This is a genomic window from Luteimonas aquatica (genome assembly GCF_022662575.1).
In the GTDB taxonomy this organism is placed as follows: domain Bacteria; phylum Pseudomonadota; class Gammaproteobacteria; order Xanthomonadales; family Xanthomonadaceae; genus Luteimonas; species Luteimonas aquatica.
Genome location: NZ_JALBFU010000004.1, coordinates 1 through 56,146, shown reverse-complemented (window position 1 = coordinate 56,146; position 56,146 = coordinate 1). Strand labels below are relative to the sequence as shown.

General features: G+C 69.5%; 49 protein-coding genes and 1 pseudogene. 25 read left to right on the top strand and 25 right to left on the bottom strand.

What is annotated here, in order from left to right; all coding sequences use genetic code 11:
- The first annotated feature begins 64 nt into the window (after nucleotides 1-64).
- Both gyrB and MD221_RS10750 read left to right on the top strand, forming a co-directional pair.
- Nucleotides 65-2,530 (top strand): DNA topoisomerase (ATP-hydrolyzing) subunit B, encoded by a 2,466-nt coding sequence (gyrB, locus tag MD221_RS10755; RefSeq protein WP_242111715.1) that lies wholly within the window; start codon nucleotides 65-67, stop codon nucleotides 2,528-2,530.
- Nucleotides 2,531-2,657: 127 nt separating this feature from the next.
- The gene (locus MD221_RS10750; protein ID WP_242111714.1) at nucleotides 2,658-3,479 is read left to right on the top strand and encodes a CPBP family intramembrane glutamic endopeptidase; all 822 of its coding nucleotides are present in this window, start codon (nucleotides 2,658-2,660) and stop codon (nucleotides 3,477-3,479) included.
- Between the two features lie 27 nt (nucleotides 3,480-3,506).
- Here MD221_RS10750 and MD221_RS10745 read toward each other — a convergent pair whose 3' ends face one another.
- Entirely contained in the window at nucleotides 3,507-4,316 is an 810-nt protein-coding gene (locus MD221_RS10745; protein ID WP_242111713.1) for a NosD domain-containing protein, read from the bottom strand.
- Between the two features lie 190 nt (nucleotides 4,317-4,506).
- Between MD221_RS10745 and MD221_RS10740 the strand changes: the two genes are divergently transcribed.
- From MD221_RS10740 to MD221_RS10710, 7 genes are all read left to right on the top strand, one after another.
- Nucleotides 4,507-5,313, top strand: coding sequence for a M48 family metallopeptidase (locus tag MD221_RS10740; RefSeq protein ID WP_242111712.1), 807 nt, complete (start codon nucleotides 4,507-4,509; stop codon nucleotides 5,311-5,313).
- Between the two features lie 393 nt (nucleotides 5,314-5,706).
- Complete coding sequence (locus tag MD221_RS10735; RefSeq protein WP_425602253.1) at nucleotides 5,707-6,903, top strand: tetratricopeptide repeat protein; 1,197 nt, start codon at nucleotides 5,707-5,709, stop codon at nucleotides 6,901-6,903.
- A 139-nt stretch (nucleotides 6,904-7,042) separates the two neighbouring features.
- Nucleotides 7,043-7,717: an energy transducer TonB gene (locus MD221_RS10730; protein ID WP_242111710.1), complete on the top strand. Its 675-nt coding sequence runs from the start codon at nucleotides 7,043-7,045 to the stop codon at nucleotides 7,715-7,717.
- Nucleotides 7,718-7,821: 104 nt separating this feature from the next.
- Nucleotides 7,822-8,601, top strand: coding sequence for a MotA/TolQ/ExbB proton channel family protein (locus MD221_RS10725; RefSeq protein WP_242111708.1), 780 nt, complete (start codon nucleotides 7,822-7,824; stop codon nucleotides 8,599-8,601).
- Nucleotides 8,602-8,640: 39 nt separating this feature from the next.
- A complete protein-coding gene (locus tag MD221_RS10720) occupies nucleotides 8,641-9,066 on the top strand; it encodes an ExbD/TolR family protein (protein ID WP_242111707.1) in 426 nt (141 codons plus the stop codon).
- A 12-nt stretch (nucleotides 9,067-9,078) separates the two neighbouring features.
- The gene (locus MD221_RS10715) at nucleotides 9,079-9,492 is read left to right on the top strand and encodes an ExbD/TolR family protein (protein ID WP_242111706.1); all 414 of its coding nucleotides are present in this window, start codon (nucleotides 9,079-9,081) and stop codon (nucleotides 9,490-9,492) included.
- A 220-nt stretch (nucleotides 9,493-9,712) separates the two neighbouring features.
- The gene (locus MD221_RS10710) at nucleotides 9,713-10,123 is read left to right on the top strand and encodes an ExbD/TolR family protein (protein ID WP_242111705.1); all 411 of its coding nucleotides are present in this window, start codon (nucleotides 9,713-9,715) and stop codon (nucleotides 10,121-10,123) included.
- A gap of 4 nt (nucleotides 10,124-10,127) precedes the next feature.
- Here MD221_RS10710 and MD221_RS10705 read toward each other — a convergent pair whose 3' ends face one another.
- The 3 genes from MD221_RS10705 to cls form a co-directional block, all read right to left on the bottom strand.
- Nucleotides 10,128-10,877 (bottom strand): pyridoxine 5'-phosphate synthase, encoded by a 750-nt coding sequence (locus MD221_RS10705; protein WP_242111703.1) that lies wholly within the window; start codon nucleotides 10,875-10,877, stop codon nucleotides 10,128-10,130.
- Between the two features lie 55 nt (nucleotides 10,878-10,932).
- Nucleotides 10,933-11,208: a hypothetical protein gene (locus tag MD221_RS10700; RefSeq protein ID WP_242111702.1), complete on the bottom strand. Its 276-nt coding sequence runs from the start codon at nucleotides 11,206-11,208 to the stop codon at nucleotides 10,933-10,935.
- Nucleotides 11,209-11,283: 75 nt separating this feature from the next.
- Nucleotides 11,284-12,726, bottom strand: a complete 1,443-nt coding sequence (gene cls, locus MD221_RS10695) for a cardiolipin synthase (protein ID WP_242111701.1) — start codon at nucleotides 12,724-12,726, stop codon at nucleotides 11,284-11,286.
- Between the two features lie 77 nt (nucleotides 12,727-12,803).
- Here cls and MD221_RS10690 point away from each other — a divergent pair, with 77 nt between their 5' ends.
- From MD221_RS10690 to MD221_RS10680, 3 genes are all read left to right on the top strand, one after another.
- Complete coding sequence (locus tag MD221_RS10690; protein ID WP_242111699.1) at nucleotides 12,804-13,925, top strand: PA0069 family radical SAM protein; 1,122 nt, start codon at nucleotides 12,804-12,806, stop codon at nucleotides 13,923-13,925.
- A 93-nt stretch (nucleotides 13,926-14,018) separates the two neighbouring features.
- A complete protein-coding gene (locus MD221_RS10685) occupies nucleotides 14,019-15,182 on the top strand; it encodes a sensor histidine kinase (protein ID WP_242111697.1) in 1,164 nt (387 codons plus the stop codon).
- 91 nt (nucleotides 15,183-15,273) lie between these two features.
- Nucleotides 15,274-15,717, top strand: a complete 444-nt coding sequence (locus MD221_RS10680) for a response regulator (protein ID WP_242111695.1) — start codon at nucleotides 15,274-15,276, stop codon at nucleotides 15,715-15,717.
- Nucleotides 15,718-15,730: 13 nt separating this feature from the next.
- Here the strand turns inward: MD221_RS10680 and MD221_RS10675 are convergent, their stop codons facing one another.
- The 4 genes from MD221_RS10675 to MD221_RS10660 form a co-directional block, all read right to left on the bottom strand.
- The gene (locus tag MD221_RS10675) at nucleotides 15,731-16,450 is read right to left on the bottom strand and encodes a 2OG-Fe(II) oxygenase (protein WP_242111693.1); all 720 of its coding nucleotides are present in this window, start codon (nucleotides 16,448-16,450) and stop codon (nucleotides 15,731-15,733) included.
- Nucleotides 16,447-17,481, bottom strand: coding sequence for a class 1 fructose-bisphosphatase (locus tag MD221_RS10670; protein WP_242111692.1), 1,035 nt, complete (start codon nucleotides 17,479-17,481; stop codon nucleotides 16,447-16,449). The genes MD221_RS10675 and MD221_RS10670 overlap by 4 nt, the downstream gene beginning before the upstream one ends.
- 183 nt (nucleotides 17,482-17,664) lie before the next feature.
- On the bottom strand, nucleotides 17,665-18,300 hold the full coding sequence (locus MD221_RS10665; protein WP_242111691.1) for a response regulator: 636 nt from the start codon (nucleotides 18,298-18,300) through the stop codon (nucleotides 17,665-17,667).
- A 13-nt stretch (nucleotides 18,301-18,313) separates the two neighbouring features.
- Complete coding sequence (locus MD221_RS10660; protein WP_242111689.1) at nucleotides 18,314-19,444, bottom strand: sensor histidine kinase; 1,131 nt, start codon at nucleotides 19,442-19,444, stop codon at nucleotides 18,314-18,316.
- Nucleotides 19,445-19,591: 147 nt separating this feature from the next.
- Between MD221_RS10660 and MD221_RS10655 the strand changes: the two genes are divergently transcribed.
- Nucleotides 19,592-20,314 carry a hypothetical protein gene (locus MD221_RS10655; protein ID WP_242111688.1) on the top strand — a complete coding sequence of 241 codons (723 nt, stop codon included), beginning with the start codon at nucleotides 19,592-19,594 and terminating at the stop codon, nucleotides 20,312-20,314.
- On the opposite strand, the gene phhA is transcribed toward MD221_RS10655, so the two are convergent.
- Complete coding sequence (phhA, locus tag MD221_RS10650; RefSeq protein ID WP_242111686.1) at nucleotides 20,311-21,216, bottom strand: phenylalanine 4-monooxygenase; 906 nt, start codon at nucleotides 21,214-21,216, stop codon at nucleotides 20,311-20,313. The two genes, MD221_RS10655 and phhA, sit on opposite strands and share 4 nt — an antisense overlap.
- 125 nt (nucleotides 21,217-21,341) lie before the next feature.
- On the opposite strand from phhA, the gene MD221_RS10645 reads away from it, so the two are divergent.
- Nucleotides 21,342-21,827, top strand: coding sequence for an Lrp/AsnC family transcriptional regulator (locus MD221_RS10645; protein ID WP_242111684.1), 486 nt, complete (start codon nucleotides 21,342-21,344; stop codon nucleotides 21,825-21,827).
- Between the two features lie 6 nt (nucleotides 21,828-21,833).
- Here MD221_RS10645 and MD221_RS10640 read toward each other — a convergent pair whose 3' ends face one another.
- The 6 genes from MD221_RS10640 to MD221_RS10615 all read right to left on the bottom strand — a co-directional run bounded on the left by MD221_RS10640 (nucleotide 21,834) and on the right by MD221_RS10615 (nucleotide 28,276).
- On the bottom strand, nucleotides 21,834-23,564 hold the full coding sequence (locus MD221_RS10640) for a M28 family metallopeptidase (RefSeq protein WP_242111683.1): 1,731 nt from the start codon (nucleotides 23,562-23,564) through the stop codon (nucleotides 21,834-21,836).
- Nucleotides 23,561-24,541: an alpha/beta fold hydrolase gene (locus MD221_RS10635; protein WP_242111681.1), complete on the bottom strand. Its 981-nt coding sequence runs from the start codon at nucleotides 24,539-24,541 to the stop codon at nucleotides 23,561-23,563. Before MD221_RS10635 ends, MD221_RS10640 begins: the two co-directional genes overlap by 4 nt.
- Before the next feature lie 102 nt (nucleotides 24,542-24,643).
- A complete protein-coding gene (locus tag MD221_RS10630; RefSeq protein WP_242111679.1) occupies nucleotides 24,644-25,717 on the bottom strand; it encodes a serine hydrolase domain-containing protein in 1,074 nt (357 codons plus the stop codon).
- 103 nt (nucleotides 25,718-25,820) lie between these two features.
- Entirely contained in the window at nucleotides 25,821-26,354 is a 534-nt protein-coding gene (locus MD221_RS10625) for a porin family protein (RefSeq protein WP_242111678.1), read from the bottom strand.
- A 67-nt stretch (nucleotides 26,355-26,421) separates the two neighbouring features.
- Nucleotides 26,422-27,405: an NAD-dependent epimerase/dehydratase family protein gene (locus MD221_RS10620; RefSeq protein WP_242111677.1), complete on the bottom strand. Its 984-nt coding sequence runs from the start codon at nucleotides 27,403-27,405 to the stop codon at nucleotides 26,422-26,424.
- Nucleotides 27,406-27,478: 73 nt separating this feature from the next.
- A complete protein-coding gene (locus MD221_RS10615; protein WP_242111676.1) occupies nucleotides 27,479-28,276 on the bottom strand; it encodes a rhomboid family intramembrane serine protease in 798 nt (265 codons plus the stop codon).
- Nucleotides 28,277-28,454: 178 nt separating this feature from the next.
- Between MD221_RS10615 and MD221_RS10610 the strand changes: the two genes are divergently transcribed.
- Entirely contained in the window at nucleotides 28,455-29,639 is a 1,185-nt protein-coding gene (locus tag MD221_RS10610) for a class I SAM-dependent rRNA methyltransferase (RefSeq protein WP_242111675.1), read from the top strand.
- 6 nt (nucleotides 29,640-29,645) lie between these two features.
- On the opposite strand, the gene MD221_RS10605 is transcribed toward MD221_RS10610, so the two are convergent.
- Nucleotides 29,646-29,960, bottom strand: coding sequence for a hypothetical protein (locus MD221_RS10605; protein WP_242111674.1), 315 nt, complete (start codon nucleotides 29,958-29,960; stop codon nucleotides 29,646-29,648).
- Nucleotides 29,961-30,215: 255 nt separating this feature from the next.
- On the opposite strand from MD221_RS10605, the gene MD221_RS10600 reads away from it, so the two are divergent.
- Nucleotides 30,216-30,785, top strand: a complete 570-nt coding sequence (locus tag MD221_RS10600; RefSeq protein WP_242111673.1) for a YajG family lipoprotein — start codon at nucleotides 30,216-30,218, stop codon at nucleotides 30,783-30,785.
- A gap of 127 nt (nucleotides 30,786-30,912) precedes the next feature.
- Nucleotides 30,913-32,271, top strand: coding sequence for a DNA recombination protein RmuC (locus MD221_RS10595; RefSeq protein ID WP_242111672.1), 1,359 nt, complete (start codon nucleotides 30,913-30,915; stop codon nucleotides 32,269-32,271).
- 250 nt (nucleotides 32,272-32,521) lie between these two features.
- On the opposite strand, the gene MD221_RS10590 is transcribed toward MD221_RS10595, so the two are convergent.
- The 9 genes from MD221_RS10590 to MD221_RS10550 all read right to left on the bottom strand — a co-directional run bounded on the left by MD221_RS10590 (nucleotide 32,522) and on the right by MD221_RS10550 (nucleotide 39,056).
- Complete coding sequence (locus MD221_RS10590; protein ID WP_242111671.1) at nucleotides 32,522-33,601, bottom strand: MlaA family lipoprotein; 1,080 nt, start codon at nucleotides 33,599-33,601, stop codon at nucleotides 32,522-32,524.
- A gap of 152 nt (nucleotides 33,602-33,753) precedes the next feature.
- Complete coding sequence (locus MD221_RS10585; protein ID WP_242111670.1) at nucleotides 33,754-34,050, bottom strand: STAS domain-containing protein; 297 nt, start codon at nucleotides 34,048-34,050, stop codon at nucleotides 33,754-33,756.
- Nucleotides 34,050-34,709 carry an MlaC/ttg2D family ABC transporter substrate-binding protein gene (locus tag MD221_RS10580; protein ID WP_242111668.1) on the bottom strand — a complete coding sequence of 220 codons (660 nt, stop codon included), beginning with the start codon at nucleotides 34,707-34,709 and terminating at the stop codon, nucleotides 34,050-34,052. The genes MD221_RS10585 and MD221_RS10580 overlap by 1 nt, the downstream gene beginning before the upstream one ends.
- Entirely contained in the window at nucleotides 34,706-35,251 is a 546-nt protein-coding gene (mlaD, locus tag MD221_RS10575; RefSeq protein ID WP_242111667.1) for an outer membrane lipid asymmetry maintenance protein MlaD, read from the bottom strand. The genes MD221_RS10580 and mlaD overlap by 4 nt, the downstream gene beginning before the upstream one ends.
- A gap of 67 nt (nucleotides 35,252-35,318) precedes the next feature.
- Nucleotides 35,319-36,068: an MlaE family lipid ABC transporter permease subunit gene (locus MD221_RS10570; RefSeq protein ID WP_242111666.1), complete on the bottom strand. Its 750-nt coding sequence runs from the start codon at nucleotides 36,066-36,068 to the stop codon at nucleotides 35,319-35,321.
- On the bottom strand, nucleotides 36,068-36,832 hold the full coding sequence (locus MD221_RS10565) for an ABC transporter ATP-binding protein (RefSeq protein WP_242111897.1): 765 nt from the start codon (nucleotides 36,830-36,832) through the stop codon (nucleotides 36,068-36,070). The genes MD221_RS10570 and MD221_RS10565 overlap by 1 nt, the downstream gene beginning before the upstream one ends.
- Before the next feature lie 245 nt (nucleotides 36,833-37,077).
- Nucleotides 37,078-37,794, bottom strand: coding sequence for an MgtC/SapB family protein (locus tag MD221_RS10560; protein WP_242111665.1), 717 nt, complete (start codon nucleotides 37,792-37,794; stop codon nucleotides 37,078-37,080).
- A 39-nt stretch (nucleotides 37,795-37,833) separates the two neighbouring features.
- Nucleotides 37,834-38,802: a CorA family divalent cation transporter gene (locus tag MD221_RS10555; RefSeq protein ID WP_242111664.1), complete on the bottom strand. Its 969-nt coding sequence runs from the start codon at nucleotides 38,800-38,802 to the stop codon at nucleotides 37,834-37,836.
- Nucleotides 38,799-39,056: a hypothetical protein gene (locus MD221_RS10550; RefSeq protein ID WP_242111663.1), complete on the bottom strand. Its 258-nt coding sequence runs from the start codon at nucleotides 39,054-39,056 to the stop codon at nucleotides 38,799-38,801. Before MD221_RS10550 ends, MD221_RS10555 begins: the two co-directional genes overlap by 4 nt.
- Before the next feature lie 576 nt (nucleotides 39,057-39,632).
- Here MD221_RS10550 and recC point away from each other — a divergent pair.
- From recC to MD221_RS10510, 8 genes and pseudogenes are all read left to right on the top strand, one after another.
- Nucleotides 39,633-43,073 carry an exodeoxyribonuclease V subunit gamma gene (gene recC, locus MD221_RS10545; RefSeq protein WP_242111662.1) on the top strand — a complete coding sequence of 1,147 codons (3,441 nt, stop codon included), beginning with the start codon at nucleotides 39,633-39,635 and terminating at the stop codon, nucleotides 43,071-43,073.
- A complete protein-coding gene (locus MD221_RS10540) occupies nucleotides 43,070-46,705 on the top strand; it encodes a UvrD-helicase domain-containing protein (protein ID WP_242111660.1) in 3,636 nt (1,211 codons plus the stop codon). Before recC ends, MD221_RS10540 begins: the two co-directional genes overlap by 4 nt.
- Nucleotides 46,702-48,546, top strand: coding sequence for an exodeoxyribonuclease V subunit alpha (gene recD, locus MD221_RS10535; RefSeq protein WP_242111659.1), 1,845 nt, complete (start codon nucleotides 46,702-46,704; stop codon nucleotides 48,544-48,546). Before MD221_RS10540 ends, recD begins: the two co-directional genes overlap by 4 nt.
- A gap of 205 nt (nucleotides 48,547-48,751) precedes the next feature.
- Nucleotides 48,752-49,126 (top strand): hypothetical protein, encoded by a 375-nt coding sequence (locus MD221_RS10530; protein WP_242111658.1) that lies wholly within the window; start codon nucleotides 48,752-48,754, stop codon nucleotides 49,124-49,126.
- Nucleotides 49,127-49,340: 214 nt separating this feature from the next.
- Nucleotides 49,341-53,915, top strand: a complete 4,575-nt coding sequence (locus MD221_RS10525) for an RHS repeat-associated core domain-containing protein (RefSeq protein ID WP_242111656.1) — start codon at nucleotides 49,341-49,343, stop codon at nucleotides 53,913-53,915.
- 2 nt (nucleotides 53,916-53,917) lie between these two features.
- Complete coding sequence (locus tag MD221_RS10520; RefSeq protein ID WP_242111655.1) at nucleotides 53,918-54,322, top strand: SEL1-like repeat protein; 405 nt, start codon at nucleotides 53,918-53,920, stop codon at nucleotides 54,320-54,322.
- A gap of 730 nt (nucleotides 54,323-55,052) precedes the next feature.
- Nucleotides 55,053-55,760, top strand: a complete 708-nt coding sequence (locus MD221_RS10515; protein WP_242111653.1) for a hypothetical protein — start codon at nucleotides 55,053-55,055, stop codon at nucleotides 55,758-55,760.
- A gap of 149 nt (nucleotides 55,761-55,909) precedes the next feature.
- Nucleotides 55,910-56,104 (top strand): annotated as a pseudogene (locus MD221_RS10510) (GTP cyclohydrolase I); the annotation flags it as partial.
- Nucleotides 56,105-56,146: the final 42 nt, after the last annotated feature.

Here is a 56,146-nt window from a genome sequence, read left to right as displayed (position 1 = left end):
CCTATAGCTAATGTGTCGGCGACGATTGCGTCGCCGATACCGGCTTGCGAGCCCGAACACGCGAATGACCGACGAAACCTTTTCCGATTCGACCCCAGGTCCCTCGACCTACGATTCCAGCCGGATCACCGTGCTGCGCGGCCTGGACGCGGTGCGCAAGCGCCCCGGCATGTACATCGGCGACGTGCACGACGGGACCGGCCTGCACCACATGGTGTTCGAGGTGGTCGACAACGCCATCGACGAGGCCCTGGCCGGCCACGCGGACGATGTCATCGTGAACATCCACGAGGACGGCTCGGTGAGCGTGTTCGACAACGGCCGCGGCATTCCGGTGGACATCCACAAGGAAGAAGGCGTCTCGGCGGCGCAGGTCATCATGACCCAGCTGCACGCCGGCGGTAAGTTCGACGACAACAGCTACAAGGTGTCCGGCGGCCTGCACGGCGTGGGCGTGTCGGTGGTCAACGCGCTCTCGTCCAGGCTCACCCTGGACATCTGGCGCGACGGCAGCCACCACCAGCAGGAATACGCCATGGGCGAGCCGCTGGCGCCGCTGGCGACGGTCGGGCCCTCGGACGGCAAGCGCGGCACCCTGGTGCGCTTCTGGCCGTCGGCGGAGACCTTCACCGACATCGAATTCCACTACGACATCCTGGCCAAGCGACTGCGCGAGCTGTCGTTCCTCAACTCCGGCGTGAAGATCACGCTCAGCGACGAGCGTGCCAGCGCCGGCCACGAGAGCGGACGCCGCGACGTGTTCCAGTACGCCGGCGGCATCAGCAGCTTCGTCGAGCACCTGGCGCAGCTGAAGAACCCGCTGCACCCGAACGTGATCTCGGTGACCGGCGAGCAGAACGGCATCACCGTCGACGTCGCCCTGCAATGGACCGACGCCTACCAGGAAACGATGTTCTGCTTCACCAACAACATCCCGCAGAAGGACGGCGGCACCCACCTGATCGGCTTCCGCGCCGCGCTCACGCGCACGCTGACCAACTACATCGAACAGAACGGCATCGCCAAGCAGGCCAAGGTCACGCTCTCGGGCGACGACATGCGCGAGGGCCTGATCGCGGTGCTGTCGGTGAAGGTGCCCGACCCGAGCTTCTCGTCGCAGACCAAGGAAAAGCTCGTCTCCTCGGAGGTGAGGCCGGTCGTTGAGAGCACGTTCGGCGCACGTTTGGAGGAGTTCCTGCAGGAACACCCCCTGGAAGCGCGCGCCATCACTGCCAAGATCGTCGATGCCGCGCGGGCCCGCGAGGCCGCGCGCAAGGCCCGCGACCTGACCCGCCGCAAGGGCGCGCTGGATATCGCCGGCCTGCCGGGCAAGCTCGCCGACTGCCAGGAGAAGGACCCGGCGCTCTCGGAGCTGTTCATCGTCGAGGGCGACTCGGCCGGCGGCTCGGCCAAGCAGGGCCGCAACCGCAAGACCCAGGCGATCCTGCCGCTCAAGGGCAAGATCCTCAACGTCGAGCGCGCGCGCTTCGACCGCATGCTCGGCAGCGCCGAGGTCGGCACCCTGATCACCGCGCTCGGCACCGGCATCGGCAAGGACGAGTACAACCCGGACAAGCTGCGCTACCACCGCATCATCCTGATGACCGACGCGGACGTGGACGGCTCGCACATCCGCACCCTGCTGCTGACCTTCTTCTACCGACAGATGCCGGAGCTGATCGAGCGCGGCCACGTCTACATCGGCCTGCCGCCGCTGTACAAGATCAAGCAGGGCAAGAACGAGATGTACCTGAAGGACGACGCGGCGCTGGACGCGTACCTGGCCAACAGCGCGGTCGAAGGCGCATCGCTCATCCCCGCCGCCGGCGAGCCGGCGATCGAGGGCGCGGCGCTGGAGAAGCTGCTGCTGGCCTACGCCGGCGCGCGCGAGACCATCGCCCGCAACGCGCATCGCTACGATCCGAGCGTGCTCGAGGCGCTGATCGACTTCACGCCGCTCGACGCCCGGCACCTGGCGGCCAACACCGACGAGCGCCACGAACTCGACGCGCTCGAGGCGCGCATCAACCGCAGCGGCCTCGGCAAGCCGCGCTACGCGCTGCGCCTGCAGGGCGGCGGCGAAGCGCAGCCGGCGGCGCTGCTGGTCACCCGCCGGCACATGGGCGAGGAGCTGGTGCAGGTGCTGCCGCTGTCGGTCTTCGAGGGCGGCGAGCTGCGCCCGCTGCGCGATGCCGCCTCGCTGCTGCACGGCCTGATCCGCGAAGGCGCGCAGATCGTGCGCGGCAACCGCGCGCAGCCGGTGGCCAGCTTCGCCGAGGCGCAGGCCTGGCTGCTGGAGGAGGCGAAGAAGGGCCGGCAGATCCAGCGCTTCAAGGGCCTGGGCGAGATGAACCCGGAACAGCTGTGGGACACCACGGTCAATCCGGAGACGCGCCGCCTGCTGCAGGTGAAGATCGAGGACGCGGTGGCCGCGGACCAGATCTTCTCCACGCTGATGGGCGATGTGGTCGAGCCGCGCCGGGAGTTCATCGAGGACAACGCCCTGAAGGTGGCGAACCTCGACGTGTAGCCCGGTGCGGCGCGCGCTGCGCGGCGGGCATGGGAAGGCGTCGTTGCGGCAACCCTGCCGCGCCGGGGGCGCGGCGCGGACAAGGCGGCTCGATTAAGATCGCCGACGACCCGAACAGGCCCCGCGCATGGATGCCACCCCCGAGATCGTTCGTCCCGAACCGCCCGCATTGCCGCCGGCCGCGCCGCTCGCACCGCCGCGGCGCTCCTCGCCGCTGCTGGCGTTCTTCCTCGACGCGCTGATCGCCGCGGCGATCCTCCTCGCGGTGAGCTTCGCCTTCGGCACCGCCTGGGGCGTATGGCGCGGCGTCGAACTCGCGGCCCGGGGCGGCGCCTTCGACGCGGCCGCCATCGGCCAGCCCGGTCCGCTGGCCACCCTGGCCATGGCGCTGCTGGGCATGCTCTCGGCATCGTTGGTCACCTATCTCTGGCGCCGCCGCGCCACGCCCGGGGAGCGGGCGGCCTCCGCGCGCGCGGCGCGCCGGCCTGGCACCTGGGGCGTGGTCCTGCTGGCGTTGCCGGTGCTGCTGGGCCTGAGCATCGGCATCGAGGCCTGGGTCACGCGCCTGGATCCGAACGCGATGCCGGCCAATCTCGAGATCCTGCGCGCCGTGGCCGAGCGCTATCCGGTGTTGCTGTGGGCGTTCGCGGTGCTGCTGGCGCCGATGTACGAGGAGCTGCTGTTCCGCCGCGTGCTGTTCGGGCGGCTGTGGGCGGCCGGGCGCCCGTGGCTGGGCGCGTTGCTCAGCGGCGCGCTGTTCGCGCTGGCGCACGAGATCCCGGGCCAGAGCACCAGCCTGCCGGCCGCGGCCGCGCTGCTGTGGCTCAACTACGCGCTGATGGGCGTCATCCTGGCCTGGGTCTACCGCCGCACCGGCACCCTGTGGGCGCCGATCGCGCTGCACGCGGGCAACAATCTGGTCGCCCTGCTGGTGCTGGGCGCCGGTTGATCGCCGCCGCCCGGCACTCCGCCGGGATCAGGGCGCGGGCTGGGTGCAGCGGAAAAACGTGTACTCGTAACCGTCCACGTCATTGTTGCGCAGCAGGTTCCGCTCGCTATCGCAGAAGATGCCCGAGCCCGACTCCGCGGACCCGCCCGAGACATGGTTGCCGCGAACCACCGAACCCGCGCCCATGATGTGCAGCCCCGCGGCGATGAACGCGATGTCGAGGACGCGGTTGTTCTCGACCACGCCCGACATCATGATGCCCGTCGAGTAATCCCCGCCCATGCCGCCATTCAACCCCGCGTCCACTTCGGCGACCGTGTTGTTCGAGGCGAAGGCATGGGGTCCGAACATGCTGATGCCGATTGCCCGGCGACTGCTCGGACCGATGACATAGGGGTTGCCGCCGATCCTGCGCACGGTATTGCCGCGCACGGTATTGGTGCTGCCGTTGGTGGCGATGCCGACGTAATAGGCGTCCTCGATCCGGCTGTCTTCCACGATGTGGTGCGAGCCCAGCAGCGCGATGCCGTAGCGGAAGCCCTGCACCTGGCAGTTGCGGACGATGATGCCGCGGCGGGCGTTGTTGCTGGAAAGAATGCCCGAGGCGTTGGTGACGAGGCCGGCGGTGCCCTCGAGCTTGAAATCGTTGCAGTCGAGGATGACCCGGTCCGCGTTCACCGTGATGGCGCCGCCCTGCCGCGCCGCGGTGGACAGGTCCTTGCGCAGGCACCAGGTGCCCGGGGTGGTGATGGTGGCCGGCAGGCTGTCGATGAAGCCCGCGCAACTGTCGAAGCTCTGCGCGGCCTTGGCCGGGCCGGCGAAGGCCAGGCCCGCCAATATGGACAGAACGGCAAATGAACGCAGCATGGCTTTTCCTCCCCGGATGGACAGGGCGGCTTATAGCACGCGGGAAAGTTGAATCGTTGCCTATCCGGCGCCGGCCCCGGCACGTCGGCCGCATGCGAATCCGCCCATAATCGGCCGCGGATCAACCTCAGCGGATCAATCTGAAACGGGGAGATTGTCGATGAAGAACGCCCTGCTCGCCGCCGCCGTGGCGGCCCTGCTCGCCGGCTGCGCCACGACCAAGTCGCCGACCGGCCGCACCCAGTACGTGGGCGCGGTCTCGCAGCAGCAGCTCAACCAGATGGGTCTGCAGGCCTTCGCCGAGCAGAAGGCCAAGCAGCCGCAAAGCAAGGACAGCAAGCAGGTCGCCTACGTGCGCTGCGTGGTCAACGACCTGGTGCGCGAGCTGCCGCCGCAGTGGCGGTCCACCGGCTGGGAAACCGCGGTGTTCGTCGACAAGGACCCCAATGCCTTCGCCCTGCCCGGCGGCAAGGTCGGCGTCTATACCGGCATCTTCGGCGTGGCCAAGAACCAGGACCAGCTGGCGGCGGTGATCGGCCACGAGATCGGCCACGTCATCTCCAACCACCACAACGAGCGCATCACCCGGCAGATGGGCGCGCAGACCGGGCTGAGCATCGTCGGCGCGGTGCTCGGCGCCCGCTACGGCGAGGGCGCGGCCAGCGCCACCAACCAGTTCGGCGGGATGGCCGCGCAGGGCCTGTTCCTGCTGCCCAATTCGCGCACCCAGGAAAGCGAGGCCGACGTGGTCGGCCAGCAGCTGATGGCCAAGGCCGGCTTCGATCCGCGCCAGGCCGTGAACCTTTGGCAGAACATGATCGCCGCCGGCGGCAGCCGCCCGCCGCAATGGCTCTCCACCCACCCGGATCCGCAGGCGCGCATCGGCGAACTGCAGGGCCGCGCCACCGCCCTGGTGCCGGTGTACGAGCAGGCGCGCGCCGCCGGCCGCAAGCCCAAGTGCGGGTGAGCCGCGGATCCGCGCGCAAGGCCGCTACCGGTCGCCGGCGCCCGGACATCGGCGGCCATGCGGCGCAGTTCCGATCATGCGCGCTTCCTCGTTTGGGTCTGCGCAGTTCCGGCCGCGGGCAGGGCGAAAGGCCGGGCGTCTCGAGGTTTCGTTTGCGCGCGCAGCCCCGAAAAACCCGGGAATTCGGCCTATCCGGGTTTGTTGCGGCGCAACAAAATCCGTGTTCATTTATTCGCGTCGCGATGACAACGCCATGACATTTTTTGTCATGGCCATGACAGATGAAGCTCACGTTAAATTCACATAGCGCTTGTCGCGGCCGATTCTGCTAGGGTTCGCACCCCCGGCTCCGCGACGGGTTCCCCGATCCGCCCCTTCGTCCTGGTGATGTCCATGTCCAACAAGGCCCGCAAGCACGCGCTGAGCGCAGCCATCGTCTCGGTGCTGCTGCTGTTCGCCACCTCGGAAACCCTCGCCCAATCCGACAGCGGCAGCCGCCGCGACCGGCAGTCCCAGAAGTCGGGCAAGGCCGAGGAGCTCTACCCGCAGGCCGAGCGCAAGGCCCCGGAAGCCAAGGCTTCCAAGATGGCCTCGAAGATGCAGAAGATGCTGGACCTGTACAACGACAACAAGGAAGCCGAGGCGCGCGCGGCCGCCGACGCGATCATCGCCGACGAGAAGGCCAACGCCTACGAGCGCGCCTTCGCCAACCAGATCGCCGCCCAGGCCGCCTACGGCCAGGACGACTCGGCGGCGGCCAAGAAGTACCTGCAGCAGGCCATCGAGGCCAATGCGCTGGACAACAACGGCCACTACCAGGCGATGTTCATGCTCGCCCAGCTGCAGATGCAGGACGAGCAGTACGCCGAGGCGCTGGCCACCCTGGACAAGTTCCTGGCCGAAACCAAGGCCCAGAAGCCCGAGTACCTGGTGACCAGAGGCAACATCCTGTATCGCCTGGAGCGCTACCCCGAGGCGATCACCGCGCTCAAGCAGGGCATCGACAGCGCCGGCGACGCCGCCAAGCCCGACTGGCAGCAGGTGCTGATGGCCGCCTACTTCGACAGCGACAAGCCGGAGGAGGCCGCCAAGGTCGCCGAAGGCCTGCTGGCCAAGAACCCGAACGACCTGAAGCTGCAGAACAACATGGCCGCCATCTACATGCAGGCCGGCCAGAACGACAAGGCGATCGCGCTGCTGGAGAAGATGCGCGCCGCCGGGCAGCTCACCGACGAAAAGCAGTACCGCAACCTCTACGCCACCTATCTCAACACCGAGAACAAGGAGAAGGAGGCCATCGCGGTCATCGAGGACGGCTTCCAGAAGGGCATCCTCAAGCCAACCGACTACCAGCCGAACCTGGCGCTGGCCCAGGCCTACTATTTCTCCGATCAGATCCCGCAGGCCATCGAGGCCTACAAGAAGGCGGCCCCGCTCTCCCCGGACGGTGAGACGTTCCTGAACCTGGCACGGGTGTACTGGCAGAACGGCAATATCGGCGAGGCCAAGAAGGCGGCGCAGCAGGCGCTCGACAAAGGTCTGAAGAAGCCCGAAGAAGCCAAGAAAATCCTGGCTTTGAAGGGGGGCTGATGGCTGCGGTGAAGCGGCAGCGGTTGGTATCGCTGCCATCGATTGGTATAAGCTTAGAGGTTCCCGTGGCCATGTTTAGGCCCCGGTTCAACAACACCCGGTGCGCTGCGGCGTCCGGCCACTATCGAGCCTGCTGCGCATGACGGAACAGTTGCCGATTCATTCCAAGCACGACGACCGCGACGACGACGACGGTCTGAACTGGCCGCGCATTGCCGGCATCACCCTGGCGATCGCCGTGCACGTCGGTGCGCTGCTGCTCCTGATGGCGCCGGTGGCGCCCCCCGGCGGTCCCGAAGAGAAGGACGATGTCACCAGCGTGGTGATCATCGAGCCGCCGCCGCCGCCGCCGCCCCCTCCGCCGCCGCCGCCCGAGCCGCCCAAGCCGCAGGAGATCAAGCAGCTGGCGCCGCCGCAGCCCACGCCGATCCCGCCGCCGCCGGAAGAGCCGCCGATCGTCGTCGACACGCCCTCGCCGATGGATACCCCGGCGCCGCCGCCGGCTCCGCCTTCGCCGCCCGCGGCGCAGCCGGACATCGGCGCCAGCGTCGACATCTCCTCCAAGAACATGAACCCGCCGAAGTATCCGCCGGCGGCCGTTCGCGCCGGCATCGAGGGCACGGTGATCCTGATCATCGACGTCGATGCCAGCGGCAACGTCACCAACGTGTCGGTGGAGAAGTCCAGCCGCAACCGCGATCTCGATCGCGCCGCGATGGAAGCCGCGCGCAAGTGGCGGTTCAATCCCTCGGTGGTCAACGGCCAGAAGGCCGCCGGCCGCGTCCGCGTCCCGGTCGACTTCAACCTGGGCTGATAGGGCCCTGGGTTGATCCGCCCGGATCGCCCCGAATCCTTTCGCAACACCCGCTTCATCGTTCCACTTAAATCCAAACCACAACATCCACAAAGGTAAGCGTCATGCTGCAGGAACCCACCACCGCGCCCGCCGCCGCCCCCTCTGGAGGCGACGCCGCCGCTGCTCTGTCCCAGATGGGCGTCGACCATCTGATCAACGAAATGGTCACCAACCCGGGACAGCACATCGTCCAGTGGGTCGTGACGATCACTCTGGTGCTGATGTCGGTGATGTCGATCTACTGGATCGTCGTCAACTTCATCAAGAACCTGAACCTGCGTCGCCGCGGCGACTCGGTCACCACCACGTTCTGGGAAACCCCGAACGCGCAGGACGCGATCCGCCACATGGAAGAGCAGCCCAAGAGCGAGCCCTTCTCCAAGATCGCGCTCGACGCCGCCCAGGCCGCCGCGCACCACCAGCGTCACGAGGGCTCGCGCCTGGTCGAGTCGCTGAACCGTTCCGAGTTCGTCGACCGCGCGCTGCGCCAGGGCGTGACCCGCGAGTCCATGAAGCTTGAGAGCGGCCTGACCGTGCTCGCCACCGTCGGTTCGACCGCGCCGTTCGTCGGCCTGCTCGGCACCGTGTGGGGCATCTACGGCGCGCTGATCCGCCTCGGCGCCGGTGGCCAGGCCTCGATCGACGCGGTCGCCGGCCCGGTGGGCGAGGCGCTGATCATGACCGCGGTCGGCCTGTTCGTGGCGATCCCGGCGGTGCTCGGCTACAACTTCTTCGTCCGCCTGAACCGCATCACCAACAACAAGTTCGACACCTTCGCGCACGACCTGCACGACTTCTTCGCCACCGGCGCTCGCGTCGGCGAAGTCCCGGTCAAGCGCTGATCGCGTCGTACGTATCCTGATTCCTGACGGAGCCCGACCATGGCCTTCAGTACCGGCGACGACAGCGGCGCACCGATGTCCGAGATCAACGTCACGCCCCTCGTGGACGTGATGCTGGTGCTCCTGATCATCTTCATGATCACGGCGCCCCTGATGTCGCACAAGATCAAGGTGGAACTGCCCCAGGCGAATCTCGACAAGATCGACGACGAGACGCCGAAGACGCAGCCCATCACGATTGCGGTGACTGAAGACGGCTCGCTCTACTGGAACGACCAGCCGGTCGATCGCGGGGTGATGGAGAGCCGTTTCTCGGTCGAGGCGCAGAAGACCCCGCAACCGGAAATCCGCGTCCGCGGCGACAAGACCACCAAGTTCCGCTTCATCAACGAAGTGATGAACACCGCGCAGGGCCAGGGCATGCGCAAGGTCGGTTTCGTCGCCACCAAGGAACAGGGCAACTGAGGAAACACGACCATGGCATTCAGTTCCGGCTCTACCGGCGGCCCCATGGCCAACATCAACGTCACGCCCCTCGTGGACGTGATGCTGGTGCTGCTGATCATCTTCATGATGACGGCGCCGATGATGTCCTATCCGATCGACATCGACCTGCCGCAGCGTTCGCTCAACCCGCCGCAGAACCTGAAAGACCCGCCGCCGCCGATCAGCCTGCGCATCGACGCCTCGGGACAGGTGTACTGGAACAACAGCCCGACCCCGATCTCGGCGCTGCGCAACATGATGGAAACCGAGGTGCAGCGCGACGTCAACAACCAGCCGACGCTGGAGATCGACGTCAACGAGGACGCCGATTACGGCCTTCTCGCCAAGGTCCTGGCCAGCGCCAAGAACGCGCAGATGCAGAAGATCGGTTTCGTCAAAAAGTAAAACCCCGCCGGCGCACCGCAGCGCGCCGGCCGGACGCTTACCTATTCAGCGCCGCCCTCGCCGGGCGGCGTTTTTTTATGGCCGGACGCCGGGGGCGCAAACGCCGGCTTGCCTCGGCGGCGTCCTGCCGGCGGACGGAAATGGGGGTGGGCGGCCGCTTGCGGCCCCGAACGGCCGGGTGTAGCGTGAAATCGGGTCCCAACCGGAAGCGAGGTGCGTCATGGCGTTCTCCAACGGTAGCGTGCAGCGCAGCATGGCCACGATCAACATCACCCCGCTGGTGGATGTGATGCTGGTCCTGCTGGTGATCTTCATGATCGCCGCGCCGATCGCCACGCGGGCGATCCCGCTGACCCTGCCGCAGGCGGTGCCGCCGGATACGCCGCGGCCACCGCCTTCCACGCCGATCGAGCTGCGCGTGGACGCCGCCGGCGAAGTGTTCTGGAACGGCAACCCGACGCCGCTCACGGCCTTGGGCGAGATGATGCGGGCCGAGGTCCAGCGCGATCCGCGCAACGCGCCCAAGCTGCAGATCGACGCCAGCGGCGATGCCGACTACGACGTCGTGGCGAAGGTGCTGGCGGCCGCCGAGTCCGCGGACCTGGACCAGGTCGGGTTCGTGCGGCGCTGAGCGCTCAGCCCGAGACGAGGGCGAGGTAGCGCTTGACCGTCGTCTCCAGGCCGTCGTAAAGCGCCTCGCCGATCAGGGCGTGGCCGATCGAGACTTCGTCCACGCCCGGCACGCCGGCCAGGAACGCGGCCAGGTTGGCCTGGTTCAGATCGTGGCCGGCGTTCACGCCGAGCCCGGCCTGGCGCGCGTCGCGGGCGGTGCGGGCATAGGCCGGCAGGCGATCGGCGGCGGCGCCGGCGGCGAAGGCCTCCGCGTAGGGGCCGGTGTACAGCTCGATGCGGTCGGCACCGATCGCCGCGGCGCGGGCGATGTCGGCGCCGGGATCGGCAAACAGGCTCACCCGGCAGCCCGAAGCCTTGAGCGCGGCCACCAGGGGCCGCAGCGTCTCGGCGTCGCGCCGGAAATCGAAGCCGTGGTCGGAGGTCAGCTGGGCGTCGCCGTCGGGCACCAGGGTGGCCTGCGCCGGGCGCGCCTGCGCGCACAGGGCGTGGAAGCCCGGGTATCCCTCGCGCGGCGGGGCGAAGGGATTGCCCTCGATGTTGAACTCGACCCCGTACTCGCGGGTGAGCGCGGCCAGCGCCAGCACGTCGTCGGCGCGGACGTGGCGCGCGTCCGGGCGCGGGTGCACGGTGATGCCGTGCGCGCCGGCGTCCAGGCAGACGCGCGCGGCGTGCAGCAGGTCGGGTTCGCGCCCACCGCGGGAGTTGCGCAGTACGGCGATCTTGTTGAGGTTGACGCTGAGCGCGGTGCTCATCCGCGGATCCTTCCGCAAAGGCCCGGCCGCTCATGGCCGGACTGTCCGACGCCCTTCACGGCGCCGAGTCGGGCGTCTTGATGCGCTGGGCCTCGGCCTGCTCGCGCAGGCGGCGCAGGGCGTCTGGGTCGAGCATGACCTGCACGTCGCGGTTCTGGTTGCCGATGCGCTGCGCCAGCAGGCCCAGCACCCAGGCGACCAGGAAGCCGAGCGCGGCCAGCAGGCAGACGATCACCAGCACCATCGAGGTGGTCTTGAGCGCGACCACGAAAGCGGCGATGGCCAGCAGCAGGTAGAGCCAGATCATCTCGCGCCTCGGCACGGGGGACACCGCATCAGTGTACTTGGCGCCGCCGCGGCGTTGCGAGTCCGCCGCCGCCGCGGCGTCCGCGGATGTTGGCGGCGGTCACAATAGCGGCGAAAACAGCCGCGCCACGGCCTCGGGCAGGCGCACCCCCAGCAGCGAGTGCGGGCGGTCCGGGCGCACGCGCGGCGCGTGTGCCAGCTCGCCCTCGATCAGGCGCGCCAGCTCGGCGGCGATGCCTGCGTCCTGGAACAGCATCGAGACCTCGAAGTTCAGGCGGAAGCTGCGGATGTCGAAGTTGGCGGTGCCGATCATGGCCAGCTCGTCGTCCACCAGCAGCGCCTTGGTATGCAGCATGCGCGGGCCGTATTCGTAGACCTTGGCCCCGGCGGCCATCAGTTCGTCGTAGTAGGAGCGCGCGGCCAGGGTCACCAGGCGGCTGTCGCTGCGCCTGGGCACCACCACGCGCACGTCCAGCCCGCCCAGCGCCGCCGAGGTCAGCGCCATCAGCGCCGCCTCGCCGGGCACGAAGTAGGGCGTGACCAGCCAGACGCGCCGGGTGGCGGCGTGGATCGCGCCCACGTGCAGGCGATGGATCGCCTCCCAGGACGAGTCCGGGCCGGAGGGCAGCACCTGCGCGGCGATCGGTCCCGGGCGCGGCTCGGGCAGGTGGCGCGCCAGCTCGGCCACCACCTCGCGCGAATCGGTGGCGTAGATCCAGTCCTCCACGAACACCAGCTGCAGCAGGTGCGCCGCGTCGCCGTCGATGCGCAGGTGCAGGTCGCGGTAGGCGTCCGCGCGCAGCGACTCGTTCTCCTCGTCGGTGACGTTGATGCCGCCGGTGTAGGCGATGCGCCCGTCGATGACCACGATCTTGCGGTGGGTGCGCATGTTCACCCAGGTGCGGGTCCAGATGCGGCCGAAGCGCGCGGGATGGAACCAGCAGAACTCGCCGCCGGCCGCGATGAGCTCGGCGAAGAAGCGGGCGTTGGCCTTCGACCCCACCGCGTCGAGCAGCACCCGCACCTTCACCCCGGCGCGCGCGCGCTCGACCAGCGCGTCGCGGATTGCCGTGCCGGTGCGGTCGGGCAGATAGATGTAGTACTCCAGGTGGATGTGGTGGCGGGCGTTGCGGATGTCCTCCAGCAGCGCGGCGTAGGTGGCCGCGCCGTCCACCAGCAGGCGCACCTCGCGCGCCGAGGCCGGCGGCAGGCCGGTGGTGCTCTGGCCCAGGCGCGCCAGCTCGGTCAGCTCGTCGCCCGGCGGGCCCAGGCGCCGCTCCTTCAGCGTCAGCCGGCTGCGGCCGCGGCGCAGCCGGTGGCGCTGGATCTTCTGCGGCCCGAACACCTGGTAGATGACGAAGCCGAGATAGGGCAGCGCGGCCAGGCCGAGCAGCCAGCTCAGCGTGGCCACCGGCTCGCGCTTCTGCAGCACGATCCAGGCGGACAGGCCGACCAGATAGACGCCCCAGATCGCGGTCAGGTACAGGCCCAGGTGCGGAATGGAGATGAATGCGTGCCAGACGTCGCGGAGCCAGTCGATCATGAACGAGCATTCCTCAGGCGCGGGCGGCACGGTTGGCTGTCGCATCGGCTGCGACGGGTGCCCGCTAGGCTAATGCGATGCGCGACAACGGCAAAGTGGCGGTCGAGAAGTTCGGGGCGATCAAGGGCCGCGGCGCGGCCTCCTACGTCACCGGGCGCTACGAGAAGAGGGTGGCGCGCGCCGAGGACGACGGCTGGGGCTCGACCTACGACTTCTCCGATGCCGCCGGCGAGCAGGGCGAACTCGCGCCCCGCCCGGAGACCGTCGTCACCGAGGAGCGGGCACGCAGCATCGTCAGCCGCAACGATTCGCCCGACATCGGCTTCGGGCAATCGGTCAATCCCTACCGCGGCTGCGAGCACGGCTGCGTGTACTGCTTCGCGCGGCCCTCGCACGCCTACCTGGACCTGTCGCCGGGCCTGGACTTCGAAACCCGGCTGTACGCCAAGACCAATGCCGCCGAGCGCCTGCGCGAGGAGCTGGCCAGGCCCGCCTACCGCTGCTCGCCGATCGCGCTGGGCATCAATACCGACGCTTACCAGCCGATCGAGCGCCGCTACCGCATCACCCGCGCGCTGCTGGAGGTGCTGGCCGAATGCCGGCACCCGGTGAGCCTGATCACCAAGAGCGCGCTGATCCAGCGCGATCTCGACCTGCTGGCGCCGATGGCCGAGCAGCGTCTGGTGACCGTCTACGTCTCGGTGACCACGCTCGACAACCGGCTCTCGGCCAAGCTCGAACCGCGCGCGGCCGCGCCGCACACGCGGCTGAAGACGATCCAGGCCCTGCACGAGGCCGGCATCCCGGTCGGGACGATGGTGGCGCCGGTGATCCCGATGGTCACCGACCACGACCTGGAGGGCATCCTGGAAGCGGCCTTCGCCGCCGGTGCCCGCGCCGCCGGCTACGTGCTGCTGCGGCTTCCGCACGAGCTGAAGGAGGTCTGGCGCGAGTGGCTGGCGCTGCACTATCCCGATCGCGCCCGGCACGTGATGAGCCTGGTGCAGCAGATGCGCGGCGGCAAGGACTACGACGCGACCTTCGGCAAGCGCATGCGCGGCGAAGGCCCGTTCGCCGACCTGATCGCCGCGCGTTTCGCCAAGGCGCACCGACGCCTGGGCTACGGCCGCCTGCCGCCGCTGGACGGCAGCCGCTTCCTCGCGCCGCGCAAACCCTCGCCGCAGGGAGAATTGTTCTAGCGGACGGTTTTTCAGCGGTCCGCCAGCTGCGCGCCGTTCACTTCGAAGCGATGTCGTCTTGCCAAGTTGTCGGCGGCAAGGCAAGGTCGCGGCATGAAGGCACCCTGCAATTCCGGCGCGAACGAGGATCGGTTTCGCCTGGCGATGGCTTCGGCGGGCATCGGCATGGCCATCGTCGATCTCGACGGGCACTGGCTCGAGGTCAATCCGGCCTTCGAGCGCATGTTCGGCTATGCCGCCGCCGAGCTGATCGGCAAGCCGGTGCACAGCATCAGCCACCCGGACGAGGTGGGGATCGTGAAGAAGGCCGTCGCCGACATGGCCACGGGCACGCGCGACACCCTCGACACGCGCAGGCGCTACTTCCACCGCGACGGGCACCTGGTCTGGGTGCACCTGAACGTGGCGGTGATGCGCGATGCGCACGGCCAGCCGGCCTACTTCATCTCGCAGCTGCGCGATATCAGCGCCCAGCGCGAGGCCGAACTGGCGCTGCGCGAGCTCAACGAGACGCTCGAGCAGCGCGTGGCCGAACGCACCGCGGAAGTGGAAACGATCCGCCGCCAGCAGGAACTGTTCGCCTACGGCGTCTCCCACGACCTGCGCGCGCCGGTGCGCTCGGTGGAGAACTTCGCCGCGCGGCTGGCCGAGCAGGCCGGCGAGCGGCTCGACGAGACCGGGCGCGACTACCTGGAGCGCATCCGCAACGCCGCGGCGCAGATGGCGTCGCTGATCGACGGCCTGCTTGAACTCTCCCGCGCCTCGCGCGCCGAGCTCAAGCCGCAGCCGGTGGACATGAGCCTGCTGGCGGACTGGACCGCGGCCGAGCTGGCCGACGCCGATCCGGGCCGCGCGCATGCCGTGGAGGTGCAGCCGGGCCTGGTCGCCTTCGGCGACGAGCGCCAGCTCAAGGTGCTGCTCGTCCAGCTGCTGCACAACGCCTGGAAATTCTCCCGCACGCGCGAGCGCGTGGAGATCCGCGTCAGCGGCCGGCGCGAGGGCGACCGGCTGCACCTGGAGGTGCGCGATGCCGGCATCGGCTTCGACATGCGCTACGTGGACAAGCTGTTCGAGCCGTTCCAGCGCCTGCACGGACAGGCGCAGGGCAGCGGCAACGGCCTGGGCCTGGCGATCGCGTGGCGCATCGCCGAACGCCATCGCGGCCGGCTGTGGGCGCAGTCCGAGGTGGAGCGGGGCAGCAGCTTCCATCTGGAGCTGCCGGCCGTTGCCGATCTGGCCGGATCGGAGCCGGCGTGAGGCGCGATCGTGACGCGGCGCAGACCGGGGCGTGTCTAGGCTGCTCCCCGTCGGCCCGCGGCGCGCGGACCGCGGGACAGGACGAACGGGCATGACGACGCACAAAGACATCCTGCTGGTCGAGGACAATCCCGACGACGTGGAACTCACGCGCATCGCCTTCGCCGAGGCCAAGATCGTCAATCCGCTGGCGGTGGTCGGCGACGGCGCCGAGGCGCTCGACTTCCTGTTCGCGCGCGGCAGGCACGCCGGGCGCGATCCCGATGCGCTGCCGACCATGATCCTGCTCGACCTGAACCTGCCCAAGCTCGACGGCCGCGAGGTGCTGCAGGCGATCCGCGCCGAGGACAAGACCCGGCACCTGCCGGTGGTGGTGCTGACCACCAGCGCCGAACCCTTCGACGTGGAGGCCTGCTACGCGCTCGGCGTGAACAGCTACATCCGCAAGCCGGTGGATTTCCAGCAGTTCGTCGGCGCGGTGAAGCAGGTCGGGCTGTACTGGCTGGTGCTGAACCAGCCGCGCGCGCCGGCATAGCGCCGGGGCGGGTTCAGCCGCGCGCGGGGGCCGCGCCGAACAGCGCCTGCGCGCGCTGGAACAGGATCCAGCCGGTGGCGATGAACTTGTCGCCGCGCAGCGGGCGGTTGCCGCGATGGGTGTGGGTGAAGGCGGTCGGCGCGATCAGCAGGGCGCCGGTCGCGGGGCGGACGCTGCGTCGCTGGAACAGGAATTCGGTTTCGCCCGCCTCGAAGTCCTCGTTGAGATAGAGCGTCCACAGCAGGTGCCGGTGCAGGGTCTCGGCATCCGGATCGCGCGGATACAGCTCGCAATGCCAGTAGGGATACCCACCGCCGCTGGCGGCCTCGTACCACTGCAGGTTGACCGTGCCCGGACGCAGGCACGTCCGCGCCAGCTCGCCCAGCGCGCGATCGTCCATGGCGGCCAGGTCCTCGGCCGCCAGCCGCCGCGACGCCCCGTCGGCATCGGCGATCTGCAGCATCAGCGGCGCGATCAGCGCCTGCGGGTAGCGGCGCAGGTAGGCGAGCAGGCCGGGGTACACCGCGCGGTCGATCGCCTGCTGCACCTCGGCCCAGTCCGCGCGTCCGGCCAGCGACAGGTCGCGGCTGCGCTTGAGCTCGGGATGCACCCCGCCGCCGACCCGGCCCGGCGCCAGCGCGTCGCTGGCGCGCAGGCGGGCGACGATCGCCGCGCAGGTCTCGCGCGGCAGGGCGCCGTCGAAGACTTCGATGAAGTCCGCTGCCGCACTCATGCCGCGGCGGCGTCGTGCTCGCGGTGGTAGCGCACGGCGGCTTCCACCTCGTTGCTGGAGCCGAGAAACACCGGGACGCGCTGGTGCAGCTGCGTGGGCTGGATGTCGAGCATGCGCTGGCGTCCGTCGCTGGCGGCGCCGCCGGCCTGCTCGACCAGCAGGCTCATCGGATTGGCCTCGTACATCAGCCGCAGCTTGCCCGGCTTGCCGGGGTCCTTGCGGTCCCAGGGATAGACGAAGATGCCGCCGCGGGTGAGGATGCGGTGCACGTCGGCCACCATCGAGGCGATCCAGCGCATGTTGAAGTCCTTGCCGCGCGGCCCCTCCTTGCCGGCGAGCAGGTCGCCGACGTAGCGCTGCATCGGCGCCTCCCAGTGGCGCTGGTTGGACATGTTCACGGCGAATTCCCGGGTGTCCTCGGGGATGCGCATGTTCGCCTGGGTCAGCACGAACGAGCCCTGCTCGCGGTCGAGGGTGAAGGCGTGCGTGCCGTGGCCGATGGTCAGCACCAGCATCGTGCTCGGCCCGTAGATGCAGTAGCCGGCCGCGACCTGCGCGGTGCCGGGCTGCAGGAAATGCTCGTCGCCCGGCTGCGTCACCTCGTCCGGGCAGCGCAGCACCGAGAAGATCGTGCCGACGCTGACGTTGACGTCGATGTTGCTGCTGCCGTCGAGCGGATCGAACAGCAGCAGGTAGTTGCCGCGCGGATACTTGTCCGGGATCGGCTGGCTGTGGTCCATCTCCTCCGAGGCGCAGGCCGCCAGGTGGCCGCCCCAGGCATTGGCCTCGAGCAGGATCTCGTTGCTGAGCACGTCGAGCTTCTTCTGCGCCTCGCCCTGCACGTTCATGCTGGCGGCCGCGGGGGTGCCGGCGTCGCCGAGCACGCCGCCGAGCGCGCCCTTGCCCACCGCCACGGAAATGGTCTTGCAGGCGCGCGCCACCACCTCCATCAGCAGCCGCAGGTCGGAATTGATGCGGCCGTGCCGCTGCTCCTCGATCAGGTGGCGGGTCAGGGAAATGGGGTGGGTCATGGGCGGGCCGGTCGGGAACGGGGCCGCTATTGTCGCCGTTGTGGCGCGCGGCTGCTCGACGGGCGCCCGGAGGCCGGTTCCTGCGCGATCGCGTGGGACGGTCCCATGGCTACGTGCTTCCCGGCCGCGAGGCGCTCGGCGGCCTGCGCGTCGGGCGGATCGGCCCGCGGGCGCGGCGCCGCTTCAGATCACCCGCAGGGTGATCGCCTTGAGCACGGCGCGCGTGCGGTCGCGCGTGCCGAGCTTGTCGAGGATCGCCGAGACGTAGTTCTTCACCGTGCCCTCGGCCAGGAACAGGCTGCGCGCGATCTCCTTGTTGGAATAGCCGCCGGCCAGCAGGCGCAGGATTGCCACCTCGCGTGCGTTGAAGGTGTCGCTCGGCGGCCGCTCGTCGTGGAAGCGGTAGCGCGCGCGGATCGGATCGGTGCTCACCGGCAGCAGCAGGCTGTCGCCGGCGGCCACGCGGGTGATCGCGTCCAGCAGATCCTCGGGTGCGGCGTCCTTGAGCAGGAAGCCCTGCGCGCCGGCATCGCGCGCGCGCAGCAGCAGGTCGCTCTCGTCGAAGGTGGTCAGCAGCAGCACCGGCGTCGCATCGCCGCGGGCGCGCAACCGCTCGAGCATGGCGATGCCGTCCAGGCCGGGCATGCGGACGTCGCTGAGGATGACGTCGATGCCGGCACCGGGCAGCTGCGCCAGCAGCGCATGGCCGTCCTCGGCTTCCAGCGCGACCGCCACGCCCAGTCCCTGCAGCAGCGCGCGCAGTCCGGCGCGCACCAGCGCCTGATCGTCGGCCAGGGCGATGCGCAGCGGCGCGCTCACGAGTGCGGCCGCCTCACGCGGCCGCCGTTGCCGCCGCGGCCGAGTCCGGCAGGCGGGCCTCGATGCGCAGCGCGCCGCGTTCGTTGGGCGCCAGCCGCAGGGTGCCGCCGCGGGCGGCCACGCGCTCGCGCATGCCGGCAAGGCCGTTGCCTTCGCGCCAGGCGCCGCGCAGCAGGCCGTCGTCCTCGATCTCGATGTGCAGGGCGTCGGCCTCGCGGCGCAGCCGCACCGATAGCGTCCTGGCCTGGGCATGGCGCGCGGCATTGGTCAGCGCCTCCTGCACGATGCGCAGGATGGTCTCGGCCAGGGCCGGATCCGAGATCCGCACCGTGTCGTCGATCCGCAGCCGCAGCGCGGGCCGGGGCAGCGGCGCGGCCAGCGCGCGCAAGGCGGTCGCCAGTTCGAGGCCGCGCGAGTCGCGCAGCGTCTGCACCACCTCGCGCAGGTCCTCCAGCAGCTCGCCGGACAAGGCTTCCAGCAGGCGCACTTCCCCGCGGTGCGCCAATGCCGGATCGGCCAGCAGCGCGCGCAGGTTCAGGCGGATGGCGGTGAGCTTGTGGCCGGCCACGTCGTGCAGCTCGCGCGCCACGCGCAGCCGTTCGGCATCGCGCGCGCTGTCGGCCAGCAGCGCGCGCGTGGCGAGCAGGTCGGCGTTCACCAGTGCCAGGCGGTCGCGCGCGTTCTCGGCGCCGCGGGCGAAGTGCGCGGTGAGCGCCGCGAACGCCTGGAAGCCGAGGAAGGCGGCCACCACGACCGGCGCGCTGCCGACGCCGGCATGGCGCAGGATCGCGTACAGCGCGAGATTCAGCGCCGCCACCAGCCACAGCGTGGTGCGCGGCGGATAGGCCATCGCCAGCTGCGCGGCCAGGATCACCAGCAGCGCCGGCGTGACGCCGCCGCGCGGCGCCAGCCACAGCATGACCAGCGCGCAGGCGCTCTGCGCTCCGAACCAGAGCGCCAGGACCGGCGGTTTGCATTGTTCGGCCAGGCTGGAGAGCAGCGCCGTGACCAGGAACCCGAGCATCGCCGTCCAGACCAGCGCGCCGCGCGGACCGTCGTAGGGCAGCGCCAGCCACACCGCCGTCCAGGTCAGCAGGACCGGCAGGTTGAACGGCGTGAGCAGGGCGCGCAGCAGGGACGTCACGGCGGCCATGCTGCGTGGCACGCCATCGCTTGGCAATGCGCCGGACACCGAAAGTGACTTCCGGCAGGGCGATCCGATGACCGCGGGCACTGCTGCCGGAGCGGCCCGCGCCCGAAGCTGGCGGCGAGCCACTTTGGGGACACCGCCATGACCGCCTACCGCCTGCTCGTGATCGTGCACGGCCTGATCGGCCTGATCGCATTGCTCAGCTTCTGGAGCGCGGCGCTGCTGCGCAAGGGCGGCCTCTGGCATCGCCGCGTCGGGCGCGTGTACCTGTTCGCCATGGCCGGCATCCTGCTCACCGCGGTGCCCATCGCGGTGGCGATCTTCCTCGACAAGCGGCCGGTGGCCGGCGTGTTCCTCGGCTTCCTGTCGGTGATCACCGCCGCCGGCGTCTGGAACCAGTGGCGCTCGATCCGCGACAGGCAGGACGTGGCGCGCTACACCGGCCCGGTCTTCGTCGGTCTCGGGCTGCTTTCGCTGGCCTCGGGCCTGCTGGTGCTGGGCTTCGGCCTGAAGACGGGAACGGGGCTGCTCGCCGGGTTCTCGCTGGTCGGCATCCTCGGCGGCGGCGCGCAGCTGTACAAGCGCCGCCATCGCACGCGCCTGGCCGCGCGGCCGCGCTGGTGGATGATCGAGCACTACACGGCGGTGCTCGGCAACGGCATCGCCACGCACATCGCCTTCCTGGCGATCGGACTGCCGCGCCTGCTGCCGGCGGTCGAGGGCGAGACCCTGCAGGCGCTCGCCTGGTTCGGCCCGCTGCTGGTCGCGGTGCTGGCCAAGGGGTGGCTGGATCGCCGCTGGAAACGCGCGCCGGCCCCGCACGCGGCCGCTCGCGGCGCGGCGGAGGCCGGGCCTGCCGGCTAGACGTCGCCCTCGCGCGACCAGCCCTCGCCGGTGCCGCGATGGAGCACCGCATCGCCCGCCAGCACGTCGCCGGCCGGGATCGAGGGCTGCTGCGCCAGGCGCGCGTAGATCGGCGTGAAGTCCGGCTCGGTGGCGCGGATCAGCTGCTCGAAGCTGTCGATGACGAAGTAGGTCTTCTGGTAGGTGTCGATGCGGTAGCGCGTGCGCATGATGCGTTCGAGATCGAAGCCGATGCGGTTGGGGGCGTCGCTGTCCAGGCAATGGATCGACTCGCCCTTGGAGGAGACGATGCCGCTGCCGTAGATGCGCAGGCCGTCCTGTTGCCCGTTCTTGGACTGCCTGATCAGGCCGAACTCGACCGTGTACCAGTACAGGCGGGTCAGGTTCTGCAGCGCTTCCGGCCCGATGCCGTGCGCCTTCACCCCGCCCTTGCCGTAGGCCTGCATGTACTCGGCGAACACCGGGTTCATCAGCAGCGGCACGTGGCCGAACAGGTCGTGGAACAGGTCGGGCTCCTCGATGTAGTCGATCTGCTCGGGCTTGCGGATCCACCAGGTCACCGGGAAGCGGCGGTTGGCCAGGTGATCGAAGAAATCCAGTTCCGGCAGCAGGCCTTCCACGCCGATCAGCGTCCAGCCGGTCGCCTCGCCCAGCACGCGGTTGATGTCGTCGAATCGGGGGATGCGGTCGGGCGTCATGCCCATCGCGTCCTGGGCGGCGAGGAATTCGTCGCTGGCGCGGCCGACCAGGATCTGCCGCTGGCGCGCGTAGAGCGTCGCCCAGGTGGCGTGGTCGTCGGCGCTGTAGTCGTCCCAGGGCTGGTCGACGATCCCGGTGGCGTAGACCGGCACCTTGCCCTTGTCGGTGTGCAGGTTTTCGACGCGGCGCGGCTGGGCGGACATGCGGGAACTCCGGGATTTCCGAGTACCGACTTTAGCGGTGAAATGGCGCAATAGGCTTGCGTAGTTGCGGGAAATATGGGTATTGGCGCAATATCATTGCGCCAAATAGCAGGAATGCGCTTCAAATGGCCAATCTGGAGCTCGACCGCATCGACCTGCAGCTGCTCGCCGAGCTGCAGCGCGAGGCCCGCCTGACCAATGCCGAGCTGGCCGAGCGCGTGCATCTCTCGCCCTCGGCCTGCCTGCGCCGGGTGCAGCGGCTGGAGCGCGAGGGGGTGATCGCCGGCTACCGCGCCGAGCTGGACCCCGAGCGCCTGGGCCTGGGCCTGCAGGCCTTCGTGCGCGTGCGCCTGGGGCGCCACGACGCCGCCGCGGTGGCGGCCTTCGCCGAGTTCGTCAACGGCTGGGACGAGGTGATCGCCTGCCATGCGCTCACCGGCGACATGGACTATCTGCTGCAGGTGGCGGTGCGCGATCTCGAACACTTCTCGCGCTTCCTGCTCGACAACGTGCTAGCCCTGGCCGGCGGCGCCGACGTCAACTCCAGCTTCGTGCTGCGCACGGTGAAGGCGCCGCGCGGCCTGCCGCTGCCGGCGGGCGGCCGCGCCTAGCCGCGGCTATCGGCCGGCGGCGAAACGCGCGGCGAAGAAGTCGCCGGGCTTCCAGCGCGGCGCCTGCGCCGCATCGCCCACGCGCCGGCCGATGCGCGCGCTCAGCCGCGCCATGCGCTCGGCGTCGCCGTACTGGATCGGCTGCGCGGCGTCGTCGCAGGGCTGGTGATAGCAGTTGCGCAGGTAGTAGCGCAGCGCGACCTTCGGGTCGCGCGTCTTGTCGGCATCGGCCGGGGTCACACCGCCGACCAGATACAGCGCGGGAATCCCGGCGCGCACGAAGGCGTACTGGTCGCTGCGCTGGAACGCGGTCTCCTCCGGGAAGGGGTCGGGCGAGACCGTCACGCCGATGTCCTTGGCCGCGCCGGCGAGCGTGTCCTGCAGCGAGGAATGCTCGGCGCCGATCCCGGCCACGTCGGTGCTGGGAGCCATCAGCACCGGCATGTCGAGGTTGAGGTTGGCGACGAAGGTCGCGCCCGCCGGCGGATGCGTGGCCAGCCACTGCGCGCCGAGCAGGCCCTTCTCCTCGCCGGCGAGCGCGGCGAACAGCAGGCTGCGCTTGGCCGGCGGCTTGGCGGCGGCGAGCACGCGCGCGCTTTCCAGCATGATCGCCACGCCGAGCGCATTGTCGATGGCGCCGTTGTAGATGTTGTCTACAAGCCGGCCGTCGCCCTTGGCCGCCGCGCCGGTGCCGATGTGGTCCAGGTGCGCGGTGTAGACCATGTGCTCGCGGGCCAGCGCCTGGTCGCCGCCGGGCAGCGCGGCCAGCACGTTGCGCGAGTCCAGCGCATCGATGCGGCTGCGGCTGGCGAGCGCCAGCGTGCCCGGCAGGGCGAAGCCCTTGAGCGTGCCACGCCGCGCCTGGTCGAACAGTTCCGCGCTCATGCGCGGCTGGTCGGCGAACACCAGGTCGGCAGCGGCCGCCGCGACCTGGGCGACCACGCGCAGCTGCGGCAGCGCATCGACGGGTTTGCCCGCCTCGTCGCGCAGGCGCATCCACGGCCGCTGCCAGGCGTCGGCGCCGCGCGACCAGGGCAGGCCGGCTTCGTCCTCGGGCGTGTTGATCAGCACCGCGCCCACCGCGCCGCGCGCGGCGATCGCGCGCAGCTTTTCCGGCAGCGCGGCATGGAAGGCGCGGCGGTCGTGGTCGAAGGCGGCCGGCGCGCCGCCGAACAGCACGGCGATTTTGCCGCGCAGGTCGAGGCCGGCGAAATCGTCGTGCCCGAGTTCGGGCGCGTGCACGCCCTGGCCGACGAACACCGCCGGCGCCTCGATCTGCGCGCGCGGCGCGTTGAAGTCCGGCTGCGGCAGGAACTGGTCGCGAAAGCGCAGCGCGATGCGGCGGCCGTTGCGGCGGATCTCCAGCTGCGCGCCCTCGCGCAGGCGCGTGGCGCGCAGCAGCGGCACGCGCTGGAAGAAGCCGCCGTCGTCGCCGGCCGGGCGCAGACCGAGCGCAAGATAGTGTTTGGCGACATAGTCTGCGGCCCGGTCGTAGCCGGGCGTGCCGGTCTCGCGGCCTTGCAGCGCGTCGTCGGCGAGCGCCTTCACGTCTGCCTGGATGCGCAGCGCGGCGGGATTCGACGACCAGTCGTCGGTCGGCGCCGGCGGCAGCTGCGGCACCTCGGCGACAGGCGCGTCGGCCGGCGCATCGGCTTCGCGCTTGCACGCCGGCAACAGCAGCAGCGGCGCCAGGCACGCGGCGAGCAGGCGCAGCGGGGCGGCGCGCGCGAGGCTCATGGCGCGGGCGCGACGAAGTCGCGGATCGCCGCGGCGAATGCCCGCGTGTTCTCGTAGTAGGGCAGGTGCCCGGTGTCCAGTTCGACCACGCGCTGGTCCGGGAAGCGGAAGGTGCGGAAATGCGCCGGCCCGACCGCATGGTCGCGGCGGCCGCTGATCACCAGGACCGGCACGCGGACCGTCGCGGTCGAGGGCGCGTAGTCGCGGTAATACTCGGGCAGCGTCGCGGGTCCGGTGATCACGGCCATGCCGTAGTCGATGGTGCGCGGATAGCTGTCGTCGATCTCGCTCATCCTGGCCACCGCGGCCTTGTCTTCGCTCAGGAAGCGATAGCCGTTGCCGCTGGCCTGCAGGGCCTTGCGCGCCTTCTCGTGCGCGGCCGCGAGCGCGTCGCCGGCGGCATCGTCGCCGACGTCGAGCGCGTCGTCCTTCAGCAGTTCGCTGATGAAGTGGATCTGCATGCGCCGCTGCGCGTCGCCCATGAAGTCCAGCGAGGTGTTGGCCATCACCAGCCGCGAGACGTGCTGCGGATGGCGCTGCGCGTAGGCCACGGCCAGGATGCCGCCGAACGAGTGCGCGATCAGGCAGGGCTTGTCCACGCCGAGCGCCTGGCGCACCTCCTCGATGTCCTGCACCACGCGGTCGAGGTGGTAGTCCTTGGCGTTCGCCGACTTGCCCGAGCCGCGCTGGTCGAGATAGACCAGGGTGAGGAAGGATTCCAGCGCCTGACCGCCCATCTTCTCGAACGAGAGCGAGCCCTGTCCCGGTCCGCCGTGCACGAAGATGCAGACCGGGCCTTGGCCGGCCACCTTCACGTACAGCTCGGTGCCGTCGGAGGCGGCAATTCGCCGTTCGCCCATCGGCAATGCCGGCTGCTCCGCCGTGGCGGCGGGCCGAGCGTCGTTGGCCGGCGGCGGCGGCCCTGCGCAGGCGACCGGCAGCAGGGACAGCAGGGCGAGGGCGAAGAGAGCGCGCATGGAGGGCCTTGGCGGGAAAACGAACCGATGATGTGGCCGAGGATGATGTGACCGAGAACGCCGGCCGCGCCATGGCCATCGGTCACGGCGGGTGCGGCATGCTCAGGAGTGCGGCGGAGAGGAGGGCAGATACCGCGCCGCGATCCGCAGCGCGAGGCGATACGGTTCGGGATCGTTGCGGTTGGTCAGCACCACCACGGTCAGGTGCCGCTGCGGCCAGCGCACGATCACGTTGCGGAAGCCCACGGTCTCGCCCGAATGCCAGAGCGTCTCGCCGTGGATGCGCCAGCCGTAGCCGTAGCCGTCGACATCGGGCTCGTCGGTCCTGGTGTGCGCGGTGAAGGCGAGCCGGCGCGAGGCCGCGCTCAGCAGGCGGTCGTCGTACAGCGCCGCGTCCCACTTGGCCAGGTCGTCGATCGAGGAATAGATGCCGCCGTCGCCGAGCACCGCGCTGGTCGAGCTCTGGTCGGTGCGCTGCCAGGCGCCGTCCGTCAGGGTATAGCCGTAGGCACGCCGCGCCACGCTCGAGATGCCCTGCTCGTAGGCGACGCTGCCGTCCATGCCCAGCGGCCGGAAGATGCGCGCGCGCAGGAAAGCGGCGAAATCCTGGCCGGAGGCCTTGCCCACGATCAGCGCCAGCAGCGCATAGCCGCTGTTGCTGTAGCGGTAGCCGGTGCCCGGCGCGAAATAGAGCCGGTCCTGGGTTTCCAGCAGGCGCAGCACGTCGCTGTCGTGGACCTGCTCGCGCGCGTCCGGCGCCATCACGTCCTCGTAGTCGATCAGGCCCGAGGTGTGCGTGAGCAGATGGCGCAGGGTGATCGCATCGGCGGCGGCCGGCAGCGAAGGCAGCCATTTGCGCAGCGGATCGTCGAGGCCGAGCTTGCCGTCCTCGGCCAGCAGCAGGATCGCCGCCGCGGTGAACTGCTTGGTTACCGAGGCCAGGCGGAAGTTGGTCTGCGGCGTCACCGGCGTGCGCGTCTCCAGGTCGGCCAGGCCGTAGCCGCAGCGCGCCAGCGGCGCGCCGTCGCGCAGCACCAGCACGGCCGCGCCCGGGCCGTCGCCGGCGTAATCGCGCATCAGCGCATCGGGGCATTGCATGGACGAGGCATCCGGACCGGGGCTCGCGCAGCCGCCGAGCGCGGCGGCCAGGAGCAGGAGCAGGGAAGAGGGGCGCATGGTCGGATTGTAATCCGCCCGGTCCGGCGCGCCCGCCCGCGGCGCGGCCAGGAAAAAGGCCGCCCGGAGGCGGCCTTTTCGGGTCGAGCGGGTGTCGCGGCGGTCAGAAGCGGAATTCGCCGCTGAGCGTGAGCGTGGTCACCTTGACGTCGACGTCGGTGCCGAACAGCTCGGGCTTGAGCTTGGTGTAGTCGTAGTTCAGTCCCAGGCCGAAGTTGCGCGTGAAGTCGTAGCCCAGGGCCACGCCGACATAGGGACGCAGGTCGGTGTCGTCGTCGCCGGCGATCTTCACCTTGGCGTTGACCAGGCCGGCACGGCCGCCCAGGTAGAAGCCAATGTCGTCCTCGTTGAAGTTTTTCTTCAGCGCGACGCCCACGCCGTAGCCGTCGACCTTGGTCTCGTAGCCGTAGTCGGAGTCCTTGCCGTACTGGGTGTAGAAACCTTCCAGCGCGATGTTGCGGCTGAAGTAGTAGCCGCCGCGCACGCCGAAGGCGTTGTCGTCGCCGTCGGCGTCGCCGCCGAACTTGCTGTTGCCCGCTTCCACGCGCAGGAAGCCATAGCCGGTCTCGTTGGCCAGTACGGCCGGCGACAGGCCGGTGGCGGCCAGCGCGAAGACCAGCGTCAGAATCTTTTTCATCCTGGTGCCTCGAAATACGCCCCTCATTGGGCGGCGTTCAGAATAACGAAACATTAATAAGAGTCAATCATTCCACCGGATAGATGCCATCCTCGAACGCATCCGGGTGGTAGCCCTTGCTGCCGATTTCCTGCGCCAGCGGGCTGCGCGGATCCTCGCCGGCGCGCAACCGCTCGAGCACGTAGGCGAAGTCGTAGCGCGGCTGCCAGCCCAGCGCCTGGCGGGCCAGGGCATTGACGTAGACTCGGTCGATGCCCGGGAACATGCGCCAGCCGCGGCGCGCGTACTCGATCTCGTACCCCGGCACGCGCCGCGCCAGCACCGCCGGCGCGTCCTCGCGCAGCGCGGCCAGGTCCTCGCGCTCGAACGGCGTGGTCGCGCTGACGATGTAGCGTCCGAAGCCGAGCCCGGGCGCGCGCTCGATGGCGAGCAGGTGGGCATCGACCACGTCCTGCACGTCCACGCGCCGGGAGAGGTACTCGTTGGCCTTGATGTTGCCGTCGGCATAGGCCTCGCGCAGCGCGGGGCTGTCGTCGGCCTCGGGGAAGAAGCGCGAGGTGCGCAGCACCAGGCAGGGCAGCGCGTGGTTGCGCTGGAACAATCGGCACAACTCTTCGGCGGCGGTCTTGGTGGCGCCGTAGATATTCTTCGTGAGCGGCGCCACGGTTTCGTCGATCCAGGCCGCGGGCATGCCGGCCGGCGGCACCAGCGCGTCGCCGAAGGCGCTGGTGGTGCTGGTGAAGACGAAGGCGCCCGCGCCGCCGGCGGCCGCGGCCTCCAGCAGATTCAAGGTGCCGGTGATGTTGGTGTCGACGAAGGCCTGGCGCGAATGCGTGGCCACGTGCGGCTTGTGCAGCGTGGCTGCGTGCAGCACCGCATCCACGCCGCGCATGCACTCGCGCACGAAGCCGGCGTCGGCGACGGAGCCGACGCGGTCGGTGTAGGCCGAGGCGAGCACGTCGATGCCGATCGCCTCGCGCCCCCGTGCGCGCAGGGTCCGCATCAACGCTTCGCCGAGGTGGCCGGCGCTGCCGGTGACCAGGATTCGCATGGGCGGGCATCCACGGGAAAACGCGGATCTTAAAGCCTGGGGCCTGCAAAGACGCTTGCGCGCCGGTCCTGCGCTAGCCGTTCGCGTCCGAGGGCGGCTCGCGCGGCGGGAAGCGCAGCACCACCCCGCGCGGCTCAGGCGCGCGTTGCCACAGCACCGGCACCTCCTGCGGCCGCGGCGGCTCGAACTGGTCGCGCTCCTCGGCCGCCGCCTCGGCGGCGAGTTCCTCCTCGATTTCCCAGCTGTACTTGTGCCGCGGCGCCTTCGGGTCCTGGTGGCGGAACAGCAGCGCGGACACGGCCCCGGCGAGCGCGCCGCCCAGGTGCGATTCCCAGGACACGCCGGCCTCGCGCGGCAGCACGGTCAGCAGCATGCCGCCGTAGAGCAGGAAGGCGATCATCGCCGCGGCCACCGCCGGGCGGTCGCGGCGCAGCAGGCCGAACACGAACACCAGGAACATCAGGCCATGGGTCAGACCGCTGGCGCCCAGGTGGTGCGAGCCGGGCGCGCCGAGCAGCCAGGCGCCCAGTCCCGAGCCGAGCCAGATCAGCGGCAGCGCGCGCAGCGTGGTGCGCGGATAGACGCTGCCGGCCAGTGTGCCCAGCAGCAGCAGCGAGACGGCGTTGGCGCCCAGGTGCTCGATCGATCCGTGCAGCAGCGGCGCGCTCAGCACGCCCCAGAGCCCGGCCGGCGCGAGCGGCTCGACCGTGAACGGCCGCCAGTCGAACGCGGCCAGCGACTGCGCCGCGAACACCGCCGCCAGCAGCAGCACGAACGCCAGGCTGGCGTTGAGCGCGCGCAGCAGCCGGGCGCGGTCGGCCTTGCGCTGGGCGGGCGAGTCGGGCGGAGCCTGTGGCGTTTCCAGGTGCATGGCAGAGGGATTGCGGCGGCCGGTCCAGGATGCAAGGCCGAGGAAATGGGATGCGCCATCCCGATCGGCGGATTCGAATCCGCCGGCGGGCGCCTGGCCCGCCGCATCGGCAGGGGCCATGCCCGCCTTTCGGCCACCGTACGCCATCGGCGCAGCCGGCGCGGGATAAAATCCGCGGATGACCGACGCCCTGCCCACGATCCGACTGAAGAACGCCTGGAAATCCAGCCACCCCTGGATCTTCCAGAAACTGGTCGACAAGCCGGCGGTGCGGCCCAAGCCGGGCAGCATCGTCGACGTGGTCGGCAACGACGGCGTCTGGCTCGGGCGCGGCTTCTACAATGGCCACTCGCGCATCGCGCTGCGCATCCTGGAGAACGACCCGGCGGTGACGGTGGACGCGGCCTGGTTCGCGGCTCGCATCGGCGAGGCGGTGCGCCTGCGCCGCGAGGTGCTGGGCCTGGACGCGGTGTCCGACGCCTGGCGCGTGGTGCACAGCGAGGGCGACGGCCTGTCCGGCCTGGTGGTGGACCGCTACGGCGACCTGCTGGTGGTCGAGTTCTTCAGCGCCGGCATGTTCCGCCACCGCGAATGGATCTACGAGGCGCTGCGCCAGCAGTTTCCGGGCGCGCGTTTCCACAGCTTCGCCGACGAGCACGTGCAGAAGCAGGAAAGCTTCGATTTCAAGCCTTGGAACAGCCTCGGCAGCGAACCGGCCGCGCCGGCGGTGATCACCGAATACGGGGTGAAGTTCCGCGCCGATCCGGCCGGGGCGCACAAGACCGGCTTCTTCGCCGACCAGCGCGAGAACCGGCAATGGCTGTCGCAGCAGGTGGCGGGCAAGCGCGTGCTCGACCTGTGCTGCAACACCGGCGGCTTCGGCGTCTACGCCGCGGTGCGTGGCGCCGCCGAGGTGGTGGGCGTGGACATCGACCAGGACGTGCTGGAGATCGCCCGCGGCAATGCCCGCCTCAACGACGTGCGCGTGCGCTTCGTCCAGGCCGACATCTTTCCCTGGCTGCGCGATGCCGGCAACAACGGCGAGGGCTTCGACGTGGTGATCCTCGACCCGGCGAAGATGACCCGCGACCGCGAACAGGTGATTCCGGCGCTGAAGAAATACCTGGACATGAACAAGCTCGCGCTCGGCGTGGTCAAGCCCGGCGGCCTGTTCGCGACCTTCTCCTGCACCGGCCTGGTGAGCGAGGAGCAGTTCCTGGACATGCTGCGCCGCGCCGCCTTCTATGCCGGGCGCACCGTGCAGGTGCTCAAGGTGGCCGGCGCCGGCGCCGACCATCCCTTCCTCGCCCACGTGCCCGAATCGCGCTACCTCAAGGCGGTGTTCTGCCGCGTGCTGGACTGAGGACGCTCAGGGCCCGTTGGCGCGCATCGCCTCCAGCTGCGCCTGGCAGGCGTCGCGGCCGGCGAAGATCTGGTACTCGATCTGGTCGTTGACCGAACAGGTGTAGGCCGACACCTTCTCCCCGGTGAAGCCGCCCTCGGGCGAATGCACGCAGCTGCGGAAGCTCACCGACAGCGCCGGGCCGATGAGCGTGCAGCGCGCCGACCCGGGGTGCAGCCAGTCGAAGCCATAGCTGCCGGGCGGCGGCTGCACCGCCGGCCCGGAGGCGGCCAGGGCGGGGAGGGCGGCCAGGGCCGCGAGCAGAACGGGGGATCGGCGCATCGGTGGATTCCTTCCGGGTGACCGCGCAAGGCTGCGCGGATGGCGGCGAAGCCGCAAGAGGGACGGGGCGCCGTCATGCGCGCGGCAGCACCCCGGCGAAGGGATGCGTAGTCATCGATTCTCTGGGGTTTGCCGGCGATCGCGGCGGGCCCGACGCGGCTGACCGCGCCCCTGCCTGGGGAATTGCGTCGGCATGGCGGATACCACAGAATCCGCCCGCGCCAGAGACGGCGCTCACATTCTGGGGTGGGACAAATGAAGGCTATTTGGATGGGCGTCGTCGGCCTTGCGCTGGCGGCGGCGGGGGGCTGTGCATTCAACAAGCAGGCGATCAAGCTGGAGCCCAAGCTCGACGTCGCCGAGAGCACGGCCGGGAACGGCAAGCTCACCATGGTCAACGTGGCGGACGAACGGCCGCGGGCCACGCTGGGGACGCGCGGGGTCAGCGGCATCGGCGAGCAGCTGACGGTCGATGGCGATCTGGTCCAGACCGTGAAGACCGCGGTGACCGAAGGGCTGCGACGGCAGGGATTCGCCACCGACGGTCCGATCGAGAATCAGCTGCGCGTGGAAGTCCGCAGCCTCGACTACACGCTCAACTCCGGCTTCTGGGCGGGGAAGTTGAACGTCGAGTTCCTGCTGAAAGGCATCTGCATCAAGAACAACGCGCGGCCTTACGAGCAGATGTATCGGGGCGAGTTCCGCAAGAACGTCCAGGTCGTACAGGGCGCCGATTCGAACACCTTGTTCGTCAACCAGGTGGTGTCCGACGCCATCAACGCGCTGCTGAAGGACCAGAACATGATCCGCTGCCTGGCGGAGTAAGCGCGCGCGCCGCCCTGGGCGGCGCGCCTTTGTGCCCGGGCGACCCTGCCCGGGCTGCACGGGAAGCCGGCCGCGCTTCATCGCGCGCGGCGCAGTCGATGCGACCGCGGCGATTTACACTACCGCCATGTCCACCACCGACCTCCTGCTGATCCTGCTGGTGCTGGCCGCGCTGGCCACCATCGCCCTGCTGCTGGTCCTGCTGTTGCGCAGGCCGGGGCGCGCGCTGGAATCGGCGCTGCGCGAGGAGCAGCGCGAGGGGCGCGGCGAGCTGCGCCAGCAGCTCGACAGCCTGTCGCTGGCGCAGGAGCAGCGCATCGAGGGCTTCGGCCTGCGCCTGAACGATCTGGCCACGCGCACCGACCAGCGCCTGGACGTGCTGCGCGAGGCCCTGACCGAGGATGCGCGCAAGGCGCGCGGCGAGGGCGCGCAGCAGCAGCAGCGCCTGGCCGAAAGCCTGGGCCAGCGCCTGAACGAGCTCACCCAGCGCAACGAGCAGCGCATCGGCGAGATGCGCGCGACGCTGGAGCAGAAGCTGCGCGAGCTGCAGACCGACAACGCCGCCAGGCTCGAGCAGATGCGCGCCACCGTCGACGAGAAGCTGCAGACCACGCTGGAGACGCGCCTGGGCGCCTCGTTCAAGCTGGTCTCCGAGCGCCTGGAGCAGGTGCAGCGCGGCCTGGGCGAGATGCAGCAGCTGGCCACCGGCGTGGGCGATCTCAAGCGCGTGCTGAGCAACGTCAAGACCCGCGGCATCTTCGGCGAGGTGCAGCTGGCCGCGCTGCTGGAGCAGGTGCTGACCATCGAGCAGTACGACGTCAACTGCGCCACCGTGCCCGGCAGCAACGAGCGCGTGGAGTTCGCGGTGAAGCTGCCCGGCCCGGACGAGGACACGCCGGTGCGCCTGCCCATCGACGCCAAGTTCCCGCGCGAGGACTACGAGCGCCTGCTCGACGCGCAGGAGCGCGGCGACCTGGAGGCGGTCGCCGCCGCGGCGATCGCGCTGGAGCGGCAGGTGCGCGTGGAAGCCAGGCGCATCCGCGACAAGTACCTGGCGCCGCCGCACACCACCGATTTCGCGCTGCTGTTCCTGCCCATCGAGGGCCTGTACGCGGAAACGCTGCGCCGTCCCGGGCTGTTCGACGCCCTGCAGCGCGAGCATCGCGTCACCCTGGTGGGGCCGACCACGCTGCTGGCGCTGCTCAACAGTTTGCAGATGGGCTTCCGCACGCTCGCCATCGAGAAGCGCTCGGGCGAGATCCGCCTGCTGCTGGGCGCGGTGAAGTCCGAGTTCGGCAAGTTCTCCGTGGTGCTGGAGAAGGCCCGCGACCAGCTCGACACCGTGCGCAACAGCATCGACAAGGCCGGCGTGCGCACGCGCGCGATCGAGCGCCAGCTCAAAGGGGTGGAGAGCCTGCCCGGCGCCGAGGCGCGGCGCCTGCTGGGAGAGTCGTCGTCGGAGACCGGCGAGGACGAGGCCGGGTGAGGCGGTGCGCGGCGTGGCCGCGCCTGGATCGGGCCGCAAAGAAGCCCGTCATTCCTGCGCAAGCAGGAATCCGGCGACTTTGGAATTCCGAACGGCCAAGACATTGGATTCCTGTCCCAGCCGCGTTGACGGCGCGGCTCGGTGCAGGAATGACGAATCCTTGCGCCCGGAGTAGAGAAGCGATGCGCCTGGCTGGTCGAAGCGGGCGGATCGTTCGCAGATCCCGCCCGCGTCCGGCCCTATCCGCGGATCACGGCACCGCGCTGCCCGGCACCAGCGGCATCGCGTCCACCGGCACGGTGGGATTGTCCTGGTCGTCCTGCAGGTAGTCCGGCAGCGCCGATCCCTGCTGCTGCTCGCGCTTGCTGTCGTTGAAGATCTGGTAGTTGCGGCGCTGCATCCAGGCATCGCGCACCAGCGAATAGTCGTCGGCGGCGCCTTCGCGCAGCTCGTCGACCGCGAACAGCTTGGTGCGCACGTCCACCAGCTGCAGGCCCTGCAGGAACACGCGCGCCTTGTCGTTCTCCACCTGGCGCAGCGGCGAGAGCGGCGCGTCGCCGACCAGGCCGAAGGTGTCGCGCACGGTGCGCGGGCCGAACAGCGGCAGTTCCACGTAGCGCGAGCGCTGCCAGCCCCACACACCGAGCGTCTGGCCGAAGTCCTCGCTCTTGTTCGGCACCTTGCCGCGCGTGGCCGGGTCGAAGATGCCGCCGATGCCGATGGTGGAGTTGATCAGGAAGCGGCCCAGCGAGTCCCAGGCCTGCTTCGGCTTGCCCTGCAGCAGCGCGTTGAAGGCGCTGACCGGCTGGCCGAGGTTGTTGAAGAAGTTGCTCACCCCCAGCCGCACCGGACGCGGCACCACCTTGACGTAGGCCTTGGCCAGCGGCTTGGCGACGCCGCGGTCGACCGCGCTGTTGAAGCGGTGCACCTTGCGGTTCCACTTCTCCCACGGGTCGTAGCTCTGCGGCTGCTCGGCGGGTGCGGGCAGGGTGGCATCGGCGACCGGGTCGTAGGCGGCCGGCGGCGGCGTGCCGTAGATCGCGGCGCTGTCCTGCTCGGCCTGGGTGGGCGCGGCGGCGGCGGTCGAGGCGTCCTGCTGCGCGGCAGGGTCGGGCGCATCGACAGCGGGCGCCTCCGCTGCGGTCGTGTCCGCCGCAACGGCCGCGCTGGTGTCGGGCGCGGTCGTGGCGGGCGCTTCCGCGGTGGCGGTCGGCGCGATCTCGGTGCCGGCGGCGCCGCCGTCGTGCGCGCCGCCCTGGCTGGCGCAGGCGCTGGCCAGCAGGAGCAGCGACACGCCGCCGGCATGGCGGAGGAAGGTGAGGGGGTTCATGAGCACTCCATCGCGAACATCATGGGGGAGAAGGATGGCCGCCCTCTCGGTGGCGGCCATCCTTCGAGTCCCCGGCACGGATGGCCGGGCCGGGGATCTTGAAGCCGGAGAGACCGCGCCGGGCAGGGCAGGCAGATTGCATGGGAACGCCGTCAAGCCGCCGCGAAGGCCAGGCCCGGGGTGAGGCGGTAGGCGGCGCGCAGCTCGGCCAGGCCCGCCGGTTCGCCGTCGATGGCGACCTCGCCGCCGGCGCGCGCGGCCAGCTCGGCCAGCAGCGCCAAGCCGGCGCTGTCCAGCCGCTCCACCGCGCGCAGGTCGAGCCGGCGCACGCCGGCCGGCGCGCCAACCTGTTTCCACAGCGCCGTCACGCCCGCGCGCAGCAGCGCGCCGCTGAAGACCAGCGCGTCGCCGTCGCGGCGGACCTGGGCGGTGGCGGCGGAACCGGCCATTACTTGCGGTTGGCCGGCGCGGCCTGCAGCTGGCCGCTGCGCAGTTCCTTGGCGACCTGCTGGATCGACTTGCGCTGCAGCTCGCCGTCGAACTGCTGGCGGAAGGTCTGCACGAAGGACACGCCTTCCACCATCACGTCGAACACCTTCCACTGGCCGCCGCTCTGGCGCAGCAGATAGTCGACCGGAATGGCGTCGCCGCCGCTGCGCAGCAGCTCGCTCGACACCTTCACGCCCAGGCCGCGCGGCAGCGGCGACTCGGCCGTGACGCGCACGCGCAGCTGGGTGTTGAAGTCCAGCAGCGAGGAGCCGTAGCGCTGCATCAGGCCGTCGGCCAGGGCGTCGGCGAAGGCCTTGATGTCGGCGTCGGAGGCGCCGCGGCCGTGACGGCCGAGCACCTGGCGCGCGGCGTAGTCGCGGTCGAACATGTTGTTGAATTCGGTCATCACGAACTGGCGCAGCGCGCCGCGGTCGCGGGTGAATTCGGCACGCCGGCTCTCCAGCGCCGAGAGGATGCGCTGGCTGTTGTCGAGCACGAGCTTGCTCGGCGAGCCCTGGGTGGCGGCGGCCGGCGCCTTGGCGGCTTGCGCCAGCGCCAGGCCCGGCGCGGCGGCGGCCAGGGTGGCGGCGATGGCGAGGGGGATCAGGAGCTTCTTCATTGCGGTTTCGCCTCTTCGGTGGGGGCGGGGGGAGTGGAGGGGGCGCCGTCGTCGCCGGCACCGGGCGCGGCGGGCTTGTCGCCGCCGGCGCCGCTGAACATGTATTTGCCGACCAGCTGGATCAGGTCCACCGACGGCGTGGTGAATGCGATCTCGTCGCCCGCTTTCAAGGGCTCCGGGTCGCCGCCCGGCTGCAGGCCGACGTAGCTCTCGCCGAGCAGGCCGTTGGTGAGGATGGCGGCCGAGGTGTCGGCCGACAGGTCCTTGTAGCGGCTGTCGATGGCCAGGGTGACCACCGAGTCGAGCTTCTGCGGGTCCAGGCCGATGTCGTCGACGCGGCCGATGGTGACGCCGCCGACCTTGACCGGCGCCATCGGACGCAGCGGGCCGATGTTGGTGAAGCGCGCCTTCAGCTCGTAGGTGTCGCCGCCGAAGCCGAAGCGGCCGTTGGTGGAGGCGATCGCCAGCACCAGCAGCGAACCCAGCGCCAGCAGGAGGAAGGCGCCGACGGCGAATTCAAGACGTGGACCGCGTGTCGTCATGGCAAGGTTTCCGCTTGGAAGGTCCGCACGGGGATGTGCGGGCTCTTGCGAAGGATTCGCATCATGATCACCTGAACAATAGGGCAGACAGGACGAAATTGAACATCAGCACCAGCAACGATGCGTTCACCACCGCGCGGGTGGTGGCCACCGAGGTGCCCTCGATGGTGGGCTCGGCGTGGTAGCCGACGTAGCAGGCCACCAGCGCGGCCACGCCGCCGAACACCGCCGACTTCTCGAACGCCACCAGGAAGTCGTGGCGGAAGTCGACCGCGTCCTTGAGCACCTGCCAGAACGTGCCGGCCTCGATGCCGAGCACGTGCACCGCCTGGAAATAGCTGGCGCAGATGCCCAGGCTGCAGAAGAAGCCGGTCAGCAGCGGCACCGTCAGCACCGCCGCCCAGAAGCGCGGCGCCACCGCCTTGGCGACCGGGTCGATGGCCATCAGCCCGAGCGCGGTGATCTGGTCGGTGGCGCGCATCAGGCCCAGTTCGGCGGCGATCGAGGAGCCGGCGCGGCCGATGAACAGCAGCGCGGTCAGCACCGGCGCCAGCTCGCGGTACAGGCCGAGGCCGACCAGGGCGCTGATCTGGTTGGCCGCGCCGTAGGTTTCCAGGGCACGGTAGCCGAGCAGGGTCACCGACAGGCCGACGAAGGCGCCGCCCACGGTGATGATCGGCAGGGTGCGCGCGCCGATCTTGTAGATCTCGCGAACAAGTTCCGCGAAGAAGTCGGCGCTCGGGCGCGAGGCGCGCAGCACCGACAGCGAGAACAGGCCGGCGCGGCCGAGCGAACGGGTGGCGGCGACGAACGGCATTACGCGGCCTCCGTGCGGGCGGCGGTGTCGAAGGCAATGGGGCCGTCCGGCTCGCCGCGCAGGAACTGCAGCACCAGCGGGTCGCGGGTGGCCTCCAGCTCCGCCGGCGTGCCGGAGAAGACGATGCGGCCGTTGGCGATGACGATGGCGCGGTCGGCCACCGGCAGGGTCTCGTGCACGTGGTGGGTGACCACGATGCTGGTCAGGCCGAGGCTGTCGTTCAGGCGCGAGATCAGGCTCATGATCACGCCGCTGGCGATCGGGTCCAGGCCGGTGAGCGGCTCGTCGTAAATCATCAGCGGCGGGTCCAGCGCGAGCGCCCGCGCCAGCGCGACGCGGCGGGCCATGCCGCCGGACAGCTCGCGCGGATACAGGTCGGCGGCGGCGCGCAGGCCGACCGCATGCAGTTTCATCTCCACCAGGCGGCGGATCAGCGGCGCCGGCAGATCGGTGTGCGCGCGCAGCGGCAGCGCCACGTTCTCGGCCGCGGTGAGGTCGGTGAGCAGGCCGTTGCCCTGCAGCAGCACGCCCACGCTCTTGCGCAGCTCCAGCAGTTCGCGCTGGCGGTGCGGGATCGGGCGGCCGAACAGCTCGACCTCGCCGGCGGCCGGCGCCAGCTCCCCGGTCAGGGCCGCCAACAGCGTCGACTTGCCGCTGCCCGAGGGCCCGAGCACCGCGGTCACGCTGCCGCGCGGCACGCGCAGGTCGATGTCCGACAGCACCGTGCGCGCGCCCCGGTCCAGACGCAGGCCGGACAGGCGCACGGCGAGCGCGTCTTCGCCGGAGGGAAGACGCGACGCGCGGGCTGGCGAGGGCGAGGAATCGGTGGACATGGAATGGAAAGCGGATGGGCGGCGGCCCGGACGGGCGCAATCCTGACCAGCTTGGGGAGAACCGGCTGAATCGCGTTAAACCGAACGGTACAGGAATTGCCGTCGCGCCGGTGCGCACGTGCCTTTCGGGGGAGCGGCGCGTGCGACAGGTCGCAGTTCGCCGTCGCGCCCGCGCCTCAGTCGCGGGTGCTCGACTCCCAGGTCGCGTGGCGCACGCCGGGCGCCTTCGCCAGCCGCGCCAGCACCGCGTCGATCTCCCTGGGCACCACCGCCGTGCTGACCAGGGTCGCCACCACCTCCACCGTGGCGTCACCATGCTCGGCCACCGCCACGTCGCCGACCGGATACTGCGCGGCCTCCAGCTGCTCGACCAGCAGCTCGCGTACGCCATGGACCGAACCGGCATCGGTGGCCAGGCGGACCTCGTAGGTGGCCTCGGCGGCCCGCTCGTCGATCGGCACCCGGTTGATGGCGTTGACCAGAGGCCGCAGCAGAGTGTTGCCGGCGATGACGAAGACGGTGAGCAGCACGCCCTCGGCCAGCATGTCGGCGCCGGTGCAGCAGCCGACCGCGGCCGAGCACCACAGCGTGGCCGCGGTGTTGAGGCCGCGCACGTTCATGCCCTCCTTCATGATCACGCCGGCGCCGAGGAAGCCGATGCCGGAGACGACGTAGGCGATCACCCGCACCGCCTCCACCGTGCCGGCGATGCGCATGGCCAGGTCGACGAAGGCGGCCGCGCCGACGGCGACCAGCACGTTGGTGCGCAGCCCGGCGGTGCGCTGCCGGTACTGCCGCTCGGCGCCGATCAGGGTGCCGAGCACGAAGGCCGCGGCCAGGCCAAGCGCGGTGTCGAGGAAGGGGCCGGGCTGGAAGGTGTCGATGAAACGCATGGCGGGATTCCCTGGTTCGGTCCGAACGGCCGGCGCGCCTCAGCGCAGCCAGCCCTTGCGCTTGATGTAGATCAGCGGCAGCAGCGCCGCGGCGAAGGTGAGCAGGATCGACATGGTGAAGCCGTGCTTCCAGCTCAGCTCCGGCATCACCGCGAAGTTCATGCCGTAGAAGGTCGCCACCAGCGTCGGCGGCAGGAACACCGCGGTGATCACCGTGAACACCTTCACGATCTGGTTCTGCTTGATGTTGAGCAGGCCCACCACCGAGTTCTGCAGGTAGCGCACCTTGTCGTGCTCGAAGGCGGCATGCTCCTTGACGCCGTTGACGTCGGCCACCAGCTCCTTCACCAGCCCCTGCAGGTCCGGCTCGCGGCGCCCGTCGACCTCGCCGTTGAGGTAGCGCACCACCCGCGCCAGCGCCAGCTGGCTCTCCAGGCAGTTGGAGATCAGCTCCTCGCTGTCGTTGAGCCCGAGCAAGGTCTCGGTGAGGTCGCTCACGCCCAGCTCGCGGCCGTCGCCGCCGGCGTCCTCCGACAGCCGTGCGATGGTGTCGGCGGTGTCCTCCAGCGAGGTGGCGATCTGCTCGATCACTTGGCTGGTGCCGTCGTTGATGCCGGCCAGGATCATGCGCATCAGCGACTTGGCGTCGGTGGCCTGCTGCGGCCGTCGCGCCAGGCGCTGCATGGCGCGGTTGAGCGGGGTGAACTCGGCGCTGTCGTGCAAGGTCACCAGCAGACGGTCGCCGAGCACGAACACCACCTTGTGGAAGGTGGGCAGGCGCTGCTCGTTCATCGCCACCAGCTCGGCGAACAGGTACACGTATTCCTCGTCCTCGTGGACGCTGGAATGCTGCAGCTGCGGATCCACGCCGTAGCGCGCGCGCAGCTCGGCGCTCGCGGCCTCGTCGGCCCGGCCGACGTCGATCCACAGGAAGCCCTCGGCGGGCAGCGCGGCGATGCCGGCGCGGGTCTGGATCCCGTGCGGGTCGCGGTAGATGGAACGGATCATGGGCGGTCTCCTGCGGGGGCGCGCGGCCGGACGCGTTCGGCGCGCTGCGTGGCGGCGGATGGGGAGGGCGCGGCGAGGGAAGGCCCGTGCGCGGGCGACGTCGACGAGGTCCGGGTGGCGGCGTCCTCCGGCTGGACGTGGTGGATCAGCAGCAGCGCTGCCGACAGCAGCACGTACAGGATCACCACGGCGAGGATCACCTCGTTCTCGAGGCGGGATTTCTTGATCGGCGTGCGTTCGCGCTTGCGGTTCATGACAGGTCTCCGGTGCGGAAAGAGGGCGGCATCGACGGGCTGGGCGGGCGTCGAGATCGCGTGCCGCGCGCGGGCGGCACGCGCACGCGCCGCAACGGCGCGTCGGGACGACGGGCACGGCGGGGCGCATGCGCACAAGCGGCACATGGCATCGATGGCGGAGCGAGCGCGGGAAGGAAGGACATCGGCGTTCTCCGGGACACGGAAATGCCGAAGGCCTCCCACTCGGGAGCCGAGGAGATGACGTCGGAGTTGTCGGGGTCAGCGGGCGAGCGTCGGCTCGCGCGATACGGCCCCGTCCTGAGCGGACGGGACCGACCTTGGGGTCAGCGGTTCCGTCGGCTCAGAGGCGGCAACGAGATCGACTGGGACTGTCCAAGGTGGGTGGCCCTCTGGGCGGGGTGGGATTCGGGGCGGCACTATAGGCGCGCATGCCGCCCGGGGCAACCCGCGCGCGACGTGTTTTGCCGAAAATTTACGCGCCGTTCCACGACAGCGCGCATCGCACGCGGGCCGGGCGGCGGCAAGCATGGCTGCGTCTCGCGCCGCGCGACCGGTCTCCGGCATCATGTGGCGATGCCCGAATCGCGCGGCCACAGCGGCGGCTTCCGCCTGATCCACTCCAATGCGCTGGACGTGCTGGCCGCTGTGCTGGCCGAGCGCCTGCGCGCGTCTCCGGCGGACGGCGACTGGCTGCGGCCGGAGACGGTGCTGGTGCCGCAGTATTCGATGCGGCGCTGGCTGCAGCAGTTCCTGGCCGAGCACAGCGGCATCTGCGCCAACGTGCGGTTTCTTACCCCCGGCGAATTCGTCGACGCGGCGCTCGACGCCAATCTCGGCCGCGTCGCGCCGGCCGAGCGCCTGCGTCCGGAGGCCCTGCGCTGGCACCTGCTGCGCGAACTGCGCGCGCGTCCGCCGGCGGAGTACGCGCGCCTGGTCGCCGACGGCCGCAAGGCCTGGTCGCTGGCCTGCGCGCTGGCCGAGACCTTCGAGAAGTACCAGGCCTGGCGCCGCGACCTGCTGCTGCGCTGGGAAGCCGGCGCCGACGCCGACGATGCCCAGGCGCAGCTGTGGCGCCGCATCGCGCGCGGCCGCGCGCATCGCGCGCGCCGCATCGGCGAGTACCTGCAGCGCTATGCCGGCGAGGGCGCCGCCGTGCCGCGCCTGCTGCCGCCGCGGCTGTTCGTGTTCGCCTGCCAGAACGTCTCGCCGGACGTGTTGCAGCTGATCGCCAGCCAAGCGCGCGCCGGCGAGCAGGACTTCTTCCTGCACACGCCCAGCCGCGCCTACTGGGGCGATCTCGCGCGCTGGTCGCACGCCTATCTGCCGTCCGACGATCTCGATGCGCACCGTCTCGACGCGCATGGCGCGGAAGCCGACGCCGACCGCCACAACCCGCTGCTGGCCGCCTGGGGGCAGGCCGAGCGCGACTTCATCGCCGCGCTCGGCGGCGGCGAGACGGTGCGCGCGCGCTACGAGGCGCAGGCCTTCGTCGAGCCGTCGCACGCGACCCTGCTCGGACGCATGCAGGCCGACGTGCTCGACAACCGCGCGCCGCTGCTCGAGAACGCCGATGCCCGCTGGCCGCGCACGCACGTGGCGCGCGGCGACGCCAGCCTGCAGTTCCACGCCTGCCACACGCGGCTGCGCGAGGTGCAGGTGCTGCACGACCAGCTGCGCGCGCTGCTCGAGGCGCCGGCCGAGGAAGGCATGCCGCGCCTGGATCCGCGCGACATCGCCGTGCTGGCGCCGGACATCGACGCCTACGCGCCGCACATCGAGGCCGTGTTCGGCGGCGCGCTCGGCACCGCGCGCGAGCTGCCCTACACCATCGCCGACACCAGTCCGCTGGCCGGCGAACCGCTGGCCGAGGCGTTCCTGCGCCTGCTCGATCTGCCGTTGCGGCCGCTGCGCCTGGCCGACCTGCTCGATCTGCTCGCGGTGCCGGCGATCGCGCGGCGCTTCGACCTCGACGACGGCGCGCGCGCCAGCCTGCAGGTCTGGCTGGAGGCGGCCGGCGCGCGCTGGGCGCTGGACGGCGCCGACCGCGCGCGCGCCGGTGCGGCCGACGAGGCCGCCTACACCCTGCAGTTCGCGCTCGAGCGCCTGCTGCTCGGCTACGCCGCCGACGAGCAGGAGGAGATCGCCGGCGTCGCGCCCTGGCCGGCGCTGGAAGGGCAATCGACCCAGGCGCTGGACGGCTGCCTGCGCCTGGTCGCCCTGCTGCGCGAAGCCGCCGCGGCATTGACCGGCCCGCATTCGCCGCGCGAATGGGCGGCGCGGCTGGACCGCCTGCTCGACGGCGTCTTCGGCGCCGACGATGCGCCGCCCGAGGCCGCCGGCGACCGCCGCAGCCTGGATCGCCTGCGCCAGGCCGTGGCCGCGTTCGCCGCCGGCGCGGAAGAGGCCGAGTTCGCCGCGCCGGTCGCGCACGCCCTGCTGCGCGACCGCCTGCTCGCCGACCTGGGCGCGGCCGATGCGCGCGCGCCGTTCCTCTCCGGCGGCGTGTGCTTCGGGCGCATGGTGCCGATGCGGCTGATCCCGTTCCGCGTGATCTGCCTGCTCGGGCTCGACGACGGCGACGGCGCCAGTGGCGGCACGTTCCCGGCGCGCGAGACGCGCGATCCGCTCAACCGCATCCAGCAGGCATTGGAGACGCCGCAGCGCCGCGTCGGCGATCCCTCGCGGCGCGATGCCGACCGTTATCTGTTCCTGCAGCTGTTCAATTCCGCCGCGCGCGTGTTCTACCTGAGCTGGGTCGGCTTCGACGCACGCGACGGCAGCGCGCGCGAACCCTCGACGCTGGTGGACGAACTGCTGGAGACCGCCGCGCGCTACCACGCCGGCCCCGCCGATGCGGTCAGGCGCGAACTGGTCGTGCGCCACGCCCTGCAGCCGTTCTCGCCGGCCGCCTTCGGCGCCGCGCACGTGGACGAGCGCGAAGGCGATCGGCGCCGCTTCAGCTTCGACGCGCGCTGGCGCATCGCCGCGGTCGAGGACGAGGCCGTGGAGGGCGCTTCGACGCGCACGCCGGTGTTCGCCGACGGCGTGCTGCCGCGCGCGAGCCTGCAAGAGGCGCGCGACGAGATCGATCTCGAACAATTGCGCCGCGCGCTGGCGCGTCCGCAGGCGGCCTATCTGCGCGAAGGGCTCGGCCTGCGCCTGGCGGAAGACGTGCCGCCGTTGCTGGAACACGAACCGCTCGGCCTGCCCGACGCGCTGCAGCAGCATGCCCTGCGCCAGGGCATCTTCGAGCACTGGCTGCACGCGGGCGCGGCGCCGGATCCGGCCTCGCTGCACGCCGCCCTGGTGGCGCGTGCGCGCCTGGCCCCGGGCGCCGACGGCCTGGCCACGCTGGCCCTGCTGATCGAGGCGGTGCGCCCGTTCGCCGAGGCGGCGCTGGCGGCGGGGTTCTCCGGCGCGGGCGAGACGGCGCGCTTCGCGCAGCCGCAATGGGCGCTCGGCGCGGACGGCGCCGCGCGCCTGCGCGGCAGCCTGGCGGGCCGCCATCCGCAAGGCTTCCTGCGTGCCGCGCTCAATCCCGGCGGACTGCACGGCGCCCACGTGCTGCGCCACCGTCTCGACGCGCTGGCGGCGGCCTGCCTGCCCGAACCGGCGCAGGTGTTCGAACTGGCCATCGCCGGCAAGGGCGAAGGCCCGCGGGTCGCGCCGCTGCCGATGCCGGAACCGAAGCAGGCGGCGCGCACGCTGCGGGCGCTGCTGGCCTTGCGCGCCCGCATGCTGCGCGCGCCGCTGCCGTTCCTGCCCAAGAGCGGCTATGCCTTCTACGGTGCCAGGGACGAGGCGGCGGGATTGAACGCGGCCCGGGCGCAATGGCTGGGCAACGGCTTCGGCATCCCCGGCGAGGCCGATGCCGCCACGCAGCTGGCGTTGCGCGGCCGCGACCCGTTCGCCGACGCCGATGCGCAGGCGCTGCAGGCCTTCGTCGGGATTTCGCGCGCGCTCTTCGGCGCCCTGATCGACGGCGACAGCGCCGGCGTGGAGGCGCTGCCGTGAGCGAGGCCGTTTTCGACACGCGCCTGGACGCGCGCAGCCTGATCGAGGCCAGCGCCGGCACCGGCAAGACCTATGCGCTGGCCGGGTTGTTCGTGCGCGCGGTGATCGAGCGGCGCCTGCGCGTGCCGCAGATCCTGGCCGTCACCTACACCGTCGCCGCCACGCAGGAGCTGCGCGCGCGCGTGCGCCGGCGCCTGGAGCGGGCGCAGGCCTTGGCGGCGCAATGGCGCGAGGACGAGCACGGCGCCGGCGACGACGCGGAGACCGCGCAGCTGCGTGCGCTGCTGCGCGCGGCGATCGAGCGCGGCGAGTCCGCGCCGGCGCTGCGCCGGCGTCTGGCGCGCGCGGCGCGCGACCTCGACCTGGCCGCCATCTCCACCATCCACGGCTTCTGCCAGCGCGTCCTCGCCGAGCACGCGCTGGAAACCGCGCAGCCGCTCCTGGCGGCCGAGGTGGAGGCACGCGATGCGGCCGCGCGCCTGCGGCTGTCGGTGGAGCTGTGGCGGGCCTGGTCGCAGGCCCGCCCGGACCGCCAGCGCCCGGACGAGGAGATCGCGGACGACAACGCCTTCCTGCGCCGCCGCTTCGGCGATCTTGCCGGCCTGGCCGCCGCCATCGACACCCTGCTCGCGCCCGAGCCGCTGCTGCCGCCGGCACCGCCGCCGCCGGACGACCCGCGCCCGGCGATCGCGGCCTGCTGGCGCGCGCTGCGCGCGGTTTTCGACGACCAGGGCGAGGCCGCGCGCGATAGCCTGCTGCAGGCCATCGCCGACAAGGTTCTTCACAACAACCAGTACAAGCCCGCGCACGTGGAGGCGCTGTGGCGCTGGCTGGCGATGCACGCGCCTGACTCGCCGCCGGCGCAGCTGCACGACAAGCTCGCCAAGTACGCGCCGCCGGCGCTTGAGGCCGGCACCAGCCAGAAAGGCCAGGGACGCACGCCGCAATCGCCGCTGTTCGCGCACATCGCGGCGTTCTGCCAGGCGCAGGCGGCGCTGCCCGCCTGGCAGGAGGCCTGCGACCTGCGTCGCCTGCACGCGCTGCGCGCCGACGCCGTGCGGCGCGATGCCGCGCACAAGACGGCCTTCAACCTGCGCGACTTCGACGACCTGATCGGCGCCGTCCACGACGCGGCCGTGGACGAGGACATCGGCCCGCCGCTGGCGGCGGCGTTGCGCGCGCAGTTTCCGCTGGTGCTGGTGGACGAGTTCCAGGACACCGACGCCCGGCAATGGGCGATCTTCGAAGCGCTGTTCGGCGGGGAAGGCGGGGGGCTCGTGCTCGTCGGCGATCCCAAGCAGGCGATCTACCGCTTCCGCGGCGGCGACGTGCACACCTATCTGCGCGCGAAGGCCGGCGCCGAGCAGACGCAGTCGCTGCGGCGCAACTTCCGCTCGCGTCCGGCCGTGCTGCGGGCCGTCGAGGCGTTGTTCGCCGACGCGCCGCCCGGCGCGCTGGGCGAGGACATCGCCTTCGAACCGGTCGCGCCGGGCGGCGGCGTGGACGACGGCGATCTGCGCCTGGACGGCCGGCCGGCGCCGGCGCTGGGGTTCCATCGCGTGCCGCCGCGCGAGGACGGCAAGGACTGGAACAAGGACGATGCGATCCGCATCGCCGCCGCCCTGTGCGCGGATGCGATCCGCGACCGTTTGCAGTGCGCGCGCGCAGGGCGCCTGCTGCGCCGCGATGCCGGAACGGGCGCGGATGCGGCGCCGCGTCCGCTCGAACCGCGCGACTGCGCGGTCCTGGTCCGCACCCATCGCGAAGCCGAGGCGGTGCGCCACGCGCTGGCGCGGCGCGGCGTACCGGCGGTGGCGAGCGGGCGCATCAGCCTGTTCCAGACCGAGGAGGCCGGCGAACTGCTGACCCTGCTGCTGGCCCTGCGCGGCGGCCGCGACGACCGCCGCCTGCGCGCGGCGCTGGCCACGCGCCTGCTCGGCTGCGACGCGGCCCGCATCGATGCGCTGGATCGCGAGGAGGCCGGCGTCGGCGCTGGCGCGGCGCTGCGCGCCTGGCAGCAGCGCTTCGAGGATTGGCGCACGCGTTGGGAACGCCACGGGCCGCAGGCGCTGCTCGCGCAGGTGGTCGCCGAACAGGCGCCGCGCCTGCTCGGCGAGGCCGACGGCGAGCGCCGTGTGACCAATTTCCTGCAGCTGGGCGAACTGCTGCAGGAGGCCGGCAGCCGCAAGCTCGGCACGCAGGGCCAGCTCGACTGGCTGCGCGGCGCCATGGCCGATGCCGAGCCCGACAAGGAAGCGCAGCAGCCGCGCCTGGAGTCCGACGCCGGCCGCGTGCACATCCTCACCCTGCACAAGAGCAAGGGCCTGGAATACCCGCTGGTGTTCCTGCCCTTCGCCGGCATCGGCCGCGATCCGCAGCGCAACCTCAAGGTGGCCGTGTACGCGCACGAGGGCGGCCGCGTGCGGCAATGGAAGACCGAGCAGGCCTATCCCGGCGCGCCGCCCTGGAGCGAAGCGGTCGCGCGCCACGTCGAGGAGGACCGCGCCGAGGACATGCGCCTGCTCTACGTCGGCCTGACCCGTGCGCGCGATGCCCTGTGGCTGTGCGGCGGCGCGCTCGCCGACCACGCCGATACCGCGTTGGCGCGGCTGCTGCAGGGTCCGGCGCCTTCGCCCACGCTGCGCGCGGCGCTCGGCGATCTGCTGGAAGAGACGGCCGGCCTGCCGGACGCGATGCCGCGCCGCCTGCCGCCCGCCGCCTCCGCCGCGGTGCCGCCGGCGCGCATCGCCGCGCGCCGGCTGCAGCGCGACTGGTGGATCCATAGCTTCAGCCAGCTGCACCAGCACAAGGCCCAGGGCGCGCACGCGCTGGCCGAGGAGACGCCCGCCGACGATCTCGAACCGCCGCGCCGGGGCGGCGAGGCACCGGCCGGCGCCGACGCACGCTGGGGCGGCACGCGCTTCGGCAACGCCCTGCACCATGCGCTGGAACACGTGGAGTTCGCCGCCTGGCGCGATCTCGACGGCGATCCCGTGCCGGACGAACAGCGGGCGCCGCTGCTCGAGGCGCTGCGCAGCCAGCATTACCGCGAGCCCGAATTCGAGGCCGGCCTGCGCGCACTGGCGCCGCTGGTCGCGCGCACCCTCAACGCGCCCCTGCCGGAGGGCGTGCGCCTGTGCGAGCTGCCGCCCACGGCGCGCGTGTCCGAACTGGAATTCCATTTCGCCCTGCGCGGCGCCGCCTCGCGCGACCTGCTGCGGCTGGCGCAGGCGCACGGGCTGCTGCCCGACCGCCACGACTTCGGCGCCTGGCCGCAGCTGTCGGGCCTGATGACCGGCAAGCTCGACCTGGTCTATCGCGTCGGCGAACGCGTCCACGTACTCGACTACAAGTCCAACCTGCTGCCGGCCTACGACCAGGCCGCGCTCGCCGAGCGCATGCGCGCCAGCGAGTACGACCTGCAGGCGCTGCTCTACGCCGTCGCCCTGCAGCGCTGGCTGCGCCTGCGCCTGGGCGCGGCCTACGACTTCGAGCGCCATTTCGGCGGCGCGCGCTACCTGTTCTGCCGCGGGCTCGATGCCCGCGATCCCACGCAGGGCGTGTTCGTCCCCGAACTGCCGCGCGCCCTGGTCGACGCCGCCGAAGCCTTGCTCGCGGGAGCGCCGGCATGAGCCTGCTGGCGCGCCTGCGCAAGCACGAGGCCCTGCGCGCGGTCGATCTCGCGCTGGCCGACACGCTGCGGCGCCTGCGGCCCGAGACCGACGAGCGCGTGCTGGCGGGCGCCGCGCTGGCATCGCTGGCCGTCGCGCACGGGCATGCCGCCTTCGATCCGCGGCAGCCGCACCTGCTGCTGGGCGAAAGCGGCGGCGATTGGCCCGCGGCGGAGTCCTGGGATGCAGCATTCGCTGCCTCGCCCTGGGTCTCGCGGCCGGCGCCGGCCCTGGCCGCCGACCCGCAGCGGCCGCTCGTGCTCGAAGGCGGCCTGCTGTACCTGCGCCGCTATCGCGAATACGAGCGCCGCCTCGCCCGAGGGCTGTTGCGGTTGGCGGCGGCACCCGTGCCCGATACCGGCGACGATGCCGTCGCCGCCTTGTTCGCGGTGTTGTTTCCGGACGCGGGCGACAGGGCGACCTTGGCGGCGTCCGTGCCCGACGTCGCCGCGCCGGACGGGGCCGCCGCCGGCGACCGCGACCAGGCGCGCGCCGCCGCGCTGGCGCTGACCCGGTCGCTGCTGCTGATCACCGGCGGTCCCGGCACCGGCAAGACGGCCACCATCGCGCGCCTGCTCCTGTTGCTGCTGGCGCAGGCGAGGGCGCAAGGCCTCGCCGCCGCGCCGCGCATCGCGCTGGCCGCGCCCACCGGGCGTGCGGCCGAGCGCATGGCCGAGAGCCTGCAGCAGGCGGCCGCCGTGCTGCGCGCCACGCCCGGCGTCGATCCGGCGCTGTGCGAGGCCTTGCCGACCCGCGCGCAGACCCTGCACCGCCTGCTCGGCACGATCCCCGACAGCCCGCGCTTCCGCCATGACGCCGATGCGCCGTTGCCGCATGACGTGGTGGTGGTCGACGAGGCCTCGATGGTCGACCTGCCGCTGATGAGCAAGCTGGTCGAGGCCGTGCCCGACGGCGCGCGGCTGATCCTGCTCGGCGATCGCGACCAGCTGCCCTCGGTGGAGGCGGGCGACGTGCTGTCGGCCATCGTCGATGCGGCCGACGCGGAGCCGGCGCCCGGTCGCGAAGCGGAGGCGCCGACGCCTGGCGGCGGCCTGCATGGCCATCGCGCGCAGCTGCGCCGCAGCTATCGCCAGTCGCGCACGCTCGACCTGGCGCCGCTGGCCCTGGCCGTGCGTGCCGGCGAGGCCGACACCGCGCTGCAGCTGCTGCGCGGGGAGACCCTGTCCGGCGTGCATTTCGAGGAAGGCCTGCTCGATCCGCTGCAGGGGCCCACGCGCGAGCGCCTGCTCGCGCCCTGGCGCGCGCTGCAGGACTGCGACGATCCCGCCACCGCGCTGCGCCTGGCGCGGCGCCAGCGCCTGCTCACCGCCCTGCGCGGCGGCCCGCAGGGCGCGCTCGCCCTGAACGCGCGCATCGAGGAGGCGCTGGCCGGTAGCCACCGTCCCGCCTATTTCCATGGTCGGCTGCTACTGGTCACCGAGAACAGCGCGCGCCACGGCCTGTTCAACGGCGACATCGGCGTGTGCCTGCGCGATGCCGAGGGCGAAACGCTCGCCTGGTTCGCCGACGGCGCCGGCGGCGTCCGCCATTTCCATCCCGCCGCCTTGCCCGCCCACGGCGGCGCCTTCGCCATGACCGTGCACAAGGCGCAGGGCTCGGAATTCGACACGGTCTGGCTGCTGCTGCCGCGTCGCGACGCCCGTCCGCTCTCGCGCGAACTCCTCTACACCGCCCTCACCCGCGCCCGCGACGCCGTGCACGTGTGCGCCGGCGAGCGCGTGCTGCGCGCGGCGCTGGCGCGGCGGGCGCAGCGCGTCTCCGGGCTGGCCGCGCGGCTTTGAGGCGGCGCCGCGCCGGCGCATGAAGATGCCTTCACGAAGCTGATCGACGCATGTCGCGACGCGCCGTTTCGCCGGCAGACAGCTGCCGAACGATTTGCCGCGCGCGACTTCACGTCGGCCCGACGGCGCTCCCGATAACCTCCGCCGCCAAGCACGAACGCGCGCGGCCGAAACACGGTCGCGCACCGCGGTTCGCAGCGCCGCCATGAGCCAGCACAAACGCCACCCCATCCACCCGCGCGACAGCAAGCCACGCCAACGCGGCGTGCGCGGCAATCCTGTCCCGGCGGCGATGCCGGAACCGGAAGAGGCCTACTACCGCGGCCATTTCCGCGACGCCCCGTACTATTCCAGCGGCCGCGACTGGAACGACTACGCGCCGGCCTACCGCTACGCCTATCTCGCCCATGCGATCCATGGCGGGCGGCGCTTCGCGGATGTCGAGCCTTTGCTGGCGCGCGACTGGGGCGGGTTTCGGGGGGCGTCGCGATTGCTCTGGGTGGAGGCGCGAGGAGCCGTACAGGAAGCTTGGCGGCATCTGGACGAGCAGGCCTTATTGCGAAGTGGAGCAGGCCGCTAACGGCCGCTGGCGCCGCATGACGTCATCCTGGGAGAGATTCGGAATATCGCTTTCCCGGGGGATTCGGGTCGCAGGCGGCGCGACGCCCTCGAGCTATATTCCTGAATGCGCGAAGAGCGATCCATCGGCCGATTAAGGCCTCTATCGAGCATAAGAAGTTCGTACCATACTCGGTGCGGGACGGGCATGGATTTGTTTCAGCAGGGGGAAAACGATGCGATCGACCAAAACAGGCATGGCGCCTTCGGCCACGCGTGGCATCACATGCCGCAAGTATGGATTCGGAAAGCTCCGAGGCGCGCTGGTCTTGCTGCTCTTGCAGGGGCTTCTGTTCGCAAGCTTCGGCGCGGCATCAGCCACTTCGTATTATTACGGTGCGCCCTATTTCAATAATTTTGTATCGAAGCCCGGAGGATTTAATTCGGTAGAAGAGACAGTCTCGGTTCTCAAGGTCGAGATGGCGAAAAATTGTACGAGCGCGGTCACGTTCAATGTTTCCTATCGGCAACCGGGTGTCGTTCGGACGGCGGCGGTCGTCCGCAGCTATTGCGGGGGCAGCCTGCAGTGGACGGCAAACGTGTCGGCGACCGAGTACGAGAATGAGGACCCATTCAAGAGCGCTGGCGCCTGCGATTGCAACGTCAACAGCGGCAACGGCGAGCAAGGGCAGGATGCCCGCGGCAGCGGCCAGCCGGGCAGCACCCTGGAGACGGGCTCCATCAATCTCGCGACCGGCAACAAGTTCAAACAGGAGATGGATCTCAGCCTGTCGCCGTCCTTGAGCTTCCAGCGCTTCTACAACGGCCGTTCTCCGGTGGTGGCGTCGACGCTGGGCCCGGCCTGGCGCCATTCCTTCGACCGCGCATTGGAGATCCAGCTGACCACGCCCGGCACGTCGGGCGGCAATTACATCGTGATGCTGAGGCCGGATGGCCGCCGCGAGCGTTTCACGCTCTCCAGCGGCGTCTGGGTCGCGGAACCGGCGGTGCTCAACCAGCTGACCGAGCAGAGGGATGTCGGCGGCAACACCACCGGCTATACCGTGTTCGTCGCGGCCACGCGTGAGTACGAGTACTACACGGCGCAGGGACTCCTGGACGCCATCCAGGACGACAGCGGCAACCGGACGACGCTTGCCTACAGCACCGCGAGCACCCCGCCGGCGACCGCACCCAAGCCGGGTCTGCTGCTCACGGTCACCGATCCCCAGGGGCGCGCGATCCGCTTCACTTACGGCAGCGACGCGCGCATGGCGACGCTGACCGAGCCGGGCGGCAACGCCACAACGTTCGGATACGAGAACGGCAACCTCGCGACCGTGCTGCGCCCCGGCGGCGCCACCCGCCGTTACCTCTACAACGAACCCGAGCTGACCTCCAATACCGACCTGCCCACGGCGCTGACCGGCGTGCAGGACGAGACCGGCGCGCGCCTGGAGAGCACCGGCTACAACAACAAGAGCATGGCGATCTCGTCGAAACGTGGAGTCGACGCCGATCAAACCGCCTATACCTACAGCACCAGCCAAGGCGGCGGAACGGTCGGCATCCAGACCTCGCTCGGAACGTCCACGACGGTCGGCTTCGCCAATGCGCAAGGCGTCTACCGGATCGCCAATAGCTCGGCGGCCTGCGGTGAGCAGTGCAACCAGCCCTGGAAGGCGCGCACCTACGACGCCAACGGCTATCCGGCCACGGCGACCGACTTCAAGAACAACGTCACCAAGACCACGTACGACAGCAACGGGCTGCTGACGCAGCGGATCGAAGCACAAGGCGCGCCGACCCAGCGCACCACCGACACCACCTGGGACAGCGCCTTGCGCGTCCCGCTGACCCGCCGCGTGCTGGATGCCTCCGGCGCCCTGGTGGCGGCGAACGCCTGGCGCTACAACGCCCGGGGGCAGGCGACCGCGCAATGCCGGATCGATCCGACGGTGGCGGGGGCGCTGGCCTACGCCTGCGGGACGCAGGCCGATGCGCCGGCGGGCGTGCGCCAGACCCGTACCACCTACTGCGAGCAGGCCGACATCACGGCCGGCACGTGCTGGCTGCTGGGGCAGGTGCTGCAGATCGACGGCCCGCGTACGGACGTGTCCGACGTGACCACCTACACCTACCGCGCCAACGACGGCTCGACCTGCGCCACGGCGCCGACCACCTGCCCCTATCGCAAGGGCGACCTGTGGAAGGTCACCAATGCCCTCGGCCACGTGGTCGAGGTACGCCAGTACGACGGCGCGGGGCGTCCACTGTCGGTCAAGGACGCCAACGGCGTCATCACCGACTTTGAGTACAACCGGCGTGGCTGGCTGTCGGCCCGCAAGCTGCGCGGCGCCGACAACGCCGTGGAGACGGACGACCAGATCACCCTGATCGAGTACTGGCCGACCGGCGAGGTCAAGAAGATCACCGATCCCACCGGAGCCTACAACACCTTCACCTACGACACGGCCCGGCGCCTGACCGACGTCGCCGACCAGGACGGCAACACGATCCACTACACCCTGGACAAGGCGGGCAATCAGGTACAGGAAGTCACCAAGACCGCCGCCGGAGCATCCACGCGCGAACTGTCGCGCCTGTACAACGCACTGGGCCAGTTGAAGACGCTGGCCGACGCGGATGAAAATCCCACCGACTTCACCTACGACGCCAACGGCAACGCCGAGACCGCGACCGACCCGCTGACGCACCGCACGCGCCAGGGCTACGACGCCCTCGACCGCCTGGCCAGCACGCTGGAGGACGAGACGGGCCTGAACGTCCAGACCCAGTTCCAGTACGACGCCCAGGACAACCTGACCAAGGTCACCGATCCGCGCAACCTGGAGACGACCTACGCGCGCAACGCCTTTGGCGAGGTGACGCAGGAGGTGAGCCCGGATCGCGGGACGACCAGCTACACCTACGACAGCGCCGGCAACCTCAAGACCAAGACCGACGCGCGCAACGTCACCTGGACCTACACCTACGACGCGCTCAACCGGCCCACGCGCAACTTCGACGGCAGCCGCGAGCAGCTGTTCAAGTACGACACCTGCACCGTGGGTATCGGCCGACTCTGCTCGGCCGGCCTATTCGGCAGCAACGTCCTCTTCACCTATTACCCCGACGGCCAGATCAAGTCCCGGCAGGACGTGATCACCAGCAAGGAGGGCGGTACCGGCGGCATCCAGACCGTCTACACCACCACCTACCTGCGCGACGTGGCCGGGCGCCTGACCGGCATCCAGTATCCCAATGGCATGAAGGTGGGCTACGGCTACGCGCTGGACAAGCCGACGTCGATGACGGTGACCATCGGTGCGACGACCAGCACGGTGCTCTCCGGGGTGACGTACGACCCGTTCGGCCCGGCCAATGGCTGGAGCTACGGGAACGGCCTCACGCGCGTGATGGGCTACAACAAGGACGGCCAGCCGGAGACGATCAGCACCAACGATGCAGGCCCCTTGCAGAGCCTGACCTACGGCTACGATGCCGACAACCGCATCCAGAGGATCACCAATGAGGACGCCGCCCGGACCTGGACCTTCGGCTACGACGCGCTCTCGCGGCTGACTTCCTCGGACCGGCCTGGGGTCAACCAGGACTACGGCTACGACGCCACCGGCAACCGGCTGTCCTACCTCAACGCCGGGGCGACCACGACCTACCAGTACGCCGCGCCGGCCAGCAGCAACCGCTTCCTCAGCTTCACCCATCCGGCGCAGGGCACGACCGCGGTCGGCTACGACCCGGCGGGCAACACCACCAGCAGCAACGGCCCGGCCGGCAACTTCGTCTACGCCTACAACGGCTTCAACCGCATGCGCTCGGTCAGCAAGAACGGCGCGGAGGTGGCGAGCTACCAGTACAGCGCCTTCAACGAGCGCACCTTCAAGTCGGCCACCTACGGCGAGTTCCGCTACGTCTACACGCCGGACAGCCAGCTACTGACCGAGCACCAGGACAACGGCAACATCTGGACCAACTACCTCTGGTTCGGCGGCGAGCTGGTGGGGATGGTGCGCAACAATGTCGTGCGCTATATCCACGCCGACCATCTGGGGCGGCCGGAGATCGTGACCGATGGCTCAAAAGCGATCGTCTGGAAGGCGACCAACGGGGCGTTCGACCGGACGGTGGCGATCGATGCGATTGGTGGGTTGAACGTTGGGTTCCCGGGGCAGTACTACGACCAGGAGAGCGGGCTCTGGTACAACGTCAATCGGTACTACGATGCTGGCGCTGGGCGCTATATCCAGGTTGACCCTATTGGATTAAGGTCTGGTGTCAATCCATACATCTATGTTCGATCCTATCCCGTCGGCTACATTGATCCAACAGGTCTAGAGGTCGAACTAAGTTTGTTTGATACGAATTTTCAGAATAACTTTACGGCTGGCGCGAAGAGATTTGTATCGCCGGAATCTGTATATACGGTTGCAGCTCACGGAAATCCTAGGGAAGTAAGAGACCCAGACAACAGGTCGATTTCCCCGAAGGATCTTGCAGACATGATTCGTAAAGATCCAAGCTTTGAGAATAAAAAAGCCATACTATTGTTGAGTTGTGAAACAGGAAAAAAAGATTATTTATCTTTCGCCCAGCAACTAGCTAACATTTTGGGTGTTCCGGTTGTGGCACCTGATAACTATGTTTTTTTTAGGGAAGATGGGAGTTTTTATTTGGGCTCTGCTGATGGAGATTTGAATTATATAAAAGGCACAGCTGGAAATTGGAAAACGTTCTGCCCAGGAGGATGCCCATGGTTTGGCCCATTGATAAAATCCGTATTCAATTAGCGATGAAATCCCTGTTCTTTATTGCTTTAGTGGGATGTGCCGGTAAGGAAGGTGTAGAGCCGAAGAATGAAGTATTAGATGGTGCGTTAACATCTTATGAGCAGATAGCTCCTTTAACGAAATTATCGGCTTATCAAGGCGCGGCTCATGCGGGGAGTGGGGCTGCGGCTAATTCAGTGTCCACTTTTTACATGAAGGCAGATAAATCAGGCAATGAAGAGTTTTATTGGTTAATGATATCTGCGGAAAATGGAGATCCTGTTGGTCAGTACAACTTGGCTATGAAATATCTTGATCGTTCTTCAAAATTTCATTCCAAAATAAGAGCAAAGTTTTGGTTGGAAAAGGCAGCAAAACTTGGCGACAAAAAATCTAATGAAGCATTAGATAAGTTAAATCAAAAATAAATTTATATTTCACATCTAAACGGAGCGATGAAAACACATTCGTAGCAGTAATTTTCAGTTTCTATGCAATTGCGGGCTCCGAAGACATAAGGACGCAGGAGCAGGAATTTGTTAGCGATATTGGTCAAGTTGATCTCAAGATAGGCATTACCAATGAGCAAGCCAATGTGATTGCTCAATACTTTGCCAGCGCTACATTGCTAGTTGCGATTCGGCATATCCAGCTGTTGATCGGAAATCAAATTGGGAAGTTGTGCCAAGAGCCGGGGCGGCCGCTGCTCCCGATAAAACCCCAATTCTCATTGATAAGCATGCTGGGAAGATTTCTTGGGGAAAAGGGCCGACATTAAGCCTAATTGACATCATTGAATCTAAAGAGTTGGCACCGAAGCCTATAAATAGAAATAGCCTCCAGCCTTTGTCTCGGGATGCCAGTGCCTCCGTAGTAAAAATTGAATTCGATGTGCTGCCATCTGGAGCAACCTCAAATTTTGGTTTTAAGCATTCATCCAAGAGCCTGGAATGCGATATGGCTGCAAGACGTTTCGTGGAGGGATTGCGATTCCCGCCAAGAAAGCATCCAATTTCGCTTGTCGCAAGCATGAAGTCTTGTTAAGTAAACAAATACGCACATAGTGCCCGTGCGTTTTATTGATAAAGCAGTCCCTTGCGTCAGTGCCAGAGGCTATAACAGACAAGGCAAAGAGATAGACCTAAGGAGTGTCTGATCTTGAAGCGAGAATGTGTCGCCAGATATTTGATCGGGATCGGTGATCCGGAGTTGGCGATAGTTTTTCCAGAAATCAAAACATTGGGTTTTGATTTGGATAGCGATAGAGAATCATTAAGAATTTGGTGCGAGCTTGGTATTAAAAGTAATAATCAGATAGCCATCCTGGCTTATTCTAAGTTCTTGCAGCTTGGTTTTTTTGGGGAAATAGATATGCCCGGGGCTCTTGAAGTTCTGGAAAAACACAGCTCCCCTGATTACTGCCCTGCGACTTTTTTCCGTGCTCGTTTGTTGTTCGATATCGACTCGACAAACATTGGCAATGTCGATGAGTCGGCTTCTGTCATTCAGGAGCTTGTGAGTAAAGAATATGGGCCGGCGATATGTTCCATGGCATTCTCTATTCTTGATAGCAAGAGTGAGTTTGTCGGCGCGAGTGCTCTGATGCAGAAGGCTGCTTCAATGGGGGAGCCCGACGCGCTCTACTGGCAGGCTGGCCATCTTTTGAGATCCGGGGATCATGGCAAATACAAAGAAGCCATAAGTCTTTTGATTTCAGCCGCGAATAAGAATCATGCGGCGGCAAATGGGCTTCTTTCTTCCATATATAAATTCGGAAGATATGGCGTTGAGAGGGATGCGGAGGCATCAGCCTTTTATGGAATGAATTGCGAAAGATTAAACCCTGATATCTCCGAGCTTAGCTGATCCCAAAAAAGTGCCTGATCTTCGCGCTCATTTATGCACGGCTTGTCAGGTCGGGACACTGATTCCCAAGCCTGCACAGCCATGAACGCTGTCGCATCGAATGCCGCCGAGTAAGATGACGCTCCCCCGGCATCAACGAGGCTCCACCCATGGCCAACTCCCACGACGAACGCAACGGCATCGGCCGCCAGCAGGCCGAGGAGGCGGTGCGCACGCTGCTGCGCTGGGCCGGGGACGATCCGGCGCGGGAGGGGCAGCTGGATACGCCCAAGCTGGTGGCCGACGCCTACGGGGACTGGTTCAGCGACTACGGCGACGGTCCGCGCGAGTACTTGGCGCGCACCAATCCGAATCCGGAAAAGAAGTCCGCTTGAATATGGGATAAG

Excerpts from the sequence above, each read along its gene's own strand:
- MD221_RS10735 (WP_425602253.1), top strand. The coding sequence starts at position 5,707 with ATGTCCAACAAGGCCCGCAAGCACGCGCTGAGCGCAGCCATCGTCTCG.
- MD221_RS10710 (WP_242111705.1), top strand. The coding sequence starts at position 9,713 with ATGGCGTTCTCCAACGGTAGCGTGCAGCGCAGCATGGCCACGATCAAC.
- MD221_RS10720 (WP_242111707.1), top strand. The coding sequence starts at position 8,641 with ATGGCCTTCAGTACCGGCGACGACAGCGGCGCACCGATGTCCGAGATC.
- MD221_RS10625 (WP_242111678.1), bottom strand. The coding sequence starts at position 26,354 with ATGAAAAAGATTCTGACGCTGGTCTTCGCGCTGGCCGCCACCGGCCTG.
- MD221_RS10555 (WP_242111664.1), bottom strand. The coding sequence starts at position 38,802 with ATGATCCGTTCCATCTACCGCGACCCGCACGGGATCCAGACCCGCGCC.
- mlaD (WP_242111667.1), bottom strand. The coding sequence starts at position 35,251 with ATGACGACACGCGGTCCACGTCTTGAATTCGCCGTCGGCGCCTTCCTC.
- MD221_RS10530 (WP_242111658.1), top strand. The coding sequence starts at position 48,752 with ATGAGCCAGCACAAACGCCACCCCATCCACCCGCGCGACAGCAAGCCA.
- MD221_RS10740 (WP_242111712.1), top strand. The coding sequence starts at position 4,507 with ATGAAGAACGCCCTGCTCGCCGCCGCCGTGGCGGCCCTGCTCGCCGGC.
- MD221_RS10580 (WP_242111668.1), bottom strand. The coding sequence starts at position 34,709 with ATGAAGAAGCTCCTGATCCCCCTCGCCATCGCCGCCACCCTGGCCGCC.
- MD221_RS10560 (WP_242111665.1), bottom strand. The coding sequence starts at position 37,794 with ATGCGTTTCATCGACACCTTCCAGCCCGGCCCCTTCCTCGACACCGCG.
- MD221_RS10630 (WP_242111679.1), bottom strand. The coding sequence starts at position 25,717 with ATGCGCCCCTCTTCCCTGCTCCTGCTCCTGGCCGCCGCGCTCGGCGGC.
- cls (WP_242111701.1), bottom strand. The coding sequence starts at position 12,726 with ATGATCGACTGGCTCCGCGACGTCTGGCACGCATTCATCTCCATTCCG.
- MD221_RS10680 (WP_242111695.1), top strand. The coding sequence starts at position 15,274 with ATGACGACGCACAAAGACATCCTGCTGGTCGAGGACAATCCCGACGAC.
- MD221_RS10645 (WP_242111684.1), top strand. The coding sequence starts at position 21,342 with ATGGCCAATCTGGAGCTCGACCGCATCGACCTGCAGCTGCTCGCCGAG.
- MD221_RS10615 (WP_242111676.1), bottom strand. The coding sequence starts at position 28,276 with ATGCACCTGGAAACGCCACAGGCTCCGCCCGACTCGCCCGCCCAGCGC.
- MD221_RS10750 (WP_242111714.1), top strand. The coding sequence starts at position 2,658 with ATGGATGCCACCCCCGAGATCGTTCGTCCCGAACCGCCCGCATTGCCG.
- MD221_RS10635 (WP_242111681.1), bottom strand. The coding sequence starts at position 24,541 with ATGCGCGCTCTCTTCGCCCTCGCCCTGCTGTCCCTGCTGCCGGTCGCC.
- MD221_RS10620 (WP_242111677.1), bottom strand. The coding sequence starts at position 27,405 with ATGCGAATCCTGGTCACCGGCAGCGCCGGCCACCTCGGCGAAGCGTTG.
- MD221_RS10605 (WP_242111674.1), bottom strand. The coding sequence starts at position 29,960 with ATGCGCCGATCCCCCGTTCTGCTCGCGGCCCTGGCCGCCCTCCCCGCC.
- MD221_RS10675 (WP_242111693.1), bottom strand. The coding sequence starts at position 16,450 with ATGAGTGCGGCAGCGGACTTCATCGAAGTCTTCGACGGCGCCCTGCCG.
- MD221_RS10525 (WP_242111656.1), top strand. The coding sequence starts at position 49,341 with ATGCGATCGACCAAAACAGGCATGGCGCCTTCGGCCACGCGTGGCATC.
- MD221_RS10550 (WP_242111663.1), bottom strand. The coding sequence starts at position 39,056 with ATGAACCGCAAGCGCGAACGCACGCCGATCAAGAAATCCCGCCTCGAG.
- MD221_RS10610 (WP_242111675.1), top strand. The coding sequence starts at position 28,455 with ATGACCGACGCCCTGCCCACGATCCGACTGAAGAACGCCTGGAAATCC.
- gyrB (WP_242111715.1), top strand. The coding sequence starts at position 65 with ATGACCGACGAAACCTTTTCCGATTCGACCCCAGGTCCCTCGACCTAC.
- MD221_RS10725 (WP_242111708.1), top strand. The coding sequence starts at position 7,822 with ATGCTGCAGGAACCCACCACCGCGCCCGCCGCCGCCCCCTCTGGAGGC.
- MD221_RS10685 (WP_242111697.1), top strand. The coding sequence starts at position 14,019 with ATGAAGGCACCCTGCAATTCCGGCGCGAACGAGGATCGGTTTCGCCTG.
- MD221_RS10715 (WP_242111706.1), top strand. The coding sequence starts at position 9,079 with ATGGCATTCAGTTCCGGCTCTACCGGCGGCCCCATGGCCAACATCAAC.
- MD221_RS10730 (WP_242111710.1), top strand. The coding sequence starts at position 7,043 with ATGACGGAACAGTTGCCGATTCATTCCAAGCACGACGACCGCGACGAC.
- MD221_RS10655 (WP_242111688.1), top strand. The coding sequence starts at position 19,592 with ATGACCGCCTACCGCCTGCTCGTGATCGTGCACGGCCTGATCGGCCTG.
- MD221_RS10640 (WP_242111683.1), bottom strand. The coding sequence starts at position 23,564 with ATGAGCCTCGCGCGCGCCGCCCCGCTGCGCCTGCTCGCCGCGTGCCTG.
- recC (WP_242111662.1), top strand. The coding sequence starts at position 39,633 with ATGCCCGAATCGCGCGGCCACAGCGGCGGCTTCCGCCTGATCCACTCC.
- recD (WP_242111659.1), top strand. The coding sequence starts at position 46,702 with ATGAGCCTGCTGGCGCGCCTGCGCAAGCACGAGGCCCTGCGCGCGGTC.
- phhA (WP_242111686.1), bottom strand. The coding sequence starts at position 21,216 with ATGTCCGCCCAGCCGCGCCGCGTCGAAAACCTGCACACCGACAAGGGC.
- MD221_RS10570 (WP_242111666.1), bottom strand. The coding sequence starts at position 36,068 with ATGCCGTTCGTCGCCGCCACCCGTTCGCTCGGCCGCGCCGGCCTGTTC.
- MD221_RS10670 (WP_242111692.1), bottom strand. The coding sequence starts at position 17,481 with ATGACCCACCCCATTTCCCTGACCCGCCACCTGATCGAGGAGCAGCGG.
- MD221_RS10520 (WP_242111655.1), top strand. The coding sequence starts at position 53,918 with ATGAAATCCCTGTTCTTTATTGCTTTAGTGGGATGTGCCGGTAAGGAA.
- MD221_RS10690 (WP_242111699.1), top strand. The coding sequence starts at position 12,804 with ATGCGCGACAACGGCAAAGTGGCGGTCGAGAAGTTCGGGGCGATCAAG.
- MD221_RS10705 (WP_242111703.1), bottom strand. The coding sequence starts at position 10,877 with ATGAGCACCGCGCTCAGCGTCAACCTCAACAAGATCGCCGTACTGCGC.
- MD221_RS10585 (WP_242111670.1), bottom strand. The coding sequence starts at position 34,050 with ATGGCCGGTTCCGCCGCCACCGCCCAGGTCCGCCGCGACGGCGACGCG.
- MD221_RS10590 (WP_242111671.1), bottom strand. The coding sequence starts at position 33,601 with ATGAACCCCCTCACCTTCCTCCGCCATGCCGGCGGCGTGTCGCTGCTC.
- MD221_RS10600 (WP_242111673.1), top strand. The coding sequence starts at position 30,216 with ATGAAGGCTATTTGGATGGGCGTCGTCGGCCTTGCGCTGGCGGCGGCG.
- MD221_RS10595 (WP_242111672.1), top strand. The coding sequence starts at position 30,913 with ATGTCCACCACCGACCTCCTGCTGATCCTGCTGGTGCTGGCCGCGCTG.